The sequence below is a fragment of the Arthrobacter sp. TmtSoilC48 genome, assembly GCF_059739425.1.
Genome location: NZ_AP046049.1, coordinates 4,518,427 through 4,576,097, shown reverse-complemented (window position 1 = coordinate 4,576,097; position 57,671 = coordinate 4,518,427). Strand labels below are relative to the sequence as shown.

Below are 57,671 nucleotides of genomic sequence, written 5' to 3'. Positions count from 1 at the left end.
GTGGAGGGAGAGAACCTCATGCCCCTGCCTCCTGGGAAATAGTTCCCTCGGCTGCCTGCGCGCTGGCTGCGGCGGTCAGGAATGCCAGGCTCTCGGTGATGCCCTCAAAAATATCGCCGGAGTAGTCATCGAACTCCACCACGCCAACTTCCAGCGATTTGGCTGCGGCGATGACGTCCAGGACCGGGATGGTGCCCTGGCCGGCGGGCTGCTGGGCTTTGGTGTCCGTGGTGGCCGGTCCGTCCTTGATGTGGATGAGTTTCACCCGGTCACCCAAACGAGTCAGGAGTTCAACGGGATCCTGGCCACCCACGGCAACCCAGTAGGTGTCCACTTCGAGGACTACATCAGGGTCCAGCAGACCTTCGAAGTACTCCAAGGCAGTCTTACCTTCAACGGTGGACTCCAGCTCCCACGCATGGTTGTGGTAGCCCACCCGGATGCCGTATTCAGCACCCTTCTTCGCCGCTGCATTGAGTTTCACCGCCGTGCCCTGGATAGTCCCGGCATCCTGCCAGTGCTCCGCCGGGAGGAAGGGATCAATCACGGTGGTGATGCCCAGTTCCTTGGCGGCGGCGAAGATCTCGTCCTGGTCCTGGCTCAAAAGCGGTGCGTGCCCGGAAGGAGCAGTAAGGCCGTTCTCCTTCAAGGCGGCCCCGAGTTCCTTGGCGGTGGCCACGAAGTTGTACGGTTCAACCTGCCTGAAGCCGATCTCGGCGACCTTCTTGATGGTTCCAGGCAGGTCCTCCTGGATGGCGTTGCGAACGGTGTAGAGCTGGAGTGAATACGACATTTGCGTTCCTTTTGATGATCGCCCGGTGTTGCCCTGTGTTGCCCGATATTGGTTGTAGTGGCTGTTGGCTCTACTTAACAGTGAACCTACTTAACTGCTCCTGACGAGAGCCCTGCCACCAGATGTTTCTGGACCAGGATGAATCCGATCAAGACGGGCAGGCTGACCACAACCGAAGCAGCCATGAGTTGGTTCCAAAACACGTCCGATTCACTGGCGTAGGCCTTGAGCCCCAAGGACAGCGTTTTTGTGGCCTCGTTGGTGAGCACGGATGCGAACAAAACCTCGCCCCAGGCGGAGATGAATGAATACACGGCAACTGCGATGATGCCTGGCTTGGCCACAGGGAGGATCACACGGAACAGTGCTCCCATCCTGCCGGTGCCATCGATCATCGAAGCCTCTTCCAGTTCTTTTGGAATCGAGGCAAAGTAGCCGCTCAGCATCCAGATGGCGAAAGGCAAGGTGAACGTCATATACGTGATGATCAGCCCGAGGTAGGAGCCCTGCAGCTGCAAGCCGGTCATGTTGCGGATCTGGGTGAAGATCAGGTATAGCGGCAGGAGGAACAAGATGCCGGGGAACATCTGGGTGGAGAGGACAGTCAGGCTGAAGGCGCGCTTCCCCTTGAACTGCAACCGGGCAATGGCGTAGGCGGCAAGGACTGCGACCGTCACTGAGCACGCTGTTGCGCAGACGGTGATGATGAGGCTGTTCTGGAAGTACTTGGCCAGCGGAACCGTGGTCCAGATGTCCAGGTACGGTGACGCGGTGATTTCCCGGGGAATCCACTGGAAGAGCCCTGAGACATCCTTAAGGGGTTTCAGCGAGGTGGAGACCACCACGAAGAGTGGAACCGCCACCCACAAGGACAGGATGGTCAGGACCACGTTCCTGAGGATCCGGAAGTTGCGTGTCTCAATCATTGTCGGCTCCCTTTGGCAGCACCATGCGGATGTAGAAAGCGGAGGCAATGAACAGCGCGATCAGCAGCAGTACGCTCATTGCGCCGCCGAGGCCGAAGTTCCAACTGCCGAAGGAGTTTTGGTAGATCAACGGGGAAATAAGGGTGGCTTCCTTGGGAGACGTAGCTCCGAACAGGACGAAGGGAACGTTGAACTGGTTGAACGTCCAGAGCGACATCACCATGAGCAGCACGCCGTTGGCCGGGCGGACCATGGGCAAGGTGATGCGTCGGAACTGCTGCCAGAGCGTAGCGCCGTCAATGGCTGCTGCCTCGTAGACGTCGGTGGGAACGTTTTGCAGGGCCGCCATCAGCATGAGGAAGGCGAACGGCCACAACTGCCATACGTTGACTATCACCATGGCTCCGAAGGAGTTCTCGCCCAGCAGCCAGAAGGGGCGTTCGTCGCCGAAGAGGTGAAGCGTGTCCACCAGGATTTGGTTCACGGCACCATCGCGCTGATTGAACATGAAGGCCCAGGCGATGGTTCCTACGTAGGCCGGGAGTGCGTAAGGGACCAGGAAGAACGTGCGAAGAAGAGCACGTCCCCTGAAGTTGGAGGACAGGAAAACCGCGCCTGCCATACCGAGGACCCAGGAGAAGCCGACCACCAGGATGGTGTAGCCCAGCGTGCGGCCAACCGTGCTGAAGAAGGCCTGGCCGATGGTGCTGTCCGGGTTTAGCCCGTTGATGAAGTTCTGGAGCCCCACGAACGGCGCGTTGAGCCAGTTGGTGAGGTTGAGCTGCGTCAGGGAGATGAACGCGATCCAGATCCCAAGGAGCATCGGGCCGATGTGGATGAGGAGTTCAAGAATCGCGGCCGGAAGGATCAAGCCGTAAGGGAGGAATGAGCGACGCCTTTTACGTACAGGCGGTGTGCTTGCTGCCCGTGCTTGGCCGGGCTCGGGATCAACGGCAGGGGTGCTGCCTGCAGCGGCCGGGCCGCTGTCCAATGCTGAATGGGACATGGAAACTCCTTTGCCGGAGCGGGGACACCACTTTGTGGTGGCGTCCCCACTCACTGGGCCTGGTTACTGGGCCGCGGCCATCTGGTTGTTGGCGTCCTTGAGGGCCGCCCGGATGTCGTCTTCGGAAACAGTTCCCGTTGCTGCTTTGGCAAAGAGGTTCTTGATTGCCGTGCCGGTGAGGGTCTCCATCTGACCTTCTTTGGCGATCAGCGGCATGGGCAGGGAGTGGTTGGCCAGGGCGTCATTCTTGGCCTTGACTTCTTCGGTCTGGAAGGCTGCATCGCTCGACGCTGCGGTGACTACAGGCAGGGAGGAGTAGGCCTTGTTGAGGGCAATCTGTTCTTCGTCACTGGTCAGGAACGCGGCCAGCTTAATGGCATTTGCCTTGTTGTCGCTGTTCTTGAAGACACTGAGGTTGATACCGGCCACGTGGCTCTGGGTGCCACGGTCACCGGTAGCTCCGGCGGTCATCATGGGGATAGGGGCTACACCCCAGTCCTTGAAGTCGCGCGCAGCGAAGTTCTTCAGCGGGCTCTGGTCGAACATCATGGCGGCCTTGCCGTTGATGAGGTTGTCCACCTTCTGGCTGCCCTGGCTCAGTTCAGCGTCCGACGGCGACATCACCTTCTCCGTGGCCATCAGGTCTACGAACTGCTTGACACCCTCTACCTGGGGATCGCTGTCAAAGGTGGGCTTTCCGTCCTTATCGAACAAGGTGCCACCGTTTTGCAGGCCACGAACGAAGGCTTGGTGCGAGTTGGCGGAAACGGATGCTCCGGCGGCGGTGAAGCCCCACTGATCGGGCTTGCCGTCACCGTTGGTGTCCTTGGTGAGCTTCTTGGCATCAGCTACAAACTCGTCCCAGGTTGTGGGGGCCTTCTCGATCCCGGCTTCCTTGAACAGCTTGGTGTTGTAATACATGTTGTAGGCCAAACCGTAGAGCGGCACGGACGTGGGGGTCTTGCCCTCCGCGCCACCGGTGGACCAGCTGGTCTTCAGGAAGCGGTCTTTGCCGCCTACGGCCTCGAGCAGTTCACCTTCCACGGGCTCGAAAGCGCCCGTCTCCTGAAGAGTCACGGCCCACGTGTTGCCGATGTTCAGGACGTCAGGACCGTCGCCACTGGTAACGGCCGTAAGAATGCGGTTGTAGAGGTCGGTCCAGCTGATGACTTCCAGCTGTACCTTTACTCCGGTCTTTTCGGTAAAACGATCCAGCGTCGGCTTCAGCTTGGCTGCGGTGTCGTCCAGGCTGTTGCCTTGGTCCGATGCCCAGTACGTGATGGTGTCACTGCTTGCTTGTGGACTGCCGCCGCCACCGCAGGCGCTGAGACCCAGTGCCAAGGCTGCCGTCGCGGCAACCGCCGATAGGACTTTCAGGGGATTCTTCATGATGCTCCGGTTTTCTCGTCGTCGAGCTGGTGCTGGCTGAAACTAGGCTGAAAGCGTTGCTGCCGTGGGATCCCAATCCTCGGGCAGCGCGGGGACCTGTGCTGCGGAACTTTCCACATCCACGAAGGCTCGGTTGTCGATTGACTCCGCGATGGAGGCCATCGTGTCCAGGATGTGGAACGCAAGTTCACCCTGGGCGCGGTGTGGCCGGCCCTCACGGATGGCGCGGGCCATTTCCAGGACGCCCGCTCCACGGCTGGCAGTTGAGCCGACCGAAGGGACGGTTGTCCAATCGTCGGAGCCGAGGGCGCAAATCCTGATGTCGCCGTCGAAGTTGTTCGGGTCCGGCAACGCGATGGTGGCCTCCGAACCGGTGATCTCCACGAACCCTGCGCGTTTGAGCGGGGAATCGAAGCTGAAGATGCTCTGGGCAGATTCACCGTTCTCGAACTCCAGGATGGAGCTGACGTGGGTGGGGACCGTGACGTCGAACGTCTCGCCAGCCTTGGGACCCGAGCCGATCACGCGTGTTTCGCGGGACTTGGAACCGAAAGCGCCCACCTTGCGGATGCTGCCGAAGGTCTGCACAAGCGTGGTCAGGTAGTAGGGGCCGATGTCGAACAGAGGGCCCGCACCGTCCTGGAAGAGGAAGGCGGGATTCGGGTGCCAGGATTCCGGACCCGGCGACTGCATCAAGGTCAATGCTGTCAGTGGAGTGCCGATGTCGCCGCGTTCGATCATCCGGCGGGCAGTTTGGAGGCCGGCGCCGAGGAACGTGTCCGGGGCGCAACCCAGCCTGACGCCGGCTGCGTCGGCTGCCTTGAGCAGGCCCAAGCCACTTTCCCGGTCCAGGGAGAACGGCTTTTCGCTCCAGACGTGCTTGCCTGCGTTCACGGCCTGCGTGGCAACTTCCACGTGGGCAGCGGGGATGGTCAGGTTAATGACAATCTCCACCTCCGGGTGGCCGAGGACAGCATCAATGCCGCCGTGCACGGGAATGCCGTACTCGTTGGCCCGGGTGGCTGCGGCCTCCTCGAACAAGTCGCCGATCGCCACAACGCGGACATCAGGGAAGCTTGTAAGGTTGTCGAGGTACTGCTTGCTGATGACACCTGCGCCGATGATGCCGACGCCCACTGGGCCTGAACCGACAGGGCTTGATGTCAGAGAACCGAAGGCGGCTCCTGCTGCGTGGCTCATGCGGACACCTTCCCGGCGTTGAGGTAGTTGTAGCTGTCTTCTACGGCATCGAACATGTCGCCCTGGAAGTCGTCCAGTTCCACGACTGCTGCTTCAAGTGAGCCGGCGGCGTTCAAGACGTCCCAGATAGGCATCTGGCCGGCACCAATGGCGAGCTGGCTCGAGGGGTCCGAGGTTACGGGACCGTCCTTGACGTGAATGAACTTCACGCGGTCACCAAGCCGGGCCAGGAGTTCAGCGGGGTTCTGGCCTCCTACTGCTGCCCAATACGTGTCGAGCTCCAGCACAACCTCAGGATCGAGGTGGTCGGCCAGGTGTTCGATGGCCGTTTTGCCATCGATGACGGACTCAATTTCCCACCAGTGGTTGTGATAACCGACGCGGACGCCGTACTCGGATCCTTTGGCAGCGGCCGCGTTGAGCTGTTCCGCGGTGGCCTTGATGTCCTCGATGGTGTTCCAGCGCTCGATCGGAACATGCGGGTCAATAACAGTTCCGATACCCAGCTGCTGCGCAGCGGCAAAGATTGCGTCCTGGTCATCGCTAAGCAAGGGAGCGTGGCCGGACGGCGCGGTGAGGTTGTTCTCCGTCAAAGCCCGCTTCAGTTCTTCGGCCTTGGTAACAAAACGGTATGGCTCAACCATGGTGAAGCCGATATCGGCCAAGCGCTGGATGGTTCCCGCCAGATCCTCTTCAAGGGCCTTTCGGACCGTGTAGAGCTGGATCGAATATGACACTGTCTCTCCTCGTCGTTGTGGTGGAGGCAAATCGATGCCGTTGATTTCCGGCATCCAAGGGGGTGATGTGCTGCTCTTCACAACCTAGGGGGACTTTTGTCGAGCGTCAAGCAAAAGTTGAAATATCGCCGATAAACTTCTGCTGCATGACACGCATAAGCAATCGTGCTTCACTAATGGCATGACCTCAGGACCCGGACACCAAGGCGGAAAAGACGCCCCCGCGCAGGACGCAGGTAACCTTTCACGTGCCGGGGACCTCTTCCAGCTCCTCCGGGACGGCCAGGCCCGGACCCGTGCTGAGCTTGCCCTCACCACAGGACTCGCCCGCTCCACCGTCGCTTCCCGCATCGACGCCCTGATCGGATCCGGTCTCGTGGGCCCTGCCGGTGAGGCAACATCCAGTGGCGGCAGGCCGCCGTCGCGCTTTGCCTTCAACCCGGCCGCGCGCGTAGTCCTGGCCGTCGACGTCGGAGCGACCCACGTGATTGTCGCCGTCACAGACCTCAATGGAAGTGTCCTCGCCGAACGGCGCCTCTCGCAGGAAGTCGCGGACGGCCCCGAGGTTGTGCTGGGCAAGGTCATCAGCGCGGGCCGCGAATTGCTCGCCGAAGCGGGACGGGAACCGGGCGACCTCGCAGGAATGGGTATCGGCCTTCCGGGCCCTGTGGAACACGCCACCGGACGGCCGGTCAAGCCGCCCATCATGCCCGGTTGGGACGGATTCGACGTCGTCCCTTACGTCCAGCGCTCACTGCCAGTACCCGTGCTGGTGGACAACGACGTCAACATCATGGCGCTCGGCGAACGGACAGCCTACTGGCCTGACCACGAGAATTTCCTGTTCATCAAAGTCGCCACCGGCATCGGCGCAGGGATCATCAGCAGCGGCCAGCTGCAACGCGGCGCCAACGGCACTGCAGGGGACCTCGGCCACGTGAGGGTGCCCCGCGGCGACGACGTCCTCTGCCGTTGTGGCAACTATGGATGCCTCGAAGCGCTCGCCTCAGGTCCCGCCGTCGCGCGCCAACTCAAGGCGCAAGGGCTCGAAGCCGCCACGGGAGCGGACGTTCTCCGCCTGGTAGCCGAAGGAAATTTGCAGGCCATCCAGGCGCTGCGGCAGGCGGGACGGGACGTCGGGGATGTGCTGGCCACAGTGGTCAACCTGCTCAATCCGTCCATGATCATCATCGGCGGCAGCGTGGGGGAGGCTGGCGAACACCTGGTTGCCGGCATTCGCGAGGTTGTGTACCGGCGCTCGCTGCCGTTGGCCACCACGCACCTGCGGATCGGTATTTCCATGGCCGGTGACCGGGCCGCAATTCTGGGCGCCAGCCAGATGGTGACGCAGTACGTGCTCTCACCGGCAGTGATTGAAGCCACGCTCCAAGCAACGGGATAGACGCCGTTTGTGACCGGATGGCCGGTGGCGCCGTGATAGCAATGAAGGTGATGAAAACGTTTCCCGCCACCTTTCAACGCACGCCATGAGCCAGTTCCTCGCCAAAGTTCCCCGGGGATGGTTGATCCTTGCCTGCATTGGGCTGATCGCGCTCAACATGCGTGGGCCGTTCGTAGCCGTGGCCCCCGTGGTGGATTCGCTGCAGGCCGACCTCGGATTCTCGCCAGTTGAACTGGGTCTGCTGACCGGTATCCCCGTGCTCTGCTTCTCGCTTGCTTCGCCGCTGGCATCGATGGCCGGCCGCAGGTTGGGTGCCGAATTCGCGGTGATGCTCACGCTGCTCGGCGTGCTGGCCGGCGTCGTGATCCGCTCCAGCGGCGGTGGTATTCCGGTGATGGTGGGGACGGTGATCATCGGTGTGGCTATTACGATCGGCAATATCGCCGTGCCGCTCATCATCCGGCGCGACTTTGCGCCGCGGCGGCAGGCAACTGCAATGGGCGTCTACACGGCGGCGCTGAACATCGGGTCCTTCCTTACCTCGGTGGCCACTGCGCCGCTTGCTGAACTGGTGGGCTGGCGGCTTTCCCTCGCGGCGAGTGCACTCCTGGCCTTGGCCGCAATCCTGTTCTGGGTGCCAACTGTTGGTGCGCGCCGGGCGTTTGTGCCATCCGCGGTTCCGGCTGCTTCTCCCTCCGGGCCGGGGAAGGTTGCCGGCGTGGCCTGGCTAACCGCTGGCCTGACGCTTGGCTTCGCCGGCCAAGCGTTCTCCTATTACGGGGTCACAGCGTGGCTGCCGAGCTTCCTGTCTGACGAGCTCGGCATGGGCGCCGCCGAGGCCGGTGCAGGCTCATCGCTGTTCCAGATCTTCGCGATTGTGGGCGGTCTGGGTGTACCGCTCTTGGCCCGCTTTGCCAGTACGACGACGGTGGCCGTCACCTTGAGTGCGTTGTGGCTGACCGTTCCCGTGGGCTTGCTCCTGGCGCCTGGTTTGTGGTGGATGTGGTCTTCCATGGGCGGCATTGCGCAGGGTGGCGGCATCACGGTCGTGTTCATTGCCATCATCAAGTTCGCCAAGGACCAGGCCTCGGCAGGGAAGATGTCCGCCGTCGTCCAAGGTGTGGGCTACCTGGTTGCAGCCTTGGCGCCAACCGTCATCGGGTACGTCCATGGAGTGTCCGAGGGCTGGACCGTGCCGCTGCTGGTGATCCTTGGTTCGGTGCTCGCGTTCTGTGTGTGCGTTACGTTGTCCGTGCGCTGGGTGGCCCGGCAGCGGTAGGTGAGTGCCGCCGTCGGGTTTACCCAACTAGGTCGCAGTTAAGCGCGTTTTGAGCCGTCAAAACGCGCTTAGCTGCGACCTAGTTGGGTGGATACTCCGCTGCTGGGCTGCCTCCCCGACCATCGGGGTCACTTGTTGCGAAGAGTGCAGGCAGCCCAGCGTCGGCGCTCGGTGTGTCGCTCGACCCAGGGCTAGGCGGCGACGAGTTCCTCTTCCGTGGCCTCTTCACGGGCTTCGGTGAGGAAGCGGGCGTAGGCCGGGATTGTCAGGAAGGTGGGGAATTCCTCGGCCAGGGTGACTTCTTCGAAGATGGCGCGGGCGTCAGCGAAGCGGTCTCCGTCGAAGCGTTCCAGTCGGGCGTATTCCTCGTCCAGCATGTCCTGGACCCATTCACGGCTGATGATGTCGCCTTGATCGGTGATGGCGTGGGAGTGGATCCATTGCCAGAGCTGGGAGCGGGAGATCTCGGCGGTGGCGGCGTCTTCCATGAGGTTGTGGATGGCCACGGCTCCGTTGCCCCTGAGCCAGGACTCGATGTAGCGGATGCCTACCTCGATGTTCAGGCGAACGCCGGCCTCGGTGATGGTGCCTTCGGTGCTGGCGATGTCGATCAGCGCCCGGTCATCCGGGGTGACGTCCTCGCGGCTGCGGTCCAGCTGGTTCGGCTTGTCACCGAGCACGGAGTCGAACACTTCGCGGGCCACGGGCACTAGGTCCGGGTGGGCAACCCAGGAGCCGTCGAAGCCGTCGTTGGCTTCACGGGTCTTGTCTGCACGGACCTTCTCGAACGAGGCCTGGTTGGCGGCTTCGTCCTTGCGGTTCGGAACAGCTGCAGCCATGCCGCCGATGGCCATGGCACCGCGGCGGTGGCAGGCCCGGACGAGTTGTTCGGTGTAGGCGCGCATGAACGGCTGGGTCATGGTTACCTGGCCGCGGTCCGGGAGTACGAAGCGCGGGCCGCGGGTGCGGAAGTTCTTGATCAGGGAGAAGATGTAGTCCCAGCGGCCGGCATTCAACCCCGAAGCGTGGTCCCGCAGTTCGTAGAGGATCTCTTCCATCTCGAATGCGGCGGTGATGGTTTCGATCAGCACGGTGGCGCGAATGGTGCCCTGAGGGATGCCGAGCAGGTCCTGGGCCAGGACGAAGATGTCGTTCCACAGGCGGGCTTCGAGGTGGTTCTCGATCTTGGGCAGGTAGAAGTACGGGCCCTTGCCCTGGGCGAGAAGGCGGCGGGCGTTGTGGAAGAAGAAGAGCCCGAAGTCCACTACGCCACCGGCGATCGGCTTGCCGTCGATGAGCATGTGCTTCTCGGGCAGGTGCCAGCCACGGGGACGGACCACGATGGTGGGCAGGTCCCCTGCAGGCTTGAGCTTGTATTCCTTGCCCTCGGGGGAGGTGAAGTCGATGCGCCGTTCCAGCGCGTCGGTCAGGTTCAGCTGGCCCTGGATGACGTTGCGCCACGTCGGTGTGGAGGAATCTTCCATGTCGGCCAGCCACACCTTCGCACCCGAGTTCAGGGCGTTGATGGTCATCTTCTTATCCACCGGGCCCGTGATCTCCACGCGGCGGTCCTCCAGGCCCGGAGCCGGGGGAGCGACGCGCCACGACGGGTCATTCCGGATGGCCTCGGTCTGCGGCAGGAAACGGGGATCCTGGCCACTGGAAATCTGGTTGCGGCGGGCATGCCGTGCCTGCATCAGCTCCTGACGACGATCAGCCGTAGCCCGGTGCAACTTGCCGATGAACTCAAGGGCGTCCGGCGTGAGGACCTCGTTCTGCCGGCAAATGGGCTGCGCGGTGATGGTGATGCCGTTGATAGTGAAGTTGTCGGTGAAGCTGTTCATGGGAGTGTCCTTTCAGGGACCCAACTGAGTCGCAGTAGATGCCGTTTTGGACGTTCATAACGGCATCTACTGCTACTTACTTGGGCAAGTTTTAGTGGAACTGGCCTTCTTCGGTGGATCCCACCAGGGCCAGGGTGGATGCGTTCGGGTTGAGCGCGGTGGCGATGTCGTCGAAGTAGCCGGTGCCGACTTCGCGCTGGTGCTTGGTGGCGGTGTAGCCGCGGGACTCGGAGGCGAATTCCTTCTCCTGGAGTTCGACGTAGGCGCTCATGCCTTCACGGGCGTAGCCGTGGGCGAGGTCGAACATCGAGTAGTTCAGGGCGTGGAAGCCGGCCAGGGTGATGAACTGGAACGTGAAGCCCATGGCACCGAGTTCGCGCTGGAACTTGGCAATGGTGCTGTCGTCCAGGTGCTTGCGCCAGTTGAACGACGGGGAGCAGTTGTAGGAAAGCATCTGGTCCGGGAACTCTGCCTTGACCGACTCGGCAAACTTGCGGGCCAACTCCAGGTCCGGTGTGCCGGTCTCCATCCAGATGAGGTCCGAGTACGGCGCGTAGGCCTTGGCGCGGGCGATGCAGGGTTCGATGCCGTTGCGGACCTTGTAGAAGCCCTCGGCGGTACGTTCGCCGGTGATGAATTCCTGGTCTCGCTCGTCGACGTCGGAGGTGATCAACGTTGCGGCTTCGGCGTCGGTGCGGGCGATGACGACGGTCGGGGTACCGGCGACGTCGGCTGCCAGGCGTGCTGCGTTGAGGGTCCGGATGTGCTGCTGGGTGGGGATCAGAACCTTGCCGCCGAGGTGACCGCACTTCTTCTCCGATGCGAGCTGGTCTTCCCAGTGAACGCCCGAGGCGCCGGCGGTGATCATGGACTTCATGAGTTCGTAGGCGTTCAGCGGGCCACCGAAGCCGGCTTCGGCGTCGGCGACGATCGGAACCAACCAGTCCTCAACAGTCTTGACGCCCTCGGCATATTCGATCTGGTCTGCGCGAAGCAGGGCGTTGTTGATGCGGCGGACAACCTGGGGGACGGAGTTGGCCGGGTAGAGGGACTGGTCCGGGTACGTCTGGCCCGAGAGGTTCGCGTCCGCGGCAACCTGCCAGCCGGAAAGATAGATGGCACGGAGGCCGGCCTTGACCTGCTGCACAGCCTGGTTGCCGGTCAGGGCACCCAGGGCGTTGGTGTAGCCGCCGGTGGGAGCCTCCTCGGTGAGCTGCTTCCACAGCTTCTCGGATCCGCGGCGGGCCAGGGTGTGCTCTTCAGAGACGCGACCGCGGAGGCGGACGACGTCGGTGGCCGAGTAATCACGGGTGACGCCTTCCCAACGCGGGTTGGCGGACCACTCAAGTTCCAGCGCTGCTGCCTGCTGCTCTGCAGTCTGTGCGGACTCTGCTGGTTCAAATGATGCGGTCATTGCATGTCTCCTTGGTGGTGCCCGGGCCGGCTTCCGCTGCGTCTTTGCTGCGTCGGCCGGCTTACCGGGGGTCTGTGTTTCTTTTCGTGAGACCTACTTTTCTGCACTTTCAATAGCCTTTCTAGAGGAAAACTATGGAAAGAAATGCAGTTCTTCGCGTATTCTCAAGAAATGTCGCCTGTGAGCTGGAATCGCGAAGTCGCGTCGCCGTCGTCGTCCCCTACGTCCCCCGAACTGGACGTCATCAGCCTTGGCCGCCGCGTGCGCCACTTGCGCAAGCAGGCCGGCCTGACGCTGGACGACTTGAGTGCCGCCGTCGGGACCGCGCCCAGCCAGTTGAGCCTGATCGAAAACGGCAAGCGCGAGCCCAAACTCGGGCTGCTGCAGTCGCTGGCAAGCTCGCTTAACGTGAGCATCGACCAGCTGCTCGGTGCCGAGCCGCCGAGCCGCCGAGCGGCCTTGGAGATCGAGCTGGAACGGTACCAGCGCGGACCGCTCTACGAGTCCCTGAACCTGCCCAAAATCCGCATCAGCTCGCGGCTTCCGCTGGATGTGCTGGAGTCGCAGGTGGGGCTGCTTCAGGAGCTCGAACGCAAACTTAACGAGCAGGTCGCGACGCCGGAAGAAGCCCGCCGCGCGAACGGCGAGTTGCGTGCCATGATGCGTGAGCGCGGTAACTATTTCCCCGAGTATGAGGCCGAGGCGCAGAAAGTCCTTAAAGGGGTCGGCTACACCACCGGACCACTGAGCCAGCACGTCATTGCGGACATCGCCGAGAACCTCGGATTCACCCTCCACCACGTGGGTGATTTGCCGCATTCCACGCGCTCCGTGACGGATTTGAAGAACCGCAGAATTTATCTAACGCAGAACCAGCGGCAGGATCACGACCCGCGTTCGGTACTCCTGCAGGCGCTTGGCCACTACGTCCTGGGGCACGAGACTCCCCGCAACTACGGGGATTTCCTGGCCCAGCGCGTGGCCACCAACTATTTCGCTGCTGCGCTGCTCCTGCCGGAGCATGCCACCGTTGAGTTCCTCCAAAAGGCCAAGGCCGCCAAGGAAATCGCCGTGGAGGACATCCGCGACGCCTTCGCTGTGTCCTATGAGACCGCTGCCCACCGCTTCACCAACCTGGCCACCAAGCACCTCGGCATCACCACACACTTTCAGAAGACCCACCAGAGCGGCATCATCTACAAGGCCTACGAGAACGACGGCGTGACGTTCCCACAGGACCACACGGGCGCCATCGAAGGTCAGCCGTCGTGCAAGGCCTGGACGTCGCGGGCAGTGTTCGACGTGCCGGACAAGTTCAGCGCATACAGCCAATACACGGACACGCCTTCGGGTACCTACTGGTGCACGGCCCGCACCGAGCGCTCGGCCAGCGGCGAATTCTCGCTGAGCATCGGCGTGCCGTACCAGCATGTGAAATGGTTCCGCGGGCGCGAGACGACTGCCCGGGCAACCTCAACTTGCCCCGATCCGAACTGCTGCAAGCGGCCACCGGCGTCCCTGGCCAACGAGTGGGCCGGAAACGCCTGGCCGTCCGCCCGTGCCCACTCACACTTGCTGGCTGCCATGCCGCCCGGCGCGTTCCCTGGCGTGGACGAGACCGAGGTGTACAGCTTCCTGGCGGCGCACTCGGCGCGCTAACCTGATGCTCGCTCACTTCCCACCTGCTTTTCCGTGATGCTCGCTCACTTCCTGACCGCTTTTCCGTGATGCTCGCTCACATTCCGGCCACATTCGGCAATCCCTCTCTCAGATCGCGTGAGTTCCGAAGGCAAAGCGTGCAGCATCTGAGGAGAACACTAAATGGGGGGATCAGCATGTATCGAGTTCGGAAGGTGGTCGCGGTAGTAGCGGCAGCCATGTTGGCGAGCGGTTCGGCGACAATCAGTGCCTGCGCGCCGCAACCAGCCGACGTCGGGCTCTTAAAGGCCGACGGCGTTACGCGGGTTTCGGTCCAAGCGGCGGATTACCCTGCCCAACGTGAGGCGCTGAATGCCTCTGCGCGCAAGCTCGGCGCGACACTGCTCGCGGACGGAGGGGATGCCGCGAACGGGAACGTTGTTTCGTCGCCCGCCAGCCTGTTGTTCGCGCTCGGCATGCTGCGAGCCGGAGCATCCGGTGAAACGGCCGCTGAGATGGATTCAGTCCTGGCGTTGCCCATCGAGGGTCGCGACGAAGCCATGAACGCCGTACTCGCGGCGCTGGAAAAGTATGACGGCGACCCCGGAAGCGTGGACGAGGACGACCCGCCACGCAAACCCGTCATGCACGCAGCCAACGGACTGTTCGTCGACAAGGGCATCCCCACCGGAAAGGACTTTCTGGCCACGCTCGCAAAGCACTATGGCACGGGTGTGTACCCGGTGTCCTTCCAGGATGAGGCGGCGACCAAACCTGCCATCGACCAATGGGTAAGCATGAACACGGGCGGGAGGATCAAGGAAGCACCCGCAAAGTACGATCCCGATAACACCTTCAGTCTGCTCAACGCGCTCTACTTCGCCGCGGCTTGGCAGACGCCCTTCGATGCCAACGACACGTCGGATCAGCCCTTCCGCAAGGCCGGCGGGGAAGTCGTCTCCGTTCCTACTATGCACGGAGGCCTCAGCATGGCGTACGCCGAAGGCGTCGGATGGAAAGCTGTGGACTTGCCTTACGCCGAAGGTTTCGTCATGCGGCTGGTACTGCCCGACGGCGGTACTCCGGGTTCCGAAAGTCCGGCTGCGGTTTCGCCGGAGGTGCTTTCGGACGCGGCAGCACGGTTGGGACGCGCGGCGCAGGACATGGTCCAGATCAGCCTGCCTAAGTGGGACCACAAGACCACGTTCGACCTGCGAAGGGTCTTCGAAACGCTCGGACTCAAGGAGACCCTCGCCACGGACACCGATTTCGATGTAATCCAACAGGGCATGAAACTGACGCAGGCGGCGCAAGCAGCCAACGTTACCGTTGCTGAAAAGGGAACCATCGCATCCGCGGTGACCCAGGTCAACGCCAAAGACTCCGCAGCCATGATTCCGGATCGTGAAATCGTCCTTGACCACCCGTTCCACTACCAGATTGTGCACGTTGAAACCGGCATGCCGTTGTTCACGGGTTGGGTTGCTGATCCACGCTGAGGGACGGGAAGTGAGAGAGCAACCGCCGGAACGAGCTGGGAAGTGAGAGAGCGATGGGGGAAATGGGCCCGGATGTGAGAGAGCGTTGAGCTAGCGAACCAGCCGTCCCACCAGCACTGCCGCAGCCTCAACGACGTCGTCTGCCTCCCGTTTGGACGAACTCAAGGCGACCTCGTTCCCGGCCAGAGTGACGATGTCCGTGATGACCGCGACCGTGAGCTTTCCCAGAGTGTCATCGCTGGCTCCCAGCAGCACGGAATTTTGCCGAACCCACTCGCGTCCACGTTCGCGCCGCAGTACCTCGAACCCAGGGGGAGTATCACCTTCGATGAAGACCCGCTCCAGGTCCCGGTGTTTCCAGGTGTAGTCGAAGTAGCTGCGGCTGCCCACGTTGAACAGGGCCAGCGGATCGTTCTCGCCTGACTTCCTGGCCTTTGCTACAGCCGCGGCGACGAGCCTTTCATGTTCGTTTTGATAATCGTCCCAGAGTGCCAGGAAGAGTTCGGTCTTGCCCCCGAAGTGGTGATACAGGCTGCCGACGCTTGACCCGGAACGGGCCACGACATCCGAAATGCTGGCGTCGGTGAAGCCGTGCTCGCAGAAAACGTCCCTCGCCGCATCCAGGAGGTTTCGTCGGGTGGCGGCTGTCCGGGTCCATTGCCACGAGCCGGCATGGACTGCCGCGTTGGATGTTTTCCGAACCAAGGATGCTCCCTTCGCCGCGACATGAAGTTTTGCCGGAGTGTCGTCGGGCTTCTTTCTGGAATCGTACCTTCACCAATCTGAAACTTTAAGCAACCAAACCCCTTGACCGTCAATCAACTAAAGGAAACAATCTTAGAAGCTCGTTCTAGAAATATGTGTTGCGGTATGTATCCGAATGCTGCGATTTTTGACGTCAAACGCCTCGAAACCCGGGTGCCGTTTTTACCGTCGCGCTGCAACTGGTTGAATCGCTATGAGAGAGCGCCAACTGGTCGCACGCCAAACAAGCCAGAGAGGAACGCGGCCTGATGTCCGTTTCAAGCAAGTCGTCCGGGATCACGTCGAACAGGTGGTTCAAGCCGGTCGTCGTTACCGCCATAGCGTTGGTGGTGGCGCTGGTCCTGGTGCTCATCGCGCAGTGGCTGCGGACGCTGCAACCCGTCCAACAGTTCCTGGTGGATTACCCTGGACACTCAGCGATCCCCGAAGGCACGCCCACAGGTTTCCCTGCCTGGCTCGGCTGGCAGCACTTCCTCAACATGTTCTTCCTGGTCCTGATCATCCGATCCGGCTGGCAGGTCCGCACCACCACGCGACCCGCCGCGAACTGGACCCGGAACAACAAAGGCTTCATCAAGACCAAGAACCCGCCCACAAAGATCAGCCTGGATCTCTGGTTCCATCTCACGCTGGACGCCTTGTGGGTGTTGAACGGCATCATTTTCATCGTCCTGCTCTTCGCGACCGGCCAATGGCTGCGGATCATCCCCACCAACTGGGACGTCTTCCCCAACGCTCTGTCCGCCGCCTTGCAGTACGCGTCGCTTAATTGGCCGGTTGAGAACGGCTGGAACAACTACAACAGCCTGCAGCTGCTGACGTACTTTGTCACCGTCTTCATCGCCGCGCCGCTGGCAATCATCACCGGCCTTCGGATGTCCGGTGCGTGGCCGAAAAAGGCAGCGATCAACAAGTTCTACCCCATCGAGCTCGCCCGCCAGATCCACTTCCCGGTGATGATCTACTTTGTGGCGTTCGTGATCGTCCACGTCACCCTGGTCCTGGCCACCGGTGCGCTGAACAACCTGAACCACATGTACGCCTCGAACAACGACTACAGCTGGTGGGGCTTCGGCATTTTCGCGGCCTCAATCGTCTTTACTGCGGCCGCCTGGTTCCTGGCCCGCCCGCTGTTCCTGCGTCCGATAGCCTCGCTCATGGGCAAGGTCTCGCGCTAGCGGGATCCGCCCTGCCACAGGGCGTCGAACGGAGCACCTGACGCCACGCGGTTCGCAATACCAGCGGTAACGAACGCCTTCGCGGTGCGGGCAGCTTCCAGCGGCGTGGCACCCTTGGCCAGTTCAGCCGTCACCGCCGCAGCCAGGGAGCAGCCGGCACCGGACACGGCCACGTCGCCAACCTTCGGAGCGCGGAGGATTTCCAGCGTTTCGCCGTCGTAGTAAACGTCGACGGCGTCCGGGCCTTCCAGCCGCACCCCACCTTTGGCGAGGACTGCTGCGCCGCTGATCTCGTGGATGCGAATGGCAGCGTCCTTCAGGCTGTCCTCATCGGTGATCTGAAGTCCGGACAGTGATTCGGCCTCGAAATGGTTGGGTGTCACGAACGTCGCCAGAGGCAGGATCTGCGCTTTCAAGGCTTGGTCGGTATCCAAGGCGTGGCCAGGCTCCTGTCCTTTGCAGATCAGGACCGGGTCAAGGACCACGTTCGCGAAAGCGCCATCGGCCAACGCCCGCTCAACAGTGCCGATGGTTGCCGGGCTCCCGAGCATGCCGATCTTCACCGTATCCAGAACCGAAGGTGCGCCCGAAGCGGGACCGTAGGCCGCCGTCGTCGCTTCCAATTGGTCCGCAATGACTTGCTAGTCAACCGGCACAAAACGGTGGTTCCAATTGTCTTGGGGATCAAAGGAAACAATGCACGTGAGGTTCGCGATACCGAACACTCCCAGTTCCTGGAAGGTCTTGAGGTCGGCCTGCGCGCCGGCACCGCCGGTCGCTTCGGAGCCGGCGATGGTCAGTGCAATGGCAGGTGCAACGGCTGAAGTCATGTCTTACATCTTGCCATTTGCGCGGTGGTGCCCCGATTTTTGGGGCACGGCGGCAGCGCGCGCGTTAGCCGTGAAGTGTCCGATAGGCGGTTTCGGCCGCCGGGTGAAGGGGCACGCCCGCGGTGTTGATGAGCGTCTCAGGGCTGAGGAATTGCACTCCGGTGCTCGTCTTCGGGACCAGCTCCTGAGCCCGTTGCACCAGCAGTTTCACGGACTCAGAAACCAGGTGGTCGGCCAGGTCGCTGCGGCACAGGAGCAGGTTGGCCACACCCACGGTCCACGTTGCAGAGGCGTCCCCGTAGCTCTTGGCGGGGATCAGGACACGGTCGTAGAACACTCCGTACTGTTCGCGCATGGCCTTGATGTGTTCGGATAGGTCCATCAGGCGGAGTCCGATTTCATTGGCCGTGGATGCGATGGCGGCGGTTGGCACGCCGCCGGACCAGAAGAGGGCATCGATGGAGCCATCGCGCAACGCTGCCAAGCCTTGGTTCAGCCCGAGATTCACCTGCTTGAGACCCATTCCCGCCGGTGCTGCGGAGATGATGCGCGGCACGGTCAGTGATGTTCCCGAGCCCACCTCGCCAACACCGGCCGTCTTCCCGGCCAGATCGGCGAAGGAGCGGAGACCGCTGTCCGCGCGCACGATGCAATGAACATAGTTTTGATACACCTTTCCGAGCGCCACAAGATTCCCGCCAGGCTGCAGGGTGGCTGCAGCCTGGGCAGCTGCGTCGGCAAGCGCGACGGCGAACGTCGCCTCGCCGGACAACACGCGCCGGATGTTCTCCAGGCTTCCGCCAGTGGTCAGCGGCACGGCGGTTTCGGCTACACCCTCGCGTTGGAGCAACTCCGCGAACAAGGTTGCGAACTCCAGGTAAAAGCCACCTGGTTCACCCCCGGCGACCGTTAGCTTTTGCGGCTTCTCGTCAGGGGTGCAGGAGGTGGAAACCGGCAGCAGTACGCCAGCCAAACCGATCGACAGCCCGGCTCTAAGAACTGCCCTTCTTGGCATGATCCTGCTAGTCATCCCGGCCTCCGGGCGCTTGCTGAAATTCAAGGCGGGCCGTCAGCCCGTGCGGTTCTCTTCCCTCAAGCACAAGCTCACCGTCGTTCGCATGCGCCAAACGGTCCACGATCGTCATGCCCAAGCCGTTCCCGGCGATCTTGCTGTGCTGCGGCGCCCGCCAAAACCGCGTTGTGGAGGCGGTGCGCTGCTCGGCGGAAAGCCCGGGACCGTCGTCGGAAATCTCGACGGCGGCCCCTCCTTCTGTCTGGTTCGTTGCCACCGTGATCCGGGCGCCAGGGGCGTACTTGATGGCGTTGGCCAGAAGCTCACCCACCATGTGCGCCAATTCGTCCGGGTTGCAGGCGAGGTGGAGCGGTTGCTCCGGCTGCATCAGCATGATGGTCGAACCAGCGCGTTCAGCAGCAGGCATCGCCCGCTCCACCTCGCCCTGCAGGACAGGGAAGGGGTCGATGACCGTGTGGTGTTTGTGCCCGGTTGCGCCATCTGCGCGGGCAGATCCCTCGAAAGCGCGGTGCTCAGCCGTAGCCAGCTTCAGCACGCCGTCGAGAATTGCCTCCACACGCTCAAGCTCAGCAACCACGCCGGCCGCGGCGGCTTTCTCGGGCGCCGACTTCAGGGCCAATTGCAGCAGATCGATCCGGAGCCGCAACGCACCCACCGGGTTCCGTAGTTCGTGCGATGTGTCGGCGATCAGTTGGCGCTGCGAATCGATGCTCTCCGTGACGGTGTTGGCCATTGCGGTGAACGAACGACTCAGCTCCCGCAGCTCGGGCGGACCGGCGTCGGGAAGGTGGCTCGTCTTGCCCGTCGTCTCAAGTTCGTGGACGGCGTTGCTCAGGCGATGGACCGGCCGCAGAACCCAGGCGGTGACGCGGGCCGCCGCCAGGAGCAGGAGCGCCCCGAGCGCCACTGCGGCAAGCCCGACGACGAGCCACCGCTCCCGCAATTTCTGCCGGGCCGCCTCGGGATTGACTTCAAGGACGACCTCCCCAAGCACCTGGCTGGCTGTACCGAAGGACCTCGAGATGACTTCCGTCCCGGATCCGAAGGGCCTGAGCGGGCTGAGCGTGGTGTCGCTGAGATTCAAGCTCGCCCGGTTCAATGCCTCACGGACTTCGGCCCGGTCCTCACTAAGGCCGCCTGAGCGCACTGTCTGCGGCTGCAGGCGGATCAGGATCCCTTCACCGTAGAGCTCGGAATAGCGGTCCATTTCGCGTTGCAGCTGGGTGGTGTCATTGTCCACAGACGCATCATTGGCAAGCTGGGCGAAGCGGTTCAATGACGTGACGCGGTTGATCTGGAGTTCCTGTGTGAGCTCCCTGCCGGCCGACGTCAGGATCACGCTGGACACGGTGACCACAATGAGCACTGCGATCACGCTCAGGATGGCCAGGACGCGGAGTTTCATCCCTGCTCCACGCGGTATCCCACGCCGCGGACGTTGATGATGAAACCGGGCAGCTGGAGTTTGGACCGGAGGCCGGTGAGGTGGACGTCGAGGGACCTCGAGTTGGCTACGAAGGCATCACCCCAGAGGGCATCGAGGATCTGTTCCCTTGTCACCACTGATCCTGCATTCCTTGCCAGGAGGCTGAGAAGTTCGAACTCTGTTGCGGTCAGGGAGAGTTCCCTTTCGCCAACAGATGCGATCCTGCGGTCCAGGTCCACCCTGACGTCTCCCACCTGGATGCTGTGGGGTGCCGCAGGCCCGGCACGGTGGGTCCGGCGCGTCACAGCTTCGATCCTTGCCAGCAATTCCACAAGCTTCACAGGCTTGACCAGATAGTCATCGGCACCGGAACGAAGACCCAGGACCACGCTTCGTTCGTCGTCGCGCGCAGTGAGGATCAGAATGGGGACCTGCGTGACCTGTCGCAGCTTCCGTAGCACTTCCAGACCGTCCAAGTCCGGCAAACCGAGATCGAGCAGGATCACTTCGTGATGCCGATGCCCCAGGAACGCGTCCTCGCCACGGGACACCCTTGTGGCTTTGTGGCCGGCGGATGCAACGGCAGCGCTCAAGGCGGACGCCATGGCGTCGTCATCCTCGACGATGAGCACGTGCACGGTCTGATCCTTATGGGCTGGTGGGCTGGTTCGCTACTAGAGCTTAACGTTGTGAGGCCCGCTCCGCGCCCTTCGGAGTGACCAAAGAGCGCAGAACGGGCCTCACAACCCAGCTGATTCAGGCGCGGGCGAGATCCTTCTTGTCCTCGTCGGCATCCCGCGAGCCAAGGTCCTTCGCGGCGAACGCGCTTCCCTGCTCGGTATCCAGGTGCGTGGCCTTCTTGTTCTTCAGCGCGAAGATGTACACCAGCAGCGAGATGAAGATCGCTGCAGTTACGTAGGTGAAGAACATGTCCACCTGCCCGGATTTCTGCAGGGCGGCACCAATCAGCGGAACCGTGCCACCGAACAGCGAGTTTGCGATCGCATATCCCAGGCCAACGCCCAGGGCACGGATCGAGGCGGGGAACAGCTCAGCCTTCACCAGTGCGTTGATCGAGGTGTAGCCGCCAACCATGAGCAGGCCGCCGAGCATCAGGAGAAACGCAACGAACGGATCCTTGGTTCCGGACAATGTGGAGAGCAGCGGCCAAGTGAACAGCACACCGGTGACGCCGAACCAGATCAGCAACGGTTTGCGGCCGATCTTGTCGGAAATCAGGCCATAAACCGGCTGGAGCAGCATGAAGATGAACAAAGCCCAGAAGTTGATGACGGACGTATCGGTCTTTGCGATGCCGGACGTATCGTTCATGAACTTCAGGATGAAGTTGGTGTACGTGTAGAACGCCACCGTGCCACCGAGCGTGATGCCAATGCAGATGAGCAGCGGCTTCCAGTGCTTGGTGAACAGGAGCTTCATGGTGCCCGGCTGTGCCTCGCCCTCAACCTTGACGTGCGCGGCGCGGAGCTGATCGGCGGAAAGGGTTTCTTCCATGGACCGGCGAAGCCAGAGGACAACCAACGCAGCCACGCCACCGATCGCGAAAGGAATCCGCCAGCCCCACGCGGTCAGGTCTTCTTTGTTCATGGTGTTCTGCAGGATTACCAACACCAGCAACGCCAGCATCTGCCCGCCGATGAGCGTCACGTACTGGAAGCTGGAGAAGAAGCCGCGGCGCTTGGCAGTCGCGGCCTCGGACATGTAAGTGGCGCTGGTGCCGTATTCGCCGCCCACCGAGAAACCCTGCACAACACGGATGAGCACCAGCAGGATCAGTGCCCAGAGCCCAATCACGTCCTGCGTCGGGAGGATTGCGATGGCGAACGATCCGGCCGACATCATGGTGACGCTGAGGGTCAGCGCAGCCTTGCGGCCCTTCCGGTCTGCATAGCGGCCGAAGAACCAGCTGCCGATCGGACGCATGAGGAACGACGTCGAGAAGACAGCCATCGCCTCAAGACCGGCCTGCAGATCGTCCGAGGAGTTGAAGAAGTGCGACTGGAAATAGGCCGCGAAAACCGTGTAGACGTAGAGATCAAACCACTCCACGAGGTTGCCCGCGGAGCCTTTAAGAATGTTGCTCACGGCCTTGCGTGTCTGTGCGGCCTCGCTGAGGGGCGCAGTTTGTTGGGTGCTCATCAATGAACCTTCCTGGACGGCCTGCGACAGCAGCCGTGTCTTGCATGAGTTCGTTCTGTCCATGAAGCTCGTGCTCATGGCGTCCTTGCGCATGGCTCTTCGTCGACTAAGAAAGGTCCTCCATGGGTGAAGAGGACATATTCCAAACTATTGGTGATGCACGGCACAACCAACGCCGGAACGGATTTCCTAACACTTCCTTAGGTTTTCAAAAGGCCTGGACGCACGACGGCGGTACCCGGCTGCCGCCCTCGTGGGAGCCTTGTGTGCGACCCACCCACACAAGCCGGGTGCTCTCTCCCATCGTGCGGGCTTTTGGCGATCGTTCCCTCACGTCCGGGCGGGTTTTGGCGGTTCTTCTCTCACATCCTGCGGGTTTTTGGCGGTTCTTCTCTCACATCCGGACGGGTTTTGGCGGTCGTTCTCTCAGATCCTGTCCCTAGTTGCGGACAAGAATGGGCCACGGGATTACTGTTCAGGCATGGGTACTTGGACCGCACTAAGGAGCGTGTTCGGCAACCTGCCCCTTCCTCCGGGACAGGTGACCGGTTTGATTGTCGACGTGGTCCTGAAGCGACGGTTCCCCTGGCCACTGCCAGGATCTGAAGCACTTCAAAAGATTGCGGGTTCTGGCCTGCTGGTGATCGGTGGAGGGCTGAATGCCTGGGCTTTGGCTGAGCGGGCCCGCCGTTCGGCGAGCCGCTTCGAGTTGGAGCGGCCGCAGGAATTGGTGACCAGCGGGCCATACGCACTAACCCGTCATCCAATGTATGTGGGGTGGTGGCTCATCCACTTGGGTGGGGGGATCCTCGCCGGTTCATCCTGGGTGCTCATGACTTTGCCGGCTGGAATCCTCGTGGAACACAAGGGCGTGCTCCGCGAAGAAGGCGAACTGTCGGAATATTTCCGTGAGTACGCCGAATACGCGATCAAGACTCCTCGCTACCTCGGATTCCGGCGTCAAAACCCGGTGAACCGCTGACACCACCGTGTGATGTGACCGAGCGTTCCCCGGAAAGGGGGATTAGCTGAGTGAGGATCGGTGGAAGCGGGTCAGGATGTGAGTGAGGATCGGTGGAAGCGGGTCAGGATGTGAGTGAGGATCGGTGGGGTGGGACAATAAGACCGGTGTTGGGCCGGCGGCCCCACCAACCACAGTGCTAATACAGCCGGGTGCCTGAATCAACAGCGCCCGCGCGAACCACTACGAAATGGATGACCCATGCCCTCGCCTTCCGGCTCCAGCACCTTGAGCAAGCCTGCACCCCGCTTCGCCTCGATCGGCTCCCCGTACTTTGGCATCATGCTCGCCATCATGGCCGTGGTGCTGATCCTGTCCAATATAGGCGCATCCAAGGGCGTCGTGCTTGGTCCGATCATCACTGATGGCGGATTCTTCCTGTTCCCGCTGGCCTACATCCTGGGCGACGTCATGAGCGAGGTCTACGGCTTCAAAGTGGCCCGCAAGGCCATCATTACCTCGTTCGCCCTCTCCGTCTTCGCCTCGCTCTGCTACTGGGTGATCATCGTGCTTCCCGGTTTCACGGACGAGTATGGAACCGCCAAGCAGGCCGCTATCGAAGGCGCACTGGGACCGGTCCCCCAGATCGTGCTCGCTTCTCTTCTGGCCTTCCTCGCCGGCCAGACCATCAACTCCTGGATCCTGGTAAAGATGAAGGAGCGCACGGGCGAGAAGACCCTGTGGGCCCGGCTCATGGGCTCCTCCGTGGTGGGCGAGTTCGTGGATACGCTGATCTTTTGCAGCATCGCGGCCTCGGTCATTGGCATCACGGACTTTGGAATGTTCGCGAATTACGTCCTGGTGGGCTTCGTGTACAAGACCGCCGTCGAGTTCCTCTTTGTCCCGATCACAGTCCTGGTAGTTGGCTACATCAAGAAGCGCGAGCCCAGCTACGGGGTAGCCGCAGCCTAGCCTCGGGCCGAGATCGCCGGAACCGTGTGAGTTCGCCGGAAGTTTCGGTATTTATCAAGCTGTTTGTGACAGCTGGGTGGGTTTTTTGTGGTTGATTCCCGCAATGGGTGGTATTCCTGGCGCGGTGGGTCTGCGGCGGTATCTGTGTGGGTTGCGGGCGTAGCAGGCATCGAGGGTTTGTTGTCGTTGCCTGCGCGCCTGCTCGATCAGCCCGTGGTGGACGGTGTTGGGGGTGTAGAAGTTCAAGCCGCTGTGCCTGTGATGGGCGTTGTAAGCGGCGAAGAACTGGTCCATGTAGTCCCGGGCGTCTTGTAGGTCCCGGAACCGTTGCGGGAATCCAAGGTCGTATTTGACTGTTTTGAAGAGCGCTTCGGAGTATGGGTTGTCGTTCGAGACCCGGGGTCTGGAGTAGGACAAAGTAATACCAAGCGCCCGGGCCAGGTCCACGGTGGTCCCGGCCCGCATGGGAGCTCCGTTGTCGGCGTGCAGAACCAGGGGCCGCTGGTGAGTCATGTCCACGGCTTCACGTATGAACGTGGAGGCAAGGGCTGCGGTTTCGTGGTGTTCGACGCGGTGGGCGATGACTTTGCGGGAGAAGGCATCGATGATCGCGTAGAGCTTGTAGGTGTGTTTGCCTGGGCCGCGGAGCATGGTGATATCCCAGCTCCAGAGCTGGTTCGGGCCTGTGGCTTCCACGACGGGTTTGATCCGCTTAGGTCCGGTGCTTGCGCTTTGGACACGCCGGTCTCCATTCTGGCCACGCGCGGCAACGAGACGGTGCGCTGTTGCGATGGAGAAGGAGCAGTGTCCGGTATCGAGCATCCGGTAGTAGGCCTGGGTGACCGAGAGATGGCCGTAGTCCTCGGAGTTCAGGGCGGTCATGAACTCTTCAGCTTCGGCTGGGGTAATCCGGTTTGGATATGCCCGGTCGGTGTGGGCGATCGTGATGCCGGCCGATGCCGGCGGGCTCAGATACCGGTACCACGTGGTGCGGTGAAGCCCAACAATGGCGCACGCCTTCACAGCTGACCAGCCAGCAGCGACCAGATTTCCGATAAAGGTCAGGGCAATGTCTTTCCAGATTTTGGGTTCAACCAGTCCGGGCGCTGCGGCTCCGGATCCTTCAGTTCGGGGTCCGTCGCCGCTGCGCTCTTGGCCATGGCGTCCAAGAGCGCGGAAGCTTTTCCCAGGATGTCCACCGCAGCCTCGGACCTGGCCAGCTTGGCCTTGAGGATCTCGTTCTCCTTCAAGACCTGCTTGAGCAGCCGCTTGTCTCCTTCTCTCAAACGCTGGTCCTCTCTTCCGGTCATGGTCCGGGATCTCAGCTCCCCGGCCGCTCGTTGTCTGGCCCACAGCTGGATAGTGCCATCGGTAATACCAACAGCCCTGCAGAACGCGGTCTTGGAGCCACGCTCCAAACACTTTTCGTACTCATCCAGAATCATGTGTTTCTGAGCCAAAGTGAAGTGACTCCGCTTCGAAGCACGCAACGGAACAACAAAATCCATAACGGACCTTTCCCCGCCCTGCACGTCAGGCCACAACCTGTCACATAACAGCCTGACGCACAGGGGTTTCCGCACGCTCACGCAGGCTTCCGGCGATCTCGACGCCTACGAGTAGTAGCGCCCCAGCGTCTCGGCCTTGAACTCGAAGAAATCCCCGGACTCTATGGCCAGCCGGGCGTCGTCCACCATCTTCACCACGAAGCGCTCGTTGTGGATCGAAATGAGCGTGGCCGAAAGCATTTCCTTGGCCTTGTACAGGTGGTGGATGTACGCGCGGGAGTAGTTCTGGCAGGCGTAGCAGTCACACCCCTCCTGCAGCGGCCCGAAATCGGCCTTGTAGCGGGCGCCGGACAAGTTGAAGCGCCCGGACGGCGTGTAGAAGGCTGAGTTCCTGGCCACACGCGTGGGTGAGACGCAGTCGAACGTGTCAGCGCCGTTTTCGATTGCCGTGAAGATATCGTCCGGCTCGGAAATACCCAGCAGGTGCCGGGGCTTGTCCTCGGGAAGTTCTTCGTTGCACCACCGCACGATGGTGCCCAGGTTCTCCTTTTCCAACGCACCGCCGATCCCGTACCCGTCAAATGGCATGGCGCCGAGGTCCCGGCATGCTTTGCGGCGCAGGTCCTCATACTGGGCACCCTGGATCACACCGAACAGCGCCTGGTAGGGCTTCCCCACCCGGGAAACCGTCAAACGGGCATGCTCTTCCAAGCACCGCAGCGCCCAGAGCCGGGTCCGCTCCAACGACTCTTCCTGGTACGCCCGGGAGTTCTGCAGGGTTGTCAGTTCGTCGAACGCGAACATGATGTCCGCGCCGATTTGGTGCTGGACCTGCATGGAAATCTCGGGGGAGAAGCGGTGTCGGTCGCCGTTGAGGTGCGACTTGAACCACACGCCGTCGTCATCGATATGCGCCAGCCGTTCCTTGCCGGGCGCCACCGCGTCGTCAGGCCCGGAAGTGTCCACGTTCTTCATGTCGATGACCTTCTTGAAGCCCGAACCAAGGCTCATCACCTGGAACCCGCCTGAATCCGTGAACGTCGGCCCGGACCAGTTCATGAAAGCACTCAGCCCGCCCGCGGCGTCGAGGATTTCGGGGCCTGGCTGCAGGTACAAATGGTAGGCGTTGGCCAGTACAGCCTGCGCGCCGAGTGCGGCAATCGACTCGGGCAGGACGGCTTTGACTGTGGCTTTGGTCCCGACGGCGATGAACGCGGGCGTCTGTATGGTTCCGTGCGGCGTGGTGATGGTTCCGGTCCGGCCCAGGAAGGTTCCGCCGTTTGCCTCGACCAAGGCGTCCGACGGCGAACACGTTTCAGTCAGCCGCTGGCCCACTGAAAAGGAGAACCCGGATTGTTGGGATGAAAGATCCGGCAAGGCAGGGGCAGGTGTGGACGGGGGCGACGAGGGCAGGAAAGCGGAAGCTGGCACGCTACCAAGTGTGCCAGCTTTACCGCGGGTAACCTGCGGAACCCGGCCTAGGAACTGTAGTTCTCAGCCTTCCACTTGTCCCAGGAGGACCTGATGTCCGCCAAGGTGTGGGCCCCCAAATCGTAGGTGGAGGCAATCACCATTGAACCGCCGTCGGGCCTTTTCTCGGGGATCGGCAGTTGCTCTGCAACGATCAGCAAACCATCGCCGTGCTCTGCGTAGCTATGTACGGTGAGGCCCACCTGGTGACGGCTCTTGAACCACACCCGGCCGGAGATCTCCTCGCCGGTTCCAAGTGTGAGGGAGTAGTCATCGCCGACCGGCGGGAGATCGCCCAGCCCCAGCTTTTGAATGGCCGGCCCACCACTTCCCGGAAGGGACACGAAGTGGGTTCGCCGTTGACCGTGTGGGTGTCTCTCAAGAGCGAAACGGAGTTGGTGCAGGAACGTGAGCCAGCCCTGGGTGATGTCCTCGTCCCATTCCGCCCACTCGGAATCGTGGTCCAGCGCGGCGCGCGTGACCTTCACTTCCGTGCCGCCGGAAACAGGGTGGAGCTCGAACTCGTCCCCGCCATGCACAGTCAACTTGGTGTGATCAGGATTTTCCACCACATCCGGGTGGAAGTAGATCTGCTTGATTTCGTCGGCCAGGTCATCGGCCTCCCATCCGTGCCATTGAGCCACCAGGGAGGGTTCGCGCAGCATTGTCCAAACCTGCTGCGCGTCGGCATTAACCACAACGCTCAGATTGTTCGTCATGGCCCCGAATCTACCGCCGTTCCCGTCTCTAAAACAGGTCTTGAAGTTTAGAAGTGCCGGGATTAGGCGGACGAATCAGGACACAGCTGGTTCAGGCGCGCACAGCATCCAGTTCGATGCCGATGCGCCGGCCCAGTTCCTCTTCTCCCAGGGTCTCCGATCCACCGTGGGCCCGCAGGAACAGCAGCGACTCGAGGCGCAGGAACCGCCATTCACGCTCGGCTTCATGATTGCCGTTATCGATCGCGCGGAAAATTTCCTTGTCGTACAGATTCGGTTCGTTAAGCGCACGCTGGCGGACCTTGGCGGCGATGCGTGCCTTGAAGGGGTCTGTTTCCTCCGACTCGTGCGCGCGCAGCAATTTCTCATACACGGCAGCTCGTTCGGTTTGTCCGCCTTCACGGCAGATGAAGCTGGAGAGGGCAAGCGCGCGTTCGATCGACGCCCAGCGGTCCGGGTTGCCGTCAAAGGGCAGCACGTTCAGGAGATCCGCGACCGCAAGGGCGTTGTCCGGATCGCGCAGCACGATGCAGAGATCGAACGCCAGGTTGCTGAGGTCCCGGAGGCAGCTGCCGGACTTGGTGTTGATGCCCTTCGCCAGCCTTTCGGCGAGCACCTGAACACCGTTCTTGCCCTTGTGATTGGCGACGGCGGCCCGCACCACAGCTTCAGGCGTCCCGTCCGGCTCGGGGATCAGCGCGAGTTCTTCGGGGGCCGGAGTGGTGACGGCTGGTGGCGTTTGTGGGCGTGGGGGGACGACGACGGCGGAGCCCGCGGCTGCTTGCACCTCGTCTTCAGTGGAGGTGCTGGAGTCCGCGTCGGCTTCGGATTCAGGCGGCAGGACGACGGCGGAGCCTGGCACGGCCGAGCCATCCGAAGCTCCAGCACCCACGGGCACGCTGGAGCCGGCAGCGATACGCGCGATGCCGCCGTCGACCGTTGTCACCACCAACAGCGCGGCAACGCCGTAATCATCGTCCTGGACCTCGATACTGGCGATTTCCTCTGCGGGCCCGTCTCCGGGAAGGAACACAAAGTCTCCGGGTTGCAGGTCCCCAGCCTGCTTTTCGCGGTATTGCTGTGAGGCTGGGCTGTGAGTCATCGGAAGTCCTTTGGTTCTCTTGCGGTCCGCCGTCCAGTCTACAAACTCCGGCCGCCGCCAGAGGCGGGACCCGCTAAAGGACGCCGCCTAACTACAGGACGCCGCCTAGCTGCAGGGCCGAACTAAAGGACGATGCCCGAGAAAGCCAGCGCCTGGCGCACGAGGTTGCCGCGGCCGCCCTCGAACTCCTGCTGCACATCGTCACTCAGGACTTCCTGTGGCGTCATCCAGGTGAGTTCCAAGGCGTCCTGGCGCGGCTCGCATTCACCTGTGACCGGAATGATGAACACAAGCGACACGGCGTGTTGGCGGTCGTCGGTGAAGCCGGTCTGGGAGGGCGCGGGGAAGTATTCGGCCACGGTGAAGGGAACGGGGCTGATGGGCAGTTGCGGGAATGCGAGGGGGCCGAGGTCCTTTTCCATGTGCCGCAGCAGGGCTGCCCGGATGGTTTCACGGTAAAGGACGCGGCCGGAGACGAGGTAGCGAACCATGTTGCCGTCGGCGTCGCCCTGCAGAAGGGAGCCGACTTCATTGACGTACCCGAGCGGATCCAGGCGGACGGGGACTGCCTCCACGTAGACCATGGGAAGGCGGCCGCGGGCTTCGAAGAGGTCTTCGTCGGAAAGCCAGCCTGGATACGGGTCGGGTGTACGTACGCTCATGGTTAAGTTCTACCGCATCCCCGGCCGAAGTTCCTTGGCAGCGAGGCCGTGGCCGCGGGGTTACGCTCTTGGCGGCATTAGCCGGCCAGGATGGACTGGAGCGGCTCCCCGGATGCTATGCGTGCAAGGATGGCAGGCTCCGCCGCGTCCGATGCGAGCGCCTTCCCCAGAATGTCGCGTGCGGCTTCGGGCGCCAGGACGATCAGACCGTTGTCGTCGCCCAGGACCAGGTCACCTGGGTTGACCTGCACGTCTCCAACCAGCACCGGGACGTTTACGGCGGAGCCGGTTCCGTACAGGCGTTTAGTGGTGAGGCACGACGTCCCGCGGGCGAATACGGGCAAGCCGGTCTGCCGCAGTTCCAGGACATCGGTCGCCACACCGTCAACCACGACGGCGGCCGCACCCTGGGCGAGTGCTGCGGCTGCCGTTACGGCCCCCACGGGCGCGTGTTGGTGGTCCCCGCACATGTCCACCACGAGGACATCGCCGGGCTGCAGTGCGAGGAGCGCATGGTTCATGGCGATGGCGTCGTGGCCTGCGATCCGGACGGTGACGGCGGGTCCGGCGATCTTCACGTTTGCCAGCAGGGACTGGATGGTCGGGGAGACGAAGCCGTCTTCGAGGAAGTGGCCGATGGTGGGGTAACTGACGGCTGTCAGGTCTTCAAGGAGTGTTGAACTCACGTGGGATCCTCATCTTTCCGCGGAACAACTGCCACGCACTCGATCTCCAACGACACGCCCCACAGGCTCACGCATACGGTGGTCCGTGCAGGCCTGGCGGTGCCGAAGTACTCCACGTAAACGCGGTTGTATTCCTCCAGTTGGTCCTGGTTGGTCAGGTACGTGTTGACCTTGACCACGTGCTCAAGGCTGGATCCCGCGGCTTCCAACACTCCGGCGAGGTTTTCGATGGTCTGCCGAACCTGCCCTTCGAAGGTGTCCGGCTGATCGTCCAGGCCCGTGATCGCTGGGATCTGGCCGGAAGTGAACACGAAACCGTTGGCAATGACCGCCGGGGAGAAGGGCCCGACGGCGGGCGCCTGGCCGGGGATACCGGCCAGGCGCTCGATGGTGGTGACGGTCACCGCGCTGCCGCGGCTTCCGTGGAGGGGGCTTCTGCGGGTGCTTCGTCGACGGCGTCGATGTTGCCGTACCGGGTCTCGGTGAGCAGGAAGAGGGCAACCAGGGACAATCCGGCGGCGGCCATGATGTACCAAGCGATCGAGGAGCTTTGGTGTGTCATGCCCAGGAGCCACGTGGTGACGAACGGGGTGGCGGCACTGCCCAGCAGGCCTGACAGCATGTAGGCCACAGACAGGCCCGAGTAGCGGACCTTGGATCCAAAGAGCTCGGCAAGGAACGTGGCTATCGGTCCGTAGTTGGCGCAGAACGCGGTCATCATGGCGAGGTAGGCAACGAAGAGCAGTGCCACCGACTTGGTGTCCATGAGCCAGAACATCGGGAAGGCCAGGGCGGCCTCGGCTGCGACACCGGCGAAGATGATCGGTTTGCGGCCGTACTTGTCCGAAAGCCTGCCGAAGAACGGGATGAGGAAGAGTCCCAGGATGCAGGAGGCCAGAACCACCCAGAGCATGAGGCTCTCGGAGTGGCCCAGTTCCTTCTTGCCGTAGGAGACGCCGGAGGCAACCAACAAGGTGAACGTGCTGCCCGTGGAAAGGGTGGCGATGCCGCCCAGGACCACCTGCTTCCAGTACTTGGCCATCAAAGCGGCGAACGGCATCTTGGCCTTGGCCCCGGCGGTCTTGACTGCCTGGAAGGATGGAGTTTCCTCAATGTTCAGGCGGATGTAGATGCCCACCGTGACCAGGAGGACGGAGGCGAGGAACGGGATACGCCAGCCCCACGAATACAGTGCTTCGGTGCTGACCGTGGAGGCCACGATCAGGAATGCGACATTGGCGATCAACGTACCGGCGGGCACGCCAACCTGCACCAGGGAACCGTAGAATCCACGGCGGGTGGGAGGTGCATGTTCAACCGTCATGAGCACCGCACCGCCCCATTCGCCGCCGAGGGCCAGGCCCTGGATGACGCGGAGCAGAAGAAGCAGCAACGGGGCCATAATGCCGATGCTGTTGTAGTCAGGCAGCAGGCCGATGGCGAACGTGGCCGCTCCCATGGTCAGCAGCGAAACCAGGAGCATGGATTTGCGTCCCAGCCGGTCGCCGAAGTGACCAAAGATGATGGCGCCCACCATGCGGGCAATGTAGGCGGAAGCGAAGGTGCCGAAGGCCAGCATGGTGCCGACGATCGGATCGAAGCTGGGGAAGAAGATCTTGTTGAAGACGAGGGCCGACGCCGTCCCGAAGACGAAAAGGTCGTACCACTCGACGGTGGTGCCAATAACGCTGGCAAGGGCAATCTTGCGCATCTTGGTCAGGTCCAACCTGGCTGTGGATGCGGAGGAAGTATCTACCGTGGGGGCCATCTGATTCTCCGGATGGGGTGCGGGGACGAATGTCCGGTGCAAAGTAGCTACAACTATGGTGTGTGCCCGATCACACCATCAATGGCATTACTTCCATCAAAACGCGGCTGGGAATGTGAAAACACACAGCGGAGCGGTGCAGCACCGCTCGGCAGCAACCCCCGACGGCGCCACCTCCTCGTTTAAGCCCACGCCACCACCAGCCGTGCCGTCTTTGCGGGAACGGCGAGGTCGATCCCGGTCAGCTCCTGAAAGCGGTTGAGCCGGTTGAGAATGGTGTTCCGGTGGCAGAAGAGTTGCTCGGAAGTGACCGTGACGTTGCCGGTGGCCAGATAGTTCCGGACTGTTTCCAACAGGCGCTCGCGCTCGCCGCCCCGGCACTCCGCCAGGGCCTCTTCAAGTTCGGCGGCAAGGTCCAGGCCGGCGTCCTGCAGGTTCTGCTGGGCCAATCGCGCCCAAGCAGAATCAGCGGACAGTGGGCCGGCGTCGCGGGGGCGGAGGAGTGCGGCGAGGCTCTCAGCCGTGCGGGCGGCCGCGGGAAGGGAGCGAAGGCCAAGGACTTCGGGAACGTAGCCGCACGGGACATTGACGACGCCGGGAGGCAGTTGCTGCGCGTCGGTTTCGGTTCCGTGCGCCTCGTCTCGGGATTCGGGACCACGGGTCCGTCGTGCAGGCAAGGCCCAGAAAACATAGGTGTTGCCGCCGGATTCATGGAGGAACAATCGTTGCCGGGTGTGCTGGCCTGATCCGAATTGGGATGCCGCTGCGCGCAGCCGTGCGCCTGGATCGCCGCTCGCGGCTACCAGTGCAAAGCGTGATTCGGGGTTGATACCCAAGGCCGAAGCAACCTGCGCGGAGGTCTCCTGGGACGGCGTGCTCTGGTTGAACAGGCGGGCAATGAACTCGCGTTGAATGCTCGATTCTTCCTGGGCCATCCTGACACGTTCGGTCAGGTAGCTCGTGTGCGTGCGGGTGGCGAATTCGTCTACGACGCGCCACACCTGATCCACGCGGGTAGCCAGCAGTGCGGCGTCCTCGGTGTGCGCGATCTCCAGCAGTTCAGCCCAGAGGATGCTGAAGTCCAGGCGGACAGCTGAGGTCAGGGACTCCGGCGGGATCCCGGCCCTGGCCCGCTTGGATCCGAGGTCGGAAGCGAAGTCGAGCAGGCCATCCTGGCTGTCGATACGCCCGTTCCTGAGGCCGCTGATCAGGCGCCGGAAAGTCTCCCGCGCCGTCTCCTGGATCTCCAGGACAGTCACCTGGCTTTCGCCGTACTCCGGGATCTCACGGACCCTCGTGGTGAAGGCCTGCGCCAGGGTGTCCAGCCGGCCTTCAAGCTGGTCCACCAGCTCAGTCCAACGAACGGCATGCCCCGAGGTTTCAGAATTGTGCATTCACACATTCTAACGGCATGATTCCGTGGTGGATTGCTAGTCTTTTTGGGAAAAACTACTGGCACTATGGAACGAGTCACACAAAAATCGCCCGGGCATCCCCAACGTCCGGTCCCGTTCGCACTCATGGAGCAACAATGGCAAGCACCGTCAGCGGAGCCACGGACGCCAGTCCCACGGCAGTACGCATCGTCGATGAAAGCGTCACCAAGAAGGTGGCCCTGGCTGCCCTCGTGGGCACTGCGCTGGAATGGTACGACTTCTTCCTTTTCACCACAGCCGCTGCTCTGGTGTTCAACGCACAGTTCTTCGTATCCCAGGATCCCTTCGTCGCTGCCATGGGCTCCTTCGCCACACTCGCCGTTGGCTTCGTGGCCCGCCCGATCGGCGGCTTCATCTTCGGCGCCCTCGGTGACAAGGTGGGCCGCAAGAAGATCCTCATGGTCACGATCGTGGGCATTGGCATTGTCACCGGGCTCATCGGCCTGCTGCCGAACTACATGACCATCGGCCTGGCCGCCCCCATCCTGCTGGTTGCCTTGCGCATCGTCCAGGGCCTCGCAGTCGGTGGCGAGTGGAGCGGCGCGGTGATTATCGCCGTCGAAAATGCGCCGGTGGAAAAGCGTGCACGCTACGCCGCGCTTCCACAGATCGGTTCCCCGATCGGTACCATCCTGTCCTCCGGTGGCTTCTTCGGCATGCTGTTCCTGGTAGGCCAGACCAACTTTGACGCCTGGGGCTGGCGCATCCCCTTCATTGCCGCCATCCCGCTTCTGGCTATCTCGCTGTGGATCCGCAGCCGCCTCAGCGAATCCCCGGAATTTGAAGCCCTCATGGAGTCCGGCGAAACGGAACATACTCCCATCCGCGGCGTCCTGACGAACAGTTGGCGCCAGATCCTGGTGGGTATGTGCTCGGCACTGCTCGGCATCGGCGGTTTCTACCTCATCACCAGCTTCGTGGTCTTCTACGGCACCAAGGTCCTCAAGCTGCCCTCCGAACTCCTGCTCCTGGGAACCCTGCTGGCCGCAGCCCTCGAAATCGGCGCCCTGGTCTGGGCAGGCCGCCTGGGTGAAAGGTTCGGCGCCAGCAAAGTCATCCTTTGGGGCGGTGTGGCCTCGGCACTTATCGCAGTTCCTGTGTTCCTGGCCATCGACTCCCGCAACCCCGTCCTGGTGGTCCTGGGCATGATGATCGGCGTCGCAGTCCTTTCCATCCCGTACGCAGTCTCCGGCACCGCGCTGACCGCGCTGTTCGCCACGAAGGTCCGCTACACCGGCGTCGCCATCACGTCCAACACGGCGGGTGTCATCTCCGGCTTCGTGCCGCTGATCGCCACCGCGCTCGTGGCAGCCAATAACTCCTTCTGGCCGGGCGCCATCATCCTGCTGGTCGTCTCAGCATTGACCGCGCTGTCCGGCCTGTTCCTCCCACGCCTTTCCATCGAAGAAGAAGGAATGAAGCATTGAGCACAACCACGGCTGGCCATCTGATTGTTGGCCAACTCGAACGGGCAGGCGTCAAGCGCGTCTACACCGTCCCGGGCGAGAGCTTCCTGGACGTCCTTGACGGCCTGCACGGCTCGCCGATCCAGAACGTGGTGGCCCGCCAGGAAGGCGGCGCGGGATTCATGGCACTCGCCGAAGGCCGCCTGACCGGGCTTCCCGGTGTAGCGATGGTGACCCGTGGACCGGGTGCCGCAAACGCGTTCATTGCCATCCACACAGCCCATCAGGACGCCACGCCGCTGATCCTGTTCGTTGGACTGATTCCGGTTGCCGACCGCGGCCGTGAGTCCTTCCAGGAGTTCGACATCAACGCCTGGTTCGGCAGCACCGCCAAGAAAGTCGTAACGCTCGACGACGCCGCTTCCGCCGCCCGCGTGGTGGACGACGCCATCTTCACGGCCCTCAGCGGACGCCCCGGCCCGGTAGTGATCGGCCTCCCGGAGGACGTGCTGGTGCACGTCGTCCCGGACGCCACGGTGGAGCCGCGCAAGGTTGCCCGTCCCGAGCCGGTTGCCGCGGACCTGTACGAGCTGAACCAAAAGCTCAGCACCGCACGCAAGCCGCTCGTCGTCGTCGGCGGCGAAGGCTGGACTCAGGAGTCCGGGGAGCAGTTGGCCGCGTGGGCAAGCCGCAACAGCGTCCCGGTGGTGGCCGACTTCCGTGCTTACGACGCCGTCCCGCACCGGAGCGACGCCTACGCCGGCTTCCTGGGGTACGGCCGCAGCGACGCCAACGCTGAACGCCTCGACGACGCCGACCTCCTCGTCTTTGTGGGTTGCGTCCGCGGCGACGTCCTCTCCGATGGCTACAAACGCGGACTCGACGCCGAGACCGTGGTGGTCAACGCCGACGCCAACCTCCTGGGCCACTTTGGCCGGGTGGACCAGCACATCATTGCCGACGTGACGGCATTCGCCAGCGCGCTGGCTGCCACGAACACCGCCGGCGAACGTGCGGAAGGCTGGTTCGCCAGCGCCCGCGCCGACCAGCTCGCGTTCTCCACGCCGCAGCCCGACGGCGGGATCGGCGTCGATCTGGGCGTCGCCATGGAGGTCCTCCAGAAGGAAATGGCCGCCGACGCCGTCCTCACCTTCGGCGCCGGGAACCACGCCCTGTGGCCCGCGCGCTACCTGGACCACAACTCGGCCGATTCCCTGGCCGCACCCCGCAACGGCGCCATGGGCATGGGAATCCCCGCAGCCGTGGCAGCATCCCTCGCGTACCCCGGGCGCCAGGTCATTTCCGTTGCCGGTGACGGCTGCTTCATGATGAACGGCCAGGAAATCGCCACGGCCATGGGCTACGGCGCCAAGTTCATCGTCCTGGTAGTGGACAACGGCATTTTCGCCACCATCCGCGAGCACCAGGAAGCGCACTACCCGGACCGCCCTTCGGGCACACACATGACCAACCCGGACTTCGCCGCACTCGCCCGTTCATACGGCGGTTACGGCGAGCGCGTGGACCGCACGGAAGACTTCGCAGCCGCGTTCCGCCGGGCCGTCGACTCCGGCCTCCCGGCCCTGCTGCACCTGCCACAGGACCCCACCACGCGTTCCCCCAAGACTTCAACAAACTGACCGGAGCCCTCACAGTGATCCAGCTTCAGAACATCATCAACGGCGAGTCTGTTGACGCCGCGGCCGGCCTGCCGTTCTTCGACCCCGCCACGGGCCAGCAGATCGGCACCGCGCCGGACAGCGACGCTGCCGCCGTCGACGCCGCCTTCCAAGCCGCTGCCGAGGCTTTCAAGAGCTACAAGCGCACGACGCCGGGTACGCGGCAGTCGCTGCTGCTGCAGTTGGCCGACCTCATCGAGGCGAATGCTGACCGTCTCCTCGAGGCCGAGGTTGCTTGCACCGGCAAGCCCGCAGCCTTGACCCGTGAGCTCGAAATCCTGCGCGGTGCGGACCAACTCCGCTTCTTCGCGGGAGCTTGCCGCGTGGTCTCCGGGACTGCGCAGACGGAGTACGTGGAGGGTTTCTCGTCCACCATCCGGCGCGAGCCCATTGGCGTGGTCGCGCAGATCACGCCGTGGAATTACCCGTTCATGATGGCTATCTGGAAGATTGGTCCGGCTCTTGCCGCGGGCAACACCCTGGTCCTTAAGCCTGCAGACACGACTCCCTGGTCCACTGTGGTCCTGGGCGAACTGGCGCAGCAGGTCTACCCGGCCGGCGTTGTGAACGTCGTCTGTGGCGGGCGTGAAGCGGGCGCTGCGATGGTGGAGCACGACATCCCTGAAATGGTCTCCATCACCGGCTCCACCCGTGCCGGTGCGCAGGTCATGTCCGCTGCGGCCAAGACGCTCAAGGACGTCCATCTGGAGCTTGGCGGCAAGGCACCCGCAGTGGTGTTTGCCGACGTCGATATCCAGCGCACCGCCGGCGAAATCGCCTTGGCTGCTTTCTTCAATGCCGGGCAGGACTGCACTGCCGTGACGCGGGTGCTGGTCCACGCGGACATCCACACGGAGTTCGCGGCAGCACTCGCGGACGCTGCTTCAGCTTTGAAGGTGGGCGGTTCCGATGCGGATCTCGGCCCGCTCAACAGTGCAGCGCAGCTGGAGCGCGTGGAGGGCTTCATGTCCCGCCTCCCGGCCAACGCCCGGGTCCTTTCCGGCGGCAAGCGCACCGGAACCGGCTTCCACTTTGAACCCACGGTCATCGACGGCGTGTTCCAGGCTGACGAGGTGGTGTGCGACGAGATCTTCGGCCCCGTGCTGACGGTGCAGCCGTTCGCCACCGAGGAAGAAGCAATCGAACTCGCCAACGGCACCAAGTACGCCCTCGCGTCCAGCGTCTGGTCCGAGAACCATGGCGTGGTGACCCGTGTGTCCAACGAGCTCGATTTCGGTGCCGTGTGGATCAACTGCCACCAGGTGATTCCGGCCGAAGCGCCGCACGGTGGCTTCAAGCACTCGGGCACCGGCAAGGACCTGTCCGTGTACGGCCTTGAGGACTACACGCGCATCAAGTCCGTCACCACGTCCCACCGCTAGACACATCATGAAACTTGATCTCCTGCTGCGGAACGCAGATATCATCACGATGGATCCGGCCCGTCCTATGGCCAGTTCGCTGGGCATCTGGCAGGGACGCATCGTGGGCCTCGACGAGGACCTGGACGGGTTGGATGCCCGCGAGGTTTTGGACCTTGGCGGTGCCACCGTCACTCCCGGCTTCATCGATGCCCATTGCCACACCACGTGGTTCGGGCTGGGGCTCGCGGAACTGGACGTGTCCGGTGCCCGTGGTTTGGACCAGCTGTATGAGCTTCTCCGCGGTGCTGTGACCAGCGACGGGGCCGAAGATGAGTCCTGGCTTTTCGCCACCGGCTTCAGCCAGACCCAGCACGGCGGTTCCTTCCCGGACATCGCCGAGCTGGACCGCATCACGGGGGAGCGGCCGCTGTTCATGCGGCATAACTCCGGGCACATGGCCGTGGTCAACACTGCCGCGCTGCGGCTGGCAGGTGCCGAGTCGCCGTCGTTCCCCGATCCCGACGGCGGAGCGATAGTCCGCGACGCAGCGGGACGTCCCACCGGACTCGTCCAGGAGACGGCACAGGAACTGATTCAGCAGCTGATCCTGCCGTATTCGTTGGACGACATCGAGGACGCTCTTGAACGGGCCACCCTGTACTACGCTTCGGAGGGCATCACGAGTTTCACCGAAGCCGGGGTGGGCGGGGGCTGGATCGGGCACAGCCCGGCCGAGCTCGCGGCCTACCAGCGCGCTGCCGCCAACGGCCGGTTGCACGCCCGTGCACAGGTGATGCCGGTGTTGGATGTGCTGCACGGATTGGACGGGCATTCCTCGGACAGCCCTGGACTTGCACCTGCGGGGCTGGACCTCGGGATCACCAGCGGATTCGGGAACGAGTACCTGTCCCTCGGCCCCGCGAAGGTCTTCCTGGACGGATCACTCCTGGGCGAAACCGCCGCCGTGAGCCATGATTTCTGCAGCCACGGACACCGGGACAACACCGGCAACGTTGGCTACTTCCAGGCCGATCCCGCCCAGCTGAGGGAACGCATCGAGGCCGCCTACGCCGCGGGCTGGTCCATCGCGGCCCACGCCATCGGTGACCGGGCGATCGACCTCGCCGTGGACATCATCACGGATTGCCAGGCCATGTATGGGCCGCGTCGCCTGCCCAACAGGATCGAGCACGCCTCCATGACGCGCCCGGACCAGTTAGCCAGGCTCGCGGACGCCGGAATCGCCGTGACGCCGCAGGCCAGCTTCTTCCGCGATGGCGGGGACGGGATGACCGCTTCCCTCGGACCGGACCGCTTGCCATGGGCCTACCGTGCGGCCAGTTTCCTGGAAGCCGGCGTGACGCTTGCGGGAAGCTCGGACCGGCCGGTCGCCGACGGAAACGTTCTCCGCGGAATGCAGGCGTTCATCGACCGCCGGACCGAATCGGGGGCCGTTTTTGGAAACCCCGCGGAACGCCTCACCCCGCAGCAGGCACTGGCCGCCTACACCAGCGGCGCCGCGGCAGCCACTGGGACACTTGCCGGTAAAGGGACCCTTGAGCCGGGCAAACTTGCCGACTTCGTTGTCCTATCCGCCTCGCCCTTGGACGCACCCAACATCAGCGAACTGCAGGTCCTGGCCACCGCCGTCGGAGGCCGCTTTACGTACGAATCAACCGACTTCCACGCCGAACTTTCCCCTGAAAGTTCCTTCGCGGCCCACCGTTAATAGGGGAGACCATGACAACCACCACACGTTTCACCGCCCAGGACACCGCCTTCGTACAGGACTTCCGGACCATGAGCGCGTTCGGCGCCACGGAGAACGGCGGCGTGGACCGCCAAGCCGCGACCATTCCCGACGGCGAACAGCGGCGCTGGCTTGCGGGACTCCTGGAAGACCGCGGCTTCACAGTCAAGTTCGACCACGCAGGCAACCAGTGGGGCCTCTACGAGGCTGTACCCGGTGCGCCCTTCGTGGTGGTCGGCTCGCACATGGATTCACAGCCGACGGCGGGACGTTACGACGGCGCGTACGGCGTCCTCGCCGCGGCCCACGCCGCGTTCCGCTTGGCTGCGCGCTGGGAAGCCGGCGCCGCAGCACCCAGGTTCAATCTCGCCGTCGTCAACTGGTTCAACGAGGAAGGCAGCCGCTTCAAGCCCTCCATGATGGGCTCGTCCGTCTACACGGGGAAGCTGGAACTGGAAGACGCGCTCCACACCAAGGACGCTGCCGGGATTACGGTGCGCGACGCCCTGGACGCGATCGGTTGCCGCGGAACCTTTGAAGGGCCGGAGGCTGCTTACTGCGCCGAGATTCACATCGAGCAGGGGCGCAGCATGGAGCGCGAAGGCATCACGATCGGTCTGGTCAGCTCCAACTGGGCAGCGAACAAGTACGAGTTCGTGGTCCATGGCGAGCAGGCGCACACCGGTTCCACCGTGATTGCGGATCGCAAGGATGCCCTTCTGGGTGCCTCCATGCTGGTGGTTGCCGCGCGCGAACTCGCGGATCGTTTCCCCGGCGTACTCCACACCTCCGTGGGCCAGCTCAATGTGTACCCGAACTCGCCCGTAGTGGTTCCTTCCCGCGTGAACCTGCTGCTGGACCTGCGCAGCGCCGACGAAGCCGTCCTTGCCGAGGCCGACGCCCTGCTGCATGCCCGCATCACGGAAATCGAACGGCTAGCCAACGTCTCGGTGGAGAAGCACCACTCGCACTCCTGGGCCGTGACTCCGTACCAGCCCGAAGGAGTGGAGCTGGCCGCCAAAGTCGCCGCCGACCTGGGGCTGTCCAACAAAGAAGTCATGACCTTGGCCGGACACGACTCCACGAACATGAAGGACCTTGTTCCAACCGTGATGCTGTTCGTGCCCAGCGTGGACGGCATCTCCCACAACGAGCACGAATACACCACGGACGAAGACATCGTGGCCGGGCTCACCATGCTCACCGAGGTTGTCAGCCGGCTCTGTGATGGGGCATTGGCGGACTAAATTCCTGCCCCCGCACGGAAGCACCCCCGCCGCAGTGGGGGTGCTTCCTGGTTTTGGTGAAAGATGGCCTTGGATCGGCTGGGATATCCGCTCCTGTTACTGAGGGATGTTCACGTTGGCCGGGTGGTCGCCGACCTTCTTGTCGTCGTAGGCAGCGCCACCGAGGGCGCAAACCTGTGCGGCGGTGAAGCCTGCCGGGGCTGTACCCAGCGAGGTGAGGTCGACGCCGTCGACCGTTACTGTGCTCGGATACAGCGAGTTGTCCGCGGACTTGCAGACAAGCACAATAATCCTGAAGTCACGGGGATCGGTAAAGGTCAGACTGACGGTACCGCCAGCCCCAACTGTTGCCCGTTGGTCCGCCGCTGTGTCATAGCCCGCAGGCGTGGTGGTTTCAACAACCCAGTACTCACCAGCCAACACGTCCGTGAAGGAGCAGTTTCCGCTGGCATCCGTGGTGCACGTGACTCCTGTAGTGGTGTCTTCCGCTCCACGCGTTTCAAGCGGGGCCGCGTTGTTGAACAGTGTGAAGACGGCACCGGCCAGCGATGCTCCGCTGCCTGTTCCGTCGTCCCTCTTATGGACGTTGATGGTTCCCTTTGCCGTGTTGGTGTAGGTGCAGTCAACACTGCCCTGGAAGCCCAGGACGATGTTCACCGTTGCTCCGCTACGGCTTGTGGACGTGCCTGTTCCGGATGAGGTGCATTGCAGGTCCGTCAGCGTCCAGCCCGAGGGCAAGGTGCTTTCAGTGACGCTGTAGTTTCCCGCCGCCACCGAGGTGCCGTAGTCACGGGTTCCGCCGTTGCTCAGGCTGAAGGTCGACGGCGTCAGCCCACCAGTGGTGGTGTAGCCGAACGTTCCGTCGCCGCCAACGGTGACCTTATGGATCTTGATGGAACCGCACTTGCTGAAGTTCAGCGGCACAGGTGCAATGAAGTCCTTCAAAGCCGCAGTGAAGGAGTCGGAGGACCGGCTCTTCAGGTAGGCGCCGCTGAAGGTTTCGCATGAACCGGCCGGGATGATGCCGGCATCGGTCAGGTTGATGGCGGCCTCGCCGAAGGTGCGGGCAGAGAGGTTGCGTGGCGCATTCGGGGCGATCGGGTCAACTACCGTACCGGACGGTGGGTTGTTGGCAGGATCGTTGATGGATCCCTCGAAGTTGCCGGTCAAGGGCTGTACGGGGCCCCAACATGGAGTGCTGTTTGCGGAGTCGCAGAGGGACTTGGATCCGGTGGCGACCCAGCGGTGGAAGCCCAGAGTTGGATTTGTTCCGCCTTGCGAGAGGTCGTATTTGATCAGGACGTCGCCAGCGGTCCGGACCGGAGTTACACCATTGGCCGAAACCGCGGTGCTCTTGTTGAACTCGAAGTCCATGTTGGTGGTGCCCGTAGGCTCCTGGACCCGTTCCCATGCCAAGTAGGCGTAGTCCTTGCCGTTGGATTCGGTCTTCAAGTAGGCGTAGAAGCGGAGCAGATCGCTCTTGTTATTCGGGATGGAGCCGGTGACCACAGCCGGGACTTCTGTGTCCTCCTTGGTGCCCTGGCCGAACGAATTATCGTTCTGGCCCGTCGCCAGGTCGATTCCGCAACCTGAGATAGGAGCAACGCAACTGATGGGGGCAGTGGCCCAATCTTGCGTTTCGTCATTCAGGACCAGGTTTCCGTCGGCCGCGTCAAAGGGGCTTCCGGTGAGGTTGGCTTGGGCGGCAGTTGCTGAGAGGACCAAAGCCAGACAGGCTGCGGCTGCGCCGATCGAGGTGAGTTTCTTGTTTCTCATTAGGGTGCCTGATTTCTAGTGAAACCGTACGGCCCGGACGGGGTTATCCGGAGCCGCGACATTCCCCCGGGTTTTGGGCAGCCCGTTTGCTTAAGCTGCCTTCTGTGATGAGTTACCGCCCCGAGACCGTGGAGCGATGGCGCTGCCGGGCATACGTCGCCGGCTGCGAAGATGCGTGATGCATGCGGGTGGTAGTGATGGTTCAGGACGAATCGCCCTTTGCGGGCGTTCACGTTCTCGGCCCCAAACGCCGAAAATTTCGTCCCGGCTGAGCTTCGGGGCGCGCGTACTGCATTCCCCCATCCTTCCCAGCCATTTGATACTAGGCTCGGAGGGGGGCAAAGGCAACGACTTTTCGTGCCGCGCTGTCAGGCCCGTGGTCGTTCCACCACGATTGACGCCGGTGCCGAGCCGCCCACCGAATCCGGGTTGGCGACGTACAGGACACCCTCGCTGATCCGGGCCTCAACCCCTGCTCCATTGAGCCTGTGCAGCAGCGGTTCCAGGTCGCCGTCGTATTCAAAAGCGAGATCGCCGGACTCCGCCGCCGGACCGTGGATCACGCGCAGGATGCCGCCGTTTTTGGCGGTGAACGTCGCCGATTCGTCATCCGACGTCCGCGGACGGGCGCCGATGCTGCGGAGCTCCTGCGCGGAGTCGTCGACGCCGGGACTCACCCACGTAGCTACCACGGCAAGGGCCGGGTCGGCTTTGTCCGACGTCGCCCAGGTGCCATCCCCGGCGCGCCGGGCGGGGTCCGCCAGGAACGTGAAGCCATCCCGGGCAGTTATCTGCACGGTCTGCCCATGCGAGGCCTCGGTGACTTCTGCGATGGTCCCGTCCTCCTGTGTTCGCCGGGCGAACTCTTCCAGCACTCCAACCTCGACGCCAAAGATCGTGACGCCGTCCTGCGTTATGCCGCTCATCGCCTGCGTGTGTTCCACGCGGTGCAGCGCCAGCCGACCCGAGCCGGCATCGAACTCCAACCAGTCGCCATCCTTGACCGTGTTGACCAGGCCCAGTGCTTCCAGCAGTTCAGTCCACTGATGCGGGCGGGAGGTGAAGTGAATGGGGCGGGCTCGCAACATGGGTCCTCCTGGGCTGGCTTCACTGGCACTCCGGGTTCTGCTGGCACTCCGGCTTCTGGCCTCCAGCCTATGCCGTCCGGTTTGCCGCAGAATGAATCCATGCCCATTGAGCTCGAAGAATTGATCGTCAAGGACGCGGCCGCATGGCGGGCGTGGCTTGAAGAACATGCTGCCGACAGTCCTGGCGTGTGGCTGGTCCTTCACAAGAAGGGCGGGAACGTCACGGAGTTGGACTACGACGCCGCGTTGGACGAGGCGCTGTGTTTCGGCTGGATCGACGGCCAATCGAAAAGCCGCGACGCCGAAAGCTACTTCCAGCGCATGACACCCCGGGGCCGCCGGAGCATCTGGTCAGCGCGCAACGTCGGGCACATTACGCGCTTGGACCAGGAGGGAAGGATGACAGCAGCCGGGTGGGCCGCCGTCGACGCCGCCAAAGCCGATGGGCGCTGGGAAGCTGCGTACGCCGGACCCGCCGATTCTGTGGTTCCTGATGATCTCGCAGCTGCCATCGCTGCTGTTCCGGAGGCGCAGGCCATGTTCGACGTCCTGACGTCGCAGAACCGTTTCGCCCTCATCCACCGGACCAACCTTGTCAAAAGGGCAGACACGCGGGAGAGGAAAATCGCTGGTTTTGTGGAGATGCTTGCCCGGCACGAGGCCCCGTACCCGCAGAAGAAGCGCCCCGCTTCCGAGCCCAGGTAGTCAGGCTTCGGGCGCGAACGCCACGCCTTCGCCCACGACGCGAAGGCTGAGCTCCGTGCCGGGCTTGGTGATGGACGCGTTCCAGTGCCGGATGGTGATGATCTCGCCTCCGCCGGGGTAGCGGTGGCCATTTCCGGATAGGACGCCGTCCGCCGCGGTGTAAGCGGCGAGCCTTATTCGGACGGTCGTTTCGGGACCGAAGTAGTCCGTATCCACAACGACGCCCCGGATCGGGCCGTCGGGTGCGATGCGTATTTGCTCCGGGCGGAGCATGAGCTGCACTTTGCCCTGTGCTGGTGGCCGGCGGACAGGAATCCCGCCCAGGGAACACGTGGCCAGGGACCCTTCCATCCACGCGTCCAGGATCACGGCGTCGCCGAGGAATTCGGCCGTGGCGCGGTCTGCTGGGCGCGTGTAGACCACAAAGGGGTTGCCAATTTGTGCCAGCTTGCCTCCGCGCATGATGGCCACCTGGTCGGCAAAGGAAAGGGCTTCCGCTTGGTCGTGCGTTACGAGGATGGTTGTAACGCCTGCCGCATTGAGCACGTTGGCCACTGCCCGCCGGGTAGCTACCCGGAGTCCGGCGTCGAGTGCGGAGAACGGCTCGTCCAACAACATGAGCTCGGGTTCGCGGGCCAGGGCACGCGCCAGTGCGACGCGCTGTTGCTGCCCGCCGGACAACTGGTGCGGCCGTCGCTTCGCCATGGACGCATCCAGCGACACCATTTCGAGCAGCTCCTGGACGCGGGACGCTACAGCCCGCCGTCCGCCGTCGAGCTTTCCCGAATCCAGTCCAAAAGCGACGTTCTGTCCCACGGTCAAATGCGGGAAAAGAGCCCCATCCTGGGCGACGTATCCCACCTGCCGTTTGTGCGCGGGGAACCACACGCCATCGCCCGCAACCGTTGAGCCGTTCAGCGAAATAGTGCCGGTGTCCGGGTGCTCGAAACCTGCGATCAAGCGAAGCAGCGTGGTTTTACCGGAGCCGGAAGGGCCAACAATGGCGGTAGTTCCGCCCTTTGCAACGGAAAGATTGACTCCCTTCAACACAGCCTGGGAACCGAAATTCTTTGTGACCTCAGCGATGTCCAAGTGCGTGTTGGTGGTGGGCACAATGGATGGCGCCACGCGGGGTGACGGGAGCCTGGGGGGAGATTGTTCGGTCACTGTCCGGCAACTTTCTTGGACTGTTGGAAAAGAAGGTAGGTCATCGGGGCGGAAAGCACGATCATCAACAGCGCATAGGGCGCAGCGCCTGCGTAGTCGATCTCGCTGCTCTTGCTCCAGAACTCCGTTGCCAGGGTTCGGGTTCCATTGGGCGAGAGAAGGAGGGTGGCCGTGAGTTCGTTGACGATGGCCAGGAAGACCAGTGCAGCACCACCTGCCGCAGCCGGGGCCGTCAGCCGCAAGGTCACCCTGAAAAAGGACACCAGCGGAGTTTTGCCAAGGGATTGAGCGGCTTCATCGAGCTCTTTGGGTGCCTGGGCCAGCCCGGAGCGGATGTTGACCAGCGCCCGGGGAAGGAAGAGCAGGACATAGGCGGCCACCAGCACCCCGGCACTTTGGTAGACGCCGGGAACTGCGCGGATGCTGACCGTGACGAACGCGAGGCCCACAACGATTCCGGGCAGGGAGCTGGTCACGTAGTTGGACAGTTCAAGCATCTTGCTGAACCAGCTGGGATGCCGAACTGCCAAGTAGGCCATGGGAAAAGCCACGATGGTGGTAACTGCGGCACCGGCAGCCCCGTACAGGAGGGTCTGCAGCAACGCGGGCAGGAATTCGTCGGCGGCCCAAACCTCGGCGCCTCCGGCAGAAAGCCAGCGCAGGACGAACCAGACAGGAAGCCCAAACGCCAGCCCTGTCAGGGCCAGCAAAGCGAGCTGCGCCGGAGCTTGGTATCCGCCCAGGGGCGCCCGCGTTGCTTTCGCTTGGGCGCCTGAACCAATCCGCGCGTAGCGGGCTGTGCCACGGCTCTTGACCTCGGCAAGGAGAAGAAGAAGGCAGAGGAAGACCAGAACACTGGCCAGCATGTTTCCGGCGGCACCGTTGAACGTCGACTGAAACTGGACCATGATCGCCGTCGTGAAGGTATCAAAGCGGATCATCGCGAAAGCGCCATACTCCGCAAGGAGGTGCAACGCCACCAGCAACCCACCACCGGTCATTGCGATACGAAGCTGCGGGAGCACTACCCGGAAGAACACGGCCCAGGACCCCAGGCCAAGCGACGCGGCGGATTGTTCGATCGCCGGATCCAACCGCCCCAGAGTGGCGGCTGCGGGAATGTAGACCAAAGGGAAATAGGACAGGGTGGCTATCAGTACGCCGGACCAGATGCCCTGCAGGGAAGGTACGGCAGATACCCATGCGTAGCTGTTCACGAAGGCGGGAATGGCGAGCGGAGCAGCCAGTGCCACGGCCCACCAGCGGCTTCCCCGTAGCTTGGTGCGCTCAACCAGCCATGCGCCGCCCACCCCAAGAATGAGGCACAACGGCACGGTCAGGACCGTCAACATGATGGTGTTCAACAGCAGTTCGCCAACCCGTGGGCGAACAATGAGTTCGACGGCGGTGTTCCAGCCTGTCGCTGCCGTCATGAAGATGACGTAACCCAGCGGCATCAGGGAAAACAGCGCGATCAACACCGCCAGCAAGGACACCGTGGAAACGCCGAATGGCGGGCGAGGGCGCTTGCCCTTGCCCGCCGTCGTCGTGCTCCCTGCCGACTGTGGAATGTCGGGAGCCGATAGATCAGTGGTCACAGAACTACAGGAGTCCTGCCTTGGTCATCAGATCGGTGACCTTGGTGGAGTTCAGCTTGGCCGGGTCAACGGTGGGCGCCTGCAGGTCCTTGATCGGGACAAGCTTGTCATTGGCGGCTACCTGCGAGGCGATGGCGTACTCGAACGAGGTACCGGTCTTGAGGACTTCCTGGCCCTTCTTGCCCGTGATGAACTTCAGGAACGCCTGGGCATCCCCTGCCTTCTTGGATGACTTCAGAACGCCGCCGCCGGAGACTGAGAGGAACGCGCCCGGATCCTGGTTCTTGAAGAAGTACGGCGTGACGTTCTTGGAGTTCTCGCCGGTCTTGGCCTGGTCGCCATAGTAGTAATAGTGGTAGATCAGTGCGGCGTCCACTTCACCGGCGTTGACGGCCTTCATGGCCGTGCTGTTGCCCTTGTAGGCCTTGAAGTTTTCCTTCATGCCCTTGAGCCATTCTTCCGTGGCGGCTTCACCCTTGAGCTCAAGCAGTGCTGCGACGATCGCCTGGAAGTCAGCACCCGACGGTGAAGCGGCCCACTTGCCCTTCCACTCAGGGTTCGCCAAGTCCAGCATGGACTTGGGCAGCTTGTCTTCGCTGATCTTGTTCTTGTCGTAGACCAGGACGGTGGAGCGGGCGGCGATGCCGGTCCACTTGCCCGTGGAAGGCCGGAATTCGGCGGGAACCTGGTCCAACGTGGCCTTGTCGACGTCGGCAAAGAGTCCGGCGTTCTCCACCTGCGCCATTGCGGGGGAGTTCTCCGTCAGGAAGACGTCTGCCGGAGAAGCAGCGCCCTCCTGGACGATCTGGTTGGACAGTTCGGTATCCGAGCCCTGCCGCATGGTGACCTTGATGCCCGTTTCCTTGGTGAAGGCATCCACCCATTCCTTGGTCAGGCTCTCATGCTGCGCGTTGTACACCGTGATGCCTTCGCCGGAAGCAGCAGCATCTGACGACGGCGAACCGGAGGCGGCGGGGGTGCCGGCGTTGGAACCGCAGGCCGTGAGGCCGAGGGCGGCGGAGGCGAGCAGGGCGATTCCCGCCAGCGCGTTTTTCGAGAGCTTCATGAGGGCTTCTTTCTGCGAACAAAGACACGGAGTGCCAAGTTTTGGGGCTTGGTCCGTACGAGCGGGAAGGTTTGGGGGAGCCCGCTGAGAAAAGCGTAGGTTAGGCAAACCTATGCTTCCAAAGCCTGGAGGGCTTATGTGATAAGGATCACAACAATTACGGAACTATTGCGTGCCGTAATTCCCGCGCTAAAGCTCCAGCGTGGCCGCAGCCTCCAGCGCCATCCATGCCTGCAGTTGGGTGGAGAGCTCGACGGCGGTCCCCGCCGGATACGTTTCACTCGCCGGGCGCAAGGGGCTGGGGGAGAAGGTGAGGTCCGGACTTTTGGGATCATCGCCGGACTCCCGGCGGCCGTCCCAGAAGGCCCGGGCGGTGCTTAGAACGAGGACCCCGGCTGTTTCGCGGGTTGCTTCCGGCAGGCGCTGATCCCTGGCCGCGAGAGCCAGGTACCGGATCAGGATGCCGGTAAAGAGGCCCCCATCCCCGGTTCCATCGCCGTGGATTACCTGCGTCCCGGGAACGGTGAGCTCCCTCGCAACGGCTTCCACCAAGTGGGCGGCGCGGTCCAGGTTCTCCTGTCCACCCAGTTCCAGAAGTGCCCCAAGGATTGGGCCCTGGTTGTAGGTGTAGACCGCGTCCTCAAGGACGATCTCCCCATTCCGTATGCGAAGTCCATCCAAATACAGGGCACGTTGGGGGTGCAGCAGCTTGCTGTTCAGCCAGTTCACCAGGGCTTGAGCCCGGTCGCGGCGATCTGTTCTTGCGAAGTAGAGTGCCACGGGCGCCGTTGCGGGCGTGTTCTTGAAATCCCGCTTGGTACTCCAGAACGTTCCGCCGCCCAGGTCGTCCGTGGAAGCCGAATCGAATTGCAGCGTTAGCTTCCTGCGGATATACGCATTCCGGCGGCGTCCTGGCTTCCGTGTCTCCTTCGCCAGTTGTTCCAATCGGAGGGTGGACAGTGCCAGCCAGGCCATGTCGTCGTAGTAATTGTTGACGAACCTGAAGAAGTTCCGGAGCCGGATGGTGGTGACCAGCCGGGAAGCGAGTCGTCCCGCGCTCGGGCGGGAGTCGCCGTCGAACCTTGTCTTGGTGGCCAGTTCGCGGCGTCCGGTGTCCACCAGGCAATCCACGTAATGCGCCTGCCACCAGTAGTGCCACGGGTTGAAAACGCTGCGGAAGCGCGGCGAGGGGATGCTGACGGCGCCGATGTGCGTACCCGGAAGGAAGAGCAGCCGTCGGCCGAAGGCGTGCGTCACGGACCGTGCGGCCTCGTCTGCGCGAATCGCCCACACTGCTGCCTCCGCTGTGGGTGGTTGCTGGCCGGTGGGGTTGCTTTCGGTGGGCATGGGAACAGCCTATCCGGGGCCCAGGGTGCGCTCGATCACAATTCCAGTTAACATGCATTAACGGATTTGAGTCTGCATCAAGGAGGATGGATGGACATCAAGGGCACGGTCGCGCTGGTCACCGGCGGGGCGTCAGGCTTGGGCGCGGCAACCGCCAAACGCTTGTTCGACGGCGGAGCGTCGGTGGTGCTGGTGGACCTGCCAAACTCTGCCGGGGAAGATTATGCGGCGGAGTTGAACGCCATTGGCTCGGCGGTTGGCCCGAATGCGGTAGGTTCCGCCAGCGGCGATGCGGGCCCGCGGGCCGTCTTCGCCCCCGCCGACGTAACCAACGAAGCCCAGGTCCAGGCCGCCGTCGACGCCGCTGCTTCACTGGGAACCCTGCGAATAGTCGTTAACTGCGCCGGCATCGCGACGCCGGGCAAGGTCCTGGGCCGCGATGGTGTTCTGCCGCTCGAGACATTTAACAAAGTCATCCAGATCAACCTCGTTGGAACCTTTAACGTCATCCGTTTGGCAGCCGCGGCCATGGTGGAAAGCGAGCCGGTTTCCACGGAACTGGGCGGCCCCGAGCGCGGAGTCATTATCAACACGGCGTCCGTTGCCGCTTTCGAAGGGCAGATCGGCCAGCCTGCCTATGCCGCATCCAAAGGTGCTGTTGCGGCGATGACACTGCCCTTGGCGCGCGAGTTCGCCCGCTCGCTGATCCGGGTTGCCACTATTGCACCCGGTATCTTCGAGACCCCGATGATGGCCGGATTGCCGCAGGCTGCCCAGGAGTCACTCGGCCAGCAGGTACCTCACCCTGCACGGCTTGGCCGCGCGGCCGAATACGCCAATCTAGCCGCACACATCGTCGAGAATGCGATGCTGAACGGCGAGACGATCCGCCTGGACGGCGCCATCCGCATGGGTCTGAAATGATGGGCGATTACAGCGGTGGGCCGACTCCTGCGGCTTTGGTGGGTCAGCTACCAGCATCTGTGGCGGACCTGCCTACGGCTGACTTCTTCGACTTTGAATCTCTCCTAAGCGTCCAGGAACAGCGGAAACTCAACGAGCTCCGTTCCTTCCTTGCCTCCGAGATCGCCCCCTACGCAGGGCAGTGGTGGGACAAAGCCGAGTTCCCCGAACAGATCCTGCCCAAGCTCGCGGCCCTTCGCCTCAGTGCTCCCGCCCAGCGCGGTTACACACACTTGTTCGCCGGGCTGGTCATAGCCGAGATGACGCGCGTGGACACCTCCATCGCGACGTTCTTCATGGTCCACCACGATCTCTTCGTTGAGTCGCTTTACGACTTTGGCAGCGACGCCCAACAGGACAAATACCTCGACGACGCCTCAAACCTCCGCACCACAGGCGCCTTCGCGCTCACCGAACCAGAGCATGGGTCCGACGTCGCGGGCGGCATGCAGACCACAGCCCGGCGCCTGGAAAGAGCGGCGTCCGACGGCGGCGATTACTGGGTGATCAACGGCGCCAAGCGCTGGATCGGCAATGGGACGTTCTGCGACTACATGCTGGTGTGGGCCAAGGACGAAAGCGACGGCGCTGTTCGGGCATTCATCGTGGACGCCTCCTTGCCAGGCATCACCCGGAGCCGGATCGAGAACAAGATCGCGCTCCGAACTGTGCAGAACGCCGACATTCTCTTCGAAGACGTCCACGTCGCGGAATCAGACCGTTTCGCCGGAATCAGCAGTTTCTCGGATACGAACCACCTCTTGCGTGGCTCACGGATCATGGTTGCCTGGCAGGCGGTCGGCCAGCAGTTGGCAGCCTTCGATGTCGCGCGGCAATATGCGGTGGAACGGCTGCAGTTCGGTAAACCCCTTGCCAGGTTCCAGCTGATCCAGCAGCACCTGGTGGATATGCTCGGCAACGCCGTGGCCAGCATGGGGATGATGGTGCGGATCGCCCAACTACAGGAGGGCATTTCCCGGGACGCGCAGGGTGTCCGGCACGGCGGTGCCGACATGGCCCAGGTGGCCCTGGCAAAGGCATACTGCAGTGCACGGATGCGTGAAAGCGTGGCCTTGGGCCGCTCCATCCTGGGCGGAAACGGCATCGTCACCGACTACAAAATCGCGAAGATCTTTGCCGACGCCGAGGCCATCTTCACCTATGAGGGCTCATACGAGATCAACTCGCTGATCGTGGGCCGTGCCGTAACGGGCGTCTCCGCCATCGTCTAGCCACTTTCGCTGTCCGGGCGCCCCGCGCTTTACTCCTGAGGGATCTTTTCGCCAGCCTCAACGCGGACATCGATGGAATTTCCGCGGACCGGCATGGGGCAGGTGCCGTAAGGGGTAAAAGCGCTGGGGTAGTTGATGGCGCGGTTGAAATCGATCACCACGGATCCATCCGGGCGTGGGCGGGGGATGAAAACCTTCCGCCATTCATCCGTGGTGTCGCCGTTGGTCTCATCGTGGAACGTCACGTTCAAGGCACCGAGTTTCTCTTCCTCGGCGTGGAGGCGAACTTCATGAGCAACGCCGGGAACCCGGAACACCACTTCCCCGACCGAGCGATGGACGCCATCCACCAAGGGGTTGGCCGTTCCGATGGGTACATCCACCGGCTGGTCATAGGGTTCGAACCGGCCCTGAATCACCCAGTCCGGGCTGTAGTCGTAGGTGGGAACCCCAGCGAAGTCCGTAAAAACGGGCGAGCCCGCGTCCCTGGTCCGGATGGCGTACTTGTCCGCCCGCATCGCAAGCTCCACCACCACCTGCTTCCCGTCCTCGCCGCCGTACTGCACCCACATGAGGGACTCTTCATCCTGCAGGGTCGCCGTCACCGTGCCATCAACGCTTTCCCCGTTCTCAACGAGGGTCAGGCCATCCCCTCTGGTGGCCGTGAGGGTTGCAGTCGTGCCGTCCGTTGACCACAGCCCCGGAGCAAACTCAACTTCCGAGGGCTCCGGCTCGAGCCACTGAAACGAGGTCAGCGTCAGCCAGCCGTGATCGGAGGCCAGTGCTGCATTCCGAGAAGCTCGGAACCGCTCCCAACGGGCAAGCTGGGCGTCTGTTGCAGTGGTGGGCGAGCTCATGGTTCTCCTCGGCAGATGTGAGCGACGGTTGGCGGCTTTGCAATCTCCTCAACTATGCGCCGCCGGTGTGCATTCCCGGAAGCGTGCGCTCCCGGAGGGTGCGCTCCCGCAAGCGTGCGTTCCCGGAGGGCACCGATGGGCCGTGCACCCAATGCACGGCCCATCGGTCGGGTGGTCAGTGCTGTCGACTTGCCGAACGCCGGGCGCCCAGGAAAGCGAGCAACGATCCCAAGGCCAACAGCGCGGCGGCTGCGAAGATGAACGCCGGGCTTTGAGCGCCAGTCGAAGCAAGGGGTTCTGACGCCGTAACTTCTGCGGGCGGAGTGGGCTCGTCGGTCGCTACAGGCACCGCGGTGCTTGTACTCGGCCTGGGTGTTGCCGTGGCGCTGGGTGTGGGTGTTGCTGTGCTGGTGGTCGGCGTCGGCGTCGGCGTCGGTGTTGCGGTGGCGCTGGGTGTGGGTGTTGCTGTGCTGGTGGTCGGCGTCGGCGTGGGTGTTGCTGTGCTGGTGGTCGGGCTCGGTGACGGGGTTGCCGTCGGCGTGGGTGTTGCGGTGGCGCTGGGTGTGGGTGTTGCTGTGCTGGTGGTCGGGCTCGGTGACGGGGTTGCCGTCGGCGTGGGTGTTGCGGTGGCGCTGGGTGTGGGTGTTGCTGTGCTGGTGGTCGGCGTCGGCGTCGGCGTTGCCGTCGGTGTGGGCGTTCCGGTGCTGGGGCTCGGCGTCGGTGTGGGTGTTGCCGTGGGGCTTGCCGTTCCGTCGCCTGTTCCGTCAGCGTGGGTCCGCCGCGTTTCGGCGCCGACAAGGGTTTCTTCACCCGCAATGGTTACGGTTCCGCTGTTGGTGTAGACGTTGAGCTTCCTGTCCGTCACTTTGGTGACGACGAACAGCTCCACCCGTTCACCCTTTGGCAGGCCCGTCCATCGCACCGTTGCTTCGTGGGGAGTGCACTCGACAGTTGCGGGGAATCGCTCGTTGTCCATTGGCTCGGTGATGTTTCCGGAGCTGCTGACAACCCTGCCGACGCGCGGAGTGATGTGGTCGCAATCGATTTCCATGCCAGCGGCGGGCGTGTCCGTCACAACGACGTCGTTTGATTCTGAAGGCATTGGAGGCATGTAAAAGATGGATTCAAGTTCAGTTTGCGGAGCGTCGGCCCACCACATCGACTTGCCCGCCGAAGTAGGGGGAGCGGGATCGCAGTCCTTGGTGCATGGACCGTCGACACGGACAGGCACGCGTACCACTGTTGATCCCACGGTGAAGTTCAGTTCGGTCGTTTCGCCGGTGCCCGGCTGCACAGCATATTGCGTGCTGAAATTACACGTCCCACCCACATTGTTGGGATGTTCCGCCACGAAGTCGGTCAACGTGAAGACCACTTGTCCGGCATCGTTGGCTGCCGCCTTGGCGACTGTTTCGCCGTCGGCGTTGTCAAGATCAAATGACGCGGCACCAAACCAGCGAAGTTCTGGTGGCAGCTGCAGGTTGAAGGTATCGCCCGGTTGCGAGTTGTCAGGGACGGACCACTGACAGGTCAGGTTTACTTGGTCCCATTGGCTCGTAACTACTGAATCCGTGCTGATGGTGACCGCTGCACCCGGGATCACGGCAGCATTGGCTGGCCCTGCCGACCAGGCGAGCCCGAAGGCTGTCATTACGACGGCCAGTAGTGCGGCCACCAGAGAGGCGGACTTTAGATGGAGCTGATTCTTCATGTGTTGGATAGTCCTTCGAATGCGGAAGCGTGTCTCGTCGCATGTGAGTGGCGGCTCGACGCTGTTCGTGACGGCACCAACAGGCTTCACTCACATTGCTTCGGGAAGGTAATCCTGAGGCGCTGGTTCTGAAGGGGAATTTGCCAACGGGAAGAACTGCATGCGCGCGGGTCGGAGGGCTCCTTCACCCAGGCTTTCCATGGCAGTCCTGCACTCCATGAGTTGCCCAAGGTTGCCTGCTGAGAGGGGCAACAGCACGTGGACAGCAGAGTTCTTATACATCGCCGTAGCACCTGTCCCGCGCAGCTGCCGTTGAACAGTTTCTCCGAGCCGCGCCAGAAGGGTCCAGCAATGGCCGCGGCTCTCAAGAGGTTGGGGCAGTGACAGGACCGCTAGAGCGTAAGGGTGGGAACATGCCACCCCAAAAGTGGAGAGTTCGTGGATACGTCGCTGGAAATGGGCTTGCGTGGCCAGCCCCGTCTGAACGTCCGTGCACGAAATCGGCGGTGCAGATTCGGCGGCCTCTGCCCATCCTTCAGCCAAGGATTGGAGAGCCTCGATGTCCATGTTCCGGTCTGCTGCAAGGAAGAGGGCGCGGAAATCCGTCATGGTTTCACTGATACCAACGCCGTTCCGGGCTCGCGCCGCGCCCAAGGATCTTGCTGTAGGAGGTGGAACACTGGCCCGTGTAGCCAGCGACGTCACCACCGAGCGGACCTCGGGCAGGAACCAGTCTGCGGGGAACCGCCAACCATGCTGATAACTGGTGGTCTGCCATCTGCGCATCAACAGGTGTCGGGAAAATGTACATTCAGCGAATGATTTTGTCCGGAACGATGTCATAACCGAATAGTGCGTCCGAATAAGGATTCATGACGAAAACGGGCACGAGGTTCTCTTTAATAAAGGTTCTGTACAAATTCGCGTCATGACTTGAGCTTGATGCCCACTCCGTCTATATGGGCACGATTTTTCATGTTGTGGGGGTGCCTTAAATGGCATCCGGGACAGGTACCGACAACGCTTCCAGCGCAGGAGTTGAGAGCGATGGTCATCTTATCGGGTTGGTGCGCGGCGGTGACATGTCCGCATTCGATGAACTGTATGAACGCCATGTGTCCGTCGCGTCCACAGTGGCCCGGCGAAACGTGGACAATCCAAGCGATGCCGAGGATGTTGTGGCCGAGGCTTTCCAAGCCGTATTGCAGAGCCTCGTTGCGGGACGGGGGCCGGACAACTTCTTCAGGGCCTATCTGCTGTCCACTGTCACCCGCCTGTCACATCATCGGAACCGGAAGGCCGGGCGGTCGCTGCCCAGTAGCGACGACGCCATTCTTGACCGTACGATGCCGGAACCCGATGCCGTAGTCAAAGCCTTCGAATCCCATACGGTGGCAAAGGCATTTCGCGCCCTTCCGGAGCGGTGGCAGGCGGTGCTTTGGTATCTGGACGTGGAAAGAATGAAGCCAGCGGCGGTGGCACCACTCCTGGGTCTGTCCGCGAATGCCGTGTCAGCACTGGCGCTCCGGGCACGGGAAGGCCTGAGGCGGCAATACCTGCAAGCCCACGTGGCGGAAGCACTGGACAGTGACTGCGCTGGATTCGCATCGAAACTCGGTACATTCATTCGAGGAGGACTGTCAAGGATTGCTGAACGCAAGATGCGTCAACACCTTAATGGTTGCTCGAAATGCACCCTTGCCCTCTCGGAACTAAAGGACGTTCAGGGAACCATGAGGGCTGTGCTTATCCCGCTCGTGACCGGCATACCTCTCGCCACCTTGGCAGCTAAGGGTGCCGGACTGGGTGTCTTGGGAGGGCTGGTCCCCATCAAGGCGGCGATAGTGGTGCCGGCTATTGGGCAACCAGCGGTAATGGCCATGGTTGCGGTGGCAGGATTGGGCCTCGCTCTAGGCGCGGTGGGAATCGTTGGTCGCTTGACGCCGGATGTCCCCATGGAGCAGTTGGCCGTTGAAACGAGTTCCTCCCGTCAGGAATCTTTCATCGGGACCCCGGCTCCGGTGCCCACGTCGAATCCAAGCCCGGCGTTGCCCGGTTCGCCAGTTGCGGGTGAGCCGTCACCGTCGAACGTCGCGTCTGAACCGTCCGCCGCCGCGCCCGAACCCTTGGTCGCTGCCCCGGCACCTTCTGGCGTGGAATCCCAGCCGTCGCCTCAACAGTTTGTTCCATCGCCCGTCCCCGCCTCACCAGCTGCAACAGCCCTGCCCGCGTCACTTGTGGCGGTGACAGCGTCGGTGCGGATACCCAAGGACCGTGGTTCCGGCATGACGGCCATGGAGGTGGATTTTGGGATCGGCGGCTCACAGTCCCTGGGGCCGGCCAAAGCCGTGTTCTCAGTAGAAATGGATGCACGGATCCAGGAGAGTTCGCTGCTTGCTCCGGAAGGGTGGTCCTGCTCCATGGAGGGGCGGACAGCCGTCACCTGCATCACAGCTTCGGCACGGCGGAGCGATCTCCATTTTCAGGTTTCCGCCGAATCCAAGCGTAAAAAGGGCGCCGGTGTCCTGACATATTCCTTGAGTGGGAGTGGCCTCGCAGCGGGCGAATTTGTGCACAAATACTGACAGCAAATCACTGCCCGATGCAGCGTCACGAACCTATTCCGCCGGCCACTAACTGAGAGGCAATGCCCCGAGAGGGCAGCCGCTCTTTTGTCTGTGCAATTTAGGGGAAATATGAAAGCAACGTTGTTGGCCGTTGCAGGCTTGCTGGGCACGTTGGCGGCGGTTTGGGCTTTGGCCCCGATCGGTCAAAACTGGTTCGTCCGCAGGTTCAGCTCGCCGCATGGCCTCCGATGGGCCATGGCAAGTTTGGGCGCCCTGTTGCTGCTGTCACTGGTGGGATGCGCAATGGAGCCGGCGCACCGCCCGTGGCTTGAGATCGTAGTCCTT

Annotated in this window: 50 protein-coding genes and 1 pseudogene (2 of these 51 only partly in view); 17 read left to right on the top strand and 34 right to left on the bottom strand. The window is 62.7% G+C overall.

Annotation, left to right across the window (positions count from 1 at the left end; translation table 11 throughout):
* From AC6I97_RS21000 to AC6I97_RS20970, 7 genes are all read right to left on the bottom strand, one after another.
* Positions 1–20 carry the 5' portion of a Gfo/Idh/MocA family protein gene (locus tag AC6I97_RS21000; RefSeq protein WP_497946661.1) on the bottom strand. Its footprint begins 1,120 nt before the window's first position, so 20 of the gene's 1,140 nt are visible here — the first part of the coding sequence; it begins with the start codon at positions 18–20; its stop codon lies beyond the left edge, outside the window.
* Positions 17–793, bottom strand: a complete 777-nt coding sequence (locus tag AC6I97_RS20995; protein WP_497946660.1) for a sugar phosphate isomerase/epimerase family protein — start codon at positions 791–793, stop codon at positions 17–19. The genes AC6I97_RS21000 and AC6I97_RS20995 overlap by 4 nt, the downstream gene beginning before the upstream one ends.
* An 86-nt stretch (positions 794–879) precedes the next feature.
* Entirely contained in the window at positions 880–1,719 is an 840-nt protein-coding gene (locus AC6I97_RS20990) for a carbohydrate ABC transporter permease (protein ID WP_224094246.1), read from the bottom strand.
* Complete coding sequence (locus AC6I97_RS20985) at positions 1,712–2,725, bottom strand: carbohydrate ABC transporter permease (protein WP_224166390.1); 1,014 nt, start codon at positions 2,723–2,725, stop codon at positions 1,712–1,714. The genes AC6I97_RS20990 and AC6I97_RS20985 overlap by 8 nt, the downstream gene beginning before the upstream one ends.
* Before the next feature lie 63 nt (positions 2,726–2,788).
* Positions 2,789–4,114 carry an ABC transporter substrate-binding protein gene (locus tag AC6I97_RS20980; RefSeq protein ID WP_224094248.1) on the bottom strand — a complete coding sequence of 442 codons (1,326 nt, stop codon included), beginning with the start codon at positions 4,112–4,114 and terminating at the stop codon, positions 2,789–2,791.
* A gap of 42 nt (positions 4,115–4,156) precedes the next feature.
* Positions 4,157–5,314, bottom strand: a complete 1,158-nt coding sequence (locus AC6I97_RS20975; RefSeq protein WP_224166391.1) for a Gfo/Idh/MocA family protein — start codon at positions 5,312–5,314, stop codon at positions 4,157–4,159.
* On the bottom strand, positions 5,311–6,051 hold the full coding sequence (locus AC6I97_RS20970) for a sugar phosphate isomerase/epimerase family protein (protein ID WP_497946659.1): 741 nt from the start codon (positions 6,049–6,051) through the stop codon (positions 5,311–5,313). Before AC6I97_RS20970 ends, AC6I97_RS20975 begins: the two co-directional genes overlap by 4 nt.
* 181 nt (positions 6,052–6,232) lie before the next feature.
* Here AC6I97_RS20970 and AC6I97_RS20965 point away from each other — a divergent pair, with 181 nt between their 5' ends.
* Together AC6I97_RS20965 and AC6I97_RS20960 are read left to right on the top strand one after the other, a co-directional pair.
* The gene (locus AC6I97_RS20965) at positions 6,233–7,453 is read left to right on the top strand and encodes an ROK family protein (protein ID WP_497946658.1); all 1,221 of its coding nucleotides are present in this window, start codon (positions 6,233–6,235) and stop codon (positions 7,451–7,453) included.
* Between the two features lie 85 nt (positions 7,454–7,538).
* Entirely contained in the window at positions 7,539–8,732 is a 1,194-nt protein-coding gene (locus tag AC6I97_RS20960) for an MFS transporter (protein WP_497946656.1), read from the top strand.
* A 191-nt stretch (positions 8,733–8,923) separates the two neighbouring features.
* Here AC6I97_RS20960 and aceB read toward each other — a convergent pair whose 3' ends face one another.
* On the bottom strand, positions 8,924–10,576 hold the full coding sequence (gene aceB, locus AC6I97_RS20955) for a malate synthase A (protein WP_497946655.1): 1,653 nt from the start codon (positions 10,574–10,576) through the stop codon (positions 8,924–8,926).
* Between the two features lie 91 nt (positions 10,577–10,667).
* Positions 10,668–11,990 (bottom strand): isocitrate lyase, encoded by a 1,323-nt coding sequence (aceA, locus tag AC6I97_RS20950; RefSeq protein WP_497946654.1) that lies wholly within the window; start codon positions 11,988–11,990, stop codon positions 10,668–10,670.
* A 144-nt stretch (positions 11,991–12,134) separates the two neighbouring features.
* Here aceA and AC6I97_RS20945 point away from each other — a divergent pair, with 144 nt between their 5' ends.
* Positions 12,135–13,649, top strand: coding sequence for a helix-turn-helix domain-containing protein (locus AC6I97_RS20945; RefSeq protein ID WP_497946653.1), 1,515 nt, complete (start codon positions 12,135–12,137; stop codon positions 13,647–13,649).
* A gap of 176 nt (positions 13,650–13,825) precedes the next feature.
* Positions 13,826–15,127, top strand: coding sequence for a serpin family protein (locus tag AC6I97_RS20940; protein WP_309931114.1), 1,302 nt, complete (start codon positions 13,826–13,828; stop codon positions 15,125–15,127).
* A gap of 90 nt (positions 15,128–15,217) precedes the next feature.
* Here the strand turns inward: AC6I97_RS20940 and AC6I97_RS20935 are convergent, their stop codons facing one another.
* Positions 15,218–15,832 carry a TetR/AcrR family transcriptional regulator gene (locus AC6I97_RS20935; protein ID WP_497946652.1) on the bottom strand — a complete coding sequence of 205 codons (615 nt, stop codon included), beginning with the start codon at positions 15,830–15,832 and terminating at the stop codon, positions 15,218–15,220.
* A gap of 308 nt (positions 15,833–16,140) precedes the next feature.
* On the opposite strand from AC6I97_RS20935, the gene AC6I97_RS20930 reads away from it, so the two are divergent.
* On the top strand, positions 16,141–17,070 hold the full coding sequence (locus tag AC6I97_RS20930; RefSeq protein WP_224094258.1) for a cytochrome b/b6 domain-containing protein: 930 nt from the start codon (positions 16,141–16,143) through the stop codon (positions 17,068–17,070).
* Here AC6I97_RS20930 and AC6I97_RS20925 read toward each other — a convergent pair.
* From AC6I97_RS20925 to AC6I97_RS20905, 5 genes and pseudogenes are all read right to left on the bottom strand, one after another.
* A pseudogene (locus AC6I97_RS20925) lies at positions 17,067–17,900 on the bottom strand (hydroxymethylpyrimidine/phosphomethylpyrimidine kinase). The gene AC6I97_RS20930 and the pseudogene AC6I97_RS20925 sit on opposite strands and share 4 nt — an antisense overlap.
* A 64-nt stretch (positions 17,901–17,964) precedes the next feature.
* Positions 17,965–18,930: a TAXI family TRAP transporter solute-binding subunit gene (locus AC6I97_RS20920; RefSeq protein WP_497946650.1), complete on the bottom strand. Its 966-nt coding sequence runs from the start codon at positions 18,928–18,930 to the stop codon at positions 17,965–17,967.
* Positions 18,923–20,338 (bottom strand): sensor histidine kinase, encoded by a 1,416-nt coding sequence (locus AC6I97_RS20915; RefSeq protein ID WP_497946648.1) that lies wholly within the window; start codon positions 20,336–20,338, stop codon positions 18,923–18,925. Before AC6I97_RS20915 ends, AC6I97_RS20920 begins: the two co-directional genes overlap by 8 nt.
* Positions 20,335–20,997, bottom strand: a complete 663-nt coding sequence (locus AC6I97_RS20910) for a response regulator transcription factor (protein ID WP_497946647.1) — start codon at positions 20,995–20,997, stop codon at positions 20,335–20,337. Before AC6I97_RS20910 ends, AC6I97_RS20915 begins: the two co-directional genes overlap by 4 nt.
* Before the next feature lie 118 nt (positions 20,998–21,115).
* Positions 21,116–22,519: an MFS transporter gene (locus AC6I97_RS20905; RefSeq protein ID WP_497946645.1), complete on the bottom strand. Its 1,404-nt coding sequence runs from the start codon at positions 22,517–22,519 to the stop codon at positions 21,116–21,118.
* A gap of 481 nt (positions 22,520–23,000) precedes the next feature.
* On the opposite strand from AC6I97_RS20905, the gene AC6I97_RS20900 reads away from it, so the two are divergent.
* Together AC6I97_RS20900 and AC6I97_RS20895 are read left to right on the top strand one after the other, a co-directional pair.
* The gene (locus AC6I97_RS20900) at positions 23,001–23,501 is read left to right on the top strand and encodes a methyltransferase family protein (protein WP_497946644.1); all 501 of its coding nucleotides are present in this window, start codon (positions 23,001–23,003) and stop codon (positions 23,499–23,501) included.
* 240 nt (positions 23,502–23,741) lie between these two features.
* A complete protein-coding gene (locus AC6I97_RS20895; RefSeq protein WP_224094270.1) occupies positions 23,742–24,452 on the top strand; it encodes a queuosine precursor transporter in 711 nt (236 codons plus the stop codon).
* 54 nt (positions 24,453–24,506) lie between these two features.
* Here AC6I97_RS20895 and AC6I97_RS20890 read toward each other — a convergent pair whose 3' ends face one another.
* From AC6I97_RS20890 to AC6I97_RS20845, 10 genes are all read right to left on the bottom strand, one after another.
* On the bottom strand, positions 24,507–25,499 hold the full coding sequence (locus AC6I97_RS20890) for an IS3 family transposase (RefSeq protein ID WP_497947255.1): 993 nt from the start codon (positions 25,497–25,499) through the stop codon (positions 24,507–24,509).
* Between the two features lie 14 nt (positions 25,500–25,513).
* Positions 25,514–25,738, bottom strand: a complete 225-nt coding sequence (locus AC6I97_RS20885; protein ID WP_497947290.1) for a hypothetical protein — start codon at positions 25,736–25,738, stop codon at positions 25,514–25,516.
* 327 nt (positions 25,739–26,065) lie between these two features.
* Positions 26,066–27,391, bottom strand: a complete 1,326-nt coding sequence (tgt, locus tag AC6I97_RS20880; protein WP_497946641.1) for a tRNA guanosine(34) transglycosylase Tgt — start codon at positions 27,389–27,391, stop codon at positions 26,066–26,068.
* Positions 27,392–27,438: 47 nt separating this feature from the next.
* Entirely contained in the window at positions 27,439–28,149 is a 711-nt protein-coding gene (locus tag AC6I97_RS20875; RefSeq protein WP_224094272.1) for an SRPBCC family protein, read from the bottom strand.
* A gap of 91 nt (positions 28,150–28,240) precedes the next feature.
* Complete coding sequence (locus AC6I97_RS20870) at positions 28,241–29,251, bottom strand: DUF6707 family protein (protein WP_497946640.1); 1,011 nt, start codon at positions 29,249–29,251, stop codon at positions 28,241–28,243.
* Positions 29,252–29,373: 122 nt separating this feature from the next.
* Positions 29,374–29,913, bottom strand: coding sequence for an NUDIX hydrolase family protein (locus tag AC6I97_RS20865; RefSeq protein ID WP_223935793.1), 540 nt, complete (start codon positions 29,911–29,913; stop codon positions 29,374–29,376).
* Between the two features lie 77 nt (positions 29,914–29,990).
* Positions 29,991–30,599 carry an RraA family protein gene (locus tag AC6I97_RS20860; RefSeq protein WP_497946639.1) on the bottom strand — a complete coding sequence of 203 codons (609 nt, stop codon included), beginning with the start codon at positions 30,597–30,599 and terminating at the stop codon, positions 29,991–29,993.
* Complete coding sequence (locus tag AC6I97_RS20855; protein WP_497946636.1) at positions 30,596–31,003, bottom strand: RidA family protein; 408 nt, start codon at positions 31,001–31,003, stop codon at positions 30,596–30,598. Before AC6I97_RS20855 ends, AC6I97_RS20860 begins: the two co-directional genes overlap by 4 nt.
* On the bottom strand, positions 31,000–32,367 hold the full coding sequence (locus tag AC6I97_RS20850; protein WP_224094278.1) for an MFS transporter: 1,368 nt from the start codon (positions 32,365–32,367) through the stop codon (positions 31,000–31,002). The genes AC6I97_RS20855 and AC6I97_RS20850 overlap by 4 nt, the downstream gene beginning before the upstream one ends.
* A gap of 182 nt (positions 32,368–32,549) precedes the next feature.
* Positions 32,550–33,761 (bottom strand): PucR family transcriptional regulator, encoded by a 1,212-nt coding sequence (locus tag AC6I97_RS20845; protein ID WP_497946631.1) that lies wholly within the window; start codon positions 33,759–33,761, stop codon positions 32,550–32,552.
* A gap of 137 nt (positions 33,762–33,898) precedes the next feature.
* Between AC6I97_RS20845 and AC6I97_RS20840 the strand changes: the two genes are divergently transcribed.
* The 5 genes from AC6I97_RS20840 to AC6I97_RS20820 are packed head-to-tail and all read left to right on the top strand — an operon-like array spanning position 33,899 to position 41,249.
* Positions 33,899–35,230 carry an MFS transporter gene (locus AC6I97_RS20840; protein ID WP_497946628.1) on the top strand — a complete coding sequence of 444 codons (1,332 nt, stop codon included), beginning with the start codon at positions 33,899–33,901 and terminating at the stop codon, positions 35,228–35,230.
* Positions 35,227–36,849, top strand: a complete 1,623-nt coding sequence (locus tag AC6I97_RS20835; RefSeq protein ID WP_497946625.1) for a thiamine pyrophosphate-dependent enzyme — start codon at positions 35,227–35,229, stop codon at positions 36,847–36,849. Before AC6I97_RS20840 ends, AC6I97_RS20835 begins: the two co-directional genes overlap by 4 nt.
* 14 nt (positions 36,850–36,863) lie before the next feature.
* Entirely contained in the window at positions 36,864–38,270 is a 1,407-nt protein-coding gene (locus AC6I97_RS20830; RefSeq protein WP_497946623.1) for a gamma-aminobutyraldehyde dehydrogenase, read from the top strand.
* Positions 38,271–38,277: 7 nt separating this feature from the next.
* Entirely contained in the window at positions 38,278–39,981 is a 1,704-nt protein-coding gene (locus AC6I97_RS20825) for an amidohydrolase (protein ID WP_497946621.1), read from the top strand.
* An 11-nt stretch (positions 39,982–39,992) separates the two neighbouring features.
* Positions 39,993–41,249 (top strand): M20 family metallo-hydrolase, encoded by a 1,257-nt coding sequence (locus tag AC6I97_RS20820; RefSeq protein WP_497946620.1) that lies wholly within the window; start codon positions 39,993–39,995, stop codon positions 41,247–41,249.
* 96 nt (positions 41,250–41,345) lie between these two features.
* Here the strand turns inward: AC6I97_RS20820 and AC6I97_RS20815 are convergent, their stop codons facing one another.
* Positions 41,346–43,025 (bottom strand): MSCRAMM family protein, encoded by a 1,680-nt coding sequence (locus AC6I97_RS20815; RefSeq protein WP_497946618.1) that lies wholly within the window; start codon positions 43,023–43,025, stop codon positions 41,346–41,348.
* Between the two features lie 368 nt (positions 43,026–43,393).
* On the bottom strand, positions 43,394–44,113 hold the full coding sequence (locus AC6I97_RS20810) for a hypothetical protein (protein WP_497946614.1): 720 nt from the start codon (positions 44,111–44,113) through the stop codon (positions 43,394–43,396).
* 99 nt (positions 44,114–44,212) lie between these two features.
* On the opposite strand from AC6I97_RS20810, the gene AC6I97_RS20805 reads away from it, so the two are divergent.
* Positions 44,213–44,818 carry a YdeI/OmpD-associated family protein gene (locus AC6I97_RS20805; protein WP_224166418.1) on the top strand — a complete coding sequence of 202 codons (606 nt, stop codon included), beginning with the start codon at positions 44,213–44,215 and terminating at the stop codon, positions 44,816–44,818.
* Here AC6I97_RS20805 and AC6I97_RS20800 read toward each other — a convergent pair whose 3' ends face one another.
* The 4 genes from AC6I97_RS20800 to AC6I97_RS20785 form a co-directional block, all read right to left on the bottom strand.
* Complete coding sequence (locus tag AC6I97_RS20800) at positions 44,819–45,946, bottom strand: ABC transporter ATP-binding protein (protein ID WP_497946609.1); 1,128 nt, start codon at positions 45,944–45,946, stop codon at positions 44,819–44,821.
* 35 nt (positions 45,947–45,981) lie between these two features.
* On the bottom strand, positions 45,982–47,583 hold the full coding sequence (locus AC6I97_RS20795; RefSeq protein ID WP_497946607.1) for an ABC transporter permease: 1,602 nt from the start codon (positions 47,581–47,583) through the stop codon (positions 45,982–45,984).
* 4 nt (positions 47,584–47,587) lie between these two features.
* Positions 47,588–48,649, bottom strand: a complete 1,062-nt coding sequence (locus AC6I97_RS20790) for an iron ABC transporter substrate-binding protein (RefSeq protein ID WP_497946604.1) — start codon at positions 48,647–48,649, stop codon at positions 47,588–47,590.
* 189 nt (positions 48,650–48,838) lie between these two features.
* Entirely contained in the window at positions 48,839–49,996 is a 1,158-nt protein-coding gene (locus tag AC6I97_RS20785; protein ID WP_497946600.1) for a glycoside hydrolase family 76 protein, read from the bottom strand.
* Between the two features lie 90 nt (positions 49,997–50,086).
* Here AC6I97_RS20785 and AC6I97_RS20780 point away from each other — a divergent pair, with 90 nt between their 5' ends.
* On the top strand, positions 50,087–50,920 hold the full coding sequence (locus AC6I97_RS20780) for an SDR family NAD(P)-dependent oxidoreductase (RefSeq protein WP_497946597.1): 834 nt from the start codon (positions 50,087–50,089) through the stop codon (positions 50,918–50,920).
* Positions 50,920–52,191 (top strand): acyl-CoA dehydrogenase family protein, encoded by a 1,272-nt coding sequence (locus AC6I97_RS20775; RefSeq protein WP_497947252.1) that lies wholly within the window; start codon positions 50,920–50,922, stop codon positions 52,189–52,191. Before AC6I97_RS20780 ends, AC6I97_RS20775 begins: the two co-directional genes overlap by 1 nt.
* Before the next feature lie 29 nt (positions 52,192–52,220).
* Here AC6I97_RS20775 and AC6I97_RS20770 read toward each other — a convergent pair whose 3' ends face one another.
* The 3 genes from AC6I97_RS20770 to AC6I97_RS20760 all read right to left on the bottom strand — a co-directional run bounded on the left by AC6I97_RS20770 (position 52,221) and on the right by AC6I97_RS20760 (position 55,545).
* Complete coding sequence (locus AC6I97_RS20770) at positions 52,221–53,048, bottom strand: DUF1684 domain-containing protein (RefSeq protein ID WP_497946595.1); 828 nt, start codon at positions 53,046–53,048, stop codon at positions 52,221–52,223.
* A gap of 175 nt (positions 53,049–53,223) precedes the next feature.
* Positions 53,224–54,759 carry an Ig-like domain-containing protein gene (locus AC6I97_RS20765; RefSeq protein WP_497946594.1) on the bottom strand — a complete coding sequence of 512 codons (1,536 nt, stop codon included), beginning with the start codon at positions 54,757–54,759 and terminating at the stop codon, positions 53,224–53,226.
* Between the two features lie 90 nt (positions 54,760–54,849).
* Positions 54,850–55,545, bottom strand: a complete 696-nt coding sequence (locus AC6I97_RS20760; protein WP_497946593.1) for a hypothetical protein — start codon at positions 55,543–55,545, stop codon at positions 54,850–54,852.
* A 209-nt stretch (positions 55,546–55,754) separates the two neighbouring features.
* Between AC6I97_RS20760 and AC6I97_RS20755 the strand changes: the two genes are divergently transcribed.
* Positions 55,755–57,344 carry a sigma-70 family RNA polymerase sigma factor gene (locus AC6I97_RS20755; RefSeq protein WP_224166423.1) on the top strand — a complete coding sequence of 530 codons (1,590 nt, stop codon included), beginning with the start codon at positions 55,755–55,757 and terminating at the stop codon, positions 57,342–57,344.
* Between the two features lie 111 nt (positions 57,345–57,455).
* Positions 57,456–57,671 carry the 5' end (the start) of a PIG-L deacetylase family protein gene (locus tag AC6I97_RS20750; RefSeq protein ID WP_497946589.1) on the top strand. 699 nt of this gene lie beyond the right edge of the window, so only the first 216 of its 915 coding nucleotides appear in the window; it begins with the start codon at positions 57,456–57,458; its stop codon lies beyond the right edge, outside the window.

Coding starts and splice junctions, on each gene's coding strand:
- AC6I97_RS20775 (WP_497947252.1), top strand. CDS start 50,920: ATGGGCGATTACAGCGGTGGGCCGACTCCTGCGGCTTTGGTGGGTCAG.
- AC6I97_RS20985 (WP_224166390.1), bottom strand. CDS start 2,725: ATGTCCCATTCAGCATTGGACAGCGGCCCGGCCGCTGCAGGCAGCACC.
- AC6I97_RS20790 (WP_497946604.1), bottom strand. CDS start 48,649: ATGAAGCTCTCGAAAAACGCGCTGGCGGGAATCGCCCTGCTCGCCTCC.
- AC6I97_RS20810 (WP_497946614.1), bottom strand. CDS start 44,113: ATGTTGCGAGCCCGCCCCATTCACTTCACCTCCCGCCCGCATCAGTGG.
- AC6I97_RS20805 (WP_224166418.1), top strand. CDS start 44,213: ATGCCCATTGAGCTCGAAGAATTGATCGTCAAGGACGCGGCCGCATGG.
- AC6I97_RS20850 (WP_224094278.1), bottom strand. CDS start 32,367: ATGGCCCCCACGGTAGATACTTCCTCCGCATCCACAGCCAGGTTGGAC.
- AC6I97_RS20765 (WP_497946594.1), bottom strand. CDS start 54,759: ATGAAGAATCAGCTCCATCTAAAGTCCGCCTCTCTGGTGGCCGCACTA.
- AC6I97_RS20980 (WP_224094248.1), bottom strand. CDS start 4,114: ATGAAGAATCCCCTGAAAGTCCTATCGGCGGTTGCCGCGACGGCAGCC.
- AC6I97_RS20960 (WP_497946656.1), top strand. CDS start 7,539: ATGAGCCAGTTCCTCGCCAAAGTTCCCCGGGGATGGTTGATCCTTGCC.
- AC6I97_RS20825 (WP_497946621.1), top strand. CDS start 38,278: ATGAAACTTGATCTCCTGCTGCGGAACGCAGATATCATCACGATGGAT.
- AC6I97_RS20945 (WP_497946653.1), top strand. CDS start 12,135: ATGCAGTTCTTCGCGTATTCTCAAGAAATGTCGCCTGTGAGCTGGAAT.
- AC6I97_RS20865 (WP_223935793.1), bottom strand. CDS start 29,913: ATGAGCGTACGTACACCCGACCCGTATCCAGGCTGGCTTTCCGACGAA.
- AC6I97_RS20990 (WP_224094246.1), bottom strand. CDS start 1,719: ATGATTGAGACACGCAACTTCCGGATCCTCAGGAACGTGGTCCTGACC.
- AC6I97_RS20770 (WP_497946595.1), bottom strand. CDS start 53,048: ATGAGCTCGCCCACCACTGCAACAGACGCCCAGCTTGCCCGTTGGGAG.
- AC6I97_RS20760 (WP_497946593.1), bottom strand. CDS start 55,545: ATGCGCAGATGGCAGACCACCAGTTATCAGCATGGTTGGCGGTTCCCC.
- AC6I97_RS20820 (WP_497946620.1), top strand. CDS start 39,993: ATGACAACCACCACACGTTTCACCGCCCAGGACACCGCCTTCGTACAG.
- AC6I97_RS20900 (WP_497946644.1), top strand. CDS start 23,001: ATGGGTACTTGGACCGCACTAAGGAGCGTGTTCGGCAACCTGCCCCTT.
- aceB (WP_497946655.1), bottom strand. CDS start 10,576: ATGAACAGCTTCACCGACAACTTCACTATCAACGGCATCACCATCACC.
- AC6I97_RS20995 (WP_497946660.1), bottom strand. CDS start 793: ATGTCGTATTCACTCCAGCTCTACACCGTTCGCAACGCCATCCAGGAG.
- AC6I97_RS20895 (WP_224094270.1), top strand. CDS start 23,742: ATGCCCTCGCCTTCCGGCTCCAGCACCTTGAGCAAGCCTGCACCCCGC.
- AC6I97_RS20785 (WP_497946600.1), bottom strand. CDS start 49,996: ATGCCCACCGAAAGCAACCCCACCGGCCAGCAACCACCCACAGCGGAG.
- AC6I97_RS20920 (WP_497946650.1), bottom strand. CDS start 18,930: ATGACTAGCAGGATCATGCCAAGAAGGGCAGTTCTTAGAGCCGGGCTG.
- AC6I97_RS20780 (WP_497946597.1), top strand. CDS start 50,087: ATGGACATCAAGGGCACGGTCGCGCTGGTCACCGGCGGGGCGTCAGGC.
- AC6I97_RS20870 (WP_497946640.1), bottom strand. CDS start 29,251: ATGACTCACAGCCCAGCCTCACAGCAATACCGCGAAAAGCAGGCTGGG.
- AC6I97_RS20875 (WP_224094272.1), bottom strand. CDS start 28,149: ATGACGAACAATCTGAGCGTTGTGGTTAATGCCGACGCGCAGCAGGTT.
- AC6I97_RS20905 (WP_497946645.1), bottom strand. CDS start 22,519: ATGAGCACCCAACAAACTGCGCCCCTCAGCGAGGCCGCACAGACACGC.
- aceA (WP_497946654.1), bottom strand. CDS start 11,990: ATGACCGCATCATTTGAACCAGCAGAGTCCGCACAGACTGCAGAGCAG.
- AC6I97_RS20940 (WP_309931114.1), top strand. CDS start 13,826: ATGTATCGAGTTCGGAAGGTGGTCGCGGTAGTAGCGGCAGCCATGTTG.
- AC6I97_RS20930 (WP_224094258.1), top strand. CDS start 16,141: ATGTCCGTTTCAAGCAAGTCGTCCGGGATCACGTCGAACAGGTGGTTC.
- AC6I97_RS20845 (WP_497946631.1), bottom strand. CDS start 33,761: ATGCACAATTCTGAAACCTCGGGGCATGCCGTTCGTTGGACTGAGCTG.
- AC6I97_RS20815 (WP_497946618.1), bottom strand. CDS start 43,025: ATGAGAAACAAGAAACTCACCTCGATCGGCGCAGCCGCAGCCTGTCTG.
- AC6I97_RS20755 (WP_224166423.1), top strand. CDS start 55,755: ATGGCATCCGGGACAGGTACCGACAACGCTTCCAGCGCAGGAGTTGAG.
- AC6I97_RS20975 (WP_224166391.1), bottom strand. CDS start 5,314: ATGAGCCACGCAGCAGGAGCCGCCTTCGGTTCTCTGACATCAAGCCCT.
- AC6I97_RS20965 (WP_497946658.1), top strand. CDS start 6,233: ATGACCTCAGGACCCGGACACCAAGGCGGAAAAGACGCCCCCGCGCAG.
- AC6I97_RS20840 (WP_497946628.1), top strand. CDS start 33,899: ATGGCAAGCACCGTCAGCGGAGCCACGGACGCCAGTCCCACGGCAGTA.
- AC6I97_RS20915 (WP_497946648.1), bottom strand. CDS start 20,338: ATGAAACTCCGCGTCCTGGCCATCCTGAGCGTGATCGCAGTGCTCATT.